A 54772-nucleotide genomic window follows, 5' to 3' on the forward strand; every position below is an offset into this window, starting at 1 on the left:
ACTTATCGCTGAAGGTCACACCGGCGAGCGGCCTGAAACGGCCCCGTCATTGTCGGAAAAACGTGTCGGCTTTTCTATTGCCGGAGAAACGCGCTTTTGGCACTGTCCCGACATGCTCGTCGGATATGCCCGCGTCTCCACCCAGGATCAGAACCTCGACCTCCAGCGCGACGCGCTGTCGAAGGCCGGTTGCGAGCGCCTGTTCGAGGAGAAGAAATCCGGCAAGGCCGGCACCAAGCGCCCTGCCTTCGAGGCGGCGCTGGCCTTCCTGCGGCCCGAGGACGTACTCGTGGTCTGGAAGCTCGATCGCCTCGGCCGCTCTCTCGTCGAGATGATGCGCACCATCGACGGCCTGCGGGTGAAGGAGGTCCACTTCCGCTCGCTCACCGAGCAGTTCGACTCCGCCACCGCCCACGGCCGCTTCGCCCTGCAGATGCACGGTGCCATGGCCGAGTACTTCCTCGACCTCAACCGCGAACGCACCATGGAAGGCCTGAAGGCAGCGCTCGCTCGCGGTCGAAAGGGCGGTCGGCCGAAGAAACTCAGCGAGGCCGACCTAGAGGCGGCGCGCGCCATGCTCGCGGCCGGCACGATCAGCGTGGCCGAGATCGCCAAGCGTATGGGCGTCAACCGCGACACCTTCTACAGCTACTTCCCCCGCGCCCGCGCCAATGCGCGCTCGGACGAGGCGTGAGCCGATGCCGATCCGGCGCGAGCACCGCTTCTTCTACCCGATCGACTGGCCCCAGCTCTCGGCGCTGATCCGGTTCGGCCGGGCGAAAGGCTGCTGCGAGGGCTGCGGACGGCCGCACGGACGAATAGTCTTTCATCTTGGCGATGGCCGGTGGTGGGATGCTGACGCCGGTCGGTGGCGCGACGGTCGGGGGCGCCGGATCCTGCTCGCGTCAGGAGCCGACATCCTCGGGCACGTCCGCCGCACCCGTATTGTCCTCGCCGCGGCCCACCGGGATCATGACACGGCGAACAACACCAGTACCAACCTCGCCGCCTTCTGCCAGCGCTGCCATATGATCCATGATCGGCCCGAGCATCGCAGGCGGCGCTGGCGGACATTGTTCCGACGGAAGGCACTCGGAGACCTGTTCGGTGGCCCCTATGCCTGAGGGCGTCAGCTACGCTCGCACTGACCCTGCCTTCCGAGTACCGGGACGGTAGCCGTTGCGGAGCTGCAGACTCACGGCGATCGCCGAACGCCTCTCGGAGTATCCAGGGGCGACCATCGGCTAGTTGCTCGGAATCCGAGCATCTTGGTTCCGAGGTCGACGCTTCCTCGCCACCGTGCGCGCGGCCTGAAGCCAGTCGAATGGCGTGCCGTAACGCCCGACGTGCCATCCAACTGACGATTTAGCCTCGTCGGGCGAGCGCTCTATCGCGTTACCGGCCTGCCCGACCGGCCGCGTGGACCGCCGAGCACGAGGGCGCCGCTGGCGATCAGGGTGGCGGTGAGCACGGCGAACAGAGCGTGGATCCCGTAGCCGTCGAGCACCGGCAGCAGGACAATCGGCGTCAGAGCTGCAGAGACCCGCCCACCGGCCCAGGCGCAGGTGAGGGCCGAGGCTCGCGACGCGGTCGACAGGAGCTCCGTCGCGTAGACTGCGAGGAGGCCGCCGTAGATCGCCGCTGCGGTGTTGAACGCCAAGCCGAACAGAACGAGGGTCGCGAAGGTCTCGCCGACGGCGAAGGCCGTGCCGAGAACCACCATCGCGGCCGCCATGGCGACCAGGCAGGCGCGCCGCTCCAGATGGTCGATCACCGTAGCGGTGAGCAGGGTCCCGAGCGGCGGTCCCAGCATCGACAGGCCGGCGAAGACCAGGGACTGATCGACCCGGAAGCCTTTCCCGAGCATCACGACCGCGCTGAGCAGGGGAAAGCCTACTGTCGCCCACGGACTGAGCGCATAGAGAGTGACGAACAAGGCGGCCCGGCGCCGCTGCTGGGACTCAGCGAGCAGCCCTCGGAAACCCGCATGCATCGGAGGCTGGGGATGCCTGGTCGCCTCAGCGGGCGTTTCAAGTGGGACGATGCCGCCCGCCGCCTCGAAGCGCCTGCAAGCGCGTTCGGCCTCAACAGCGCGCCCGACTGCAGCGAGCCAGCGCGGCGAGTCCGGCAGAACGCCGAACAGGGCCGCCCCCAGAACCGCCAAGACCGCACCGAGCACCAGTGCCCAGCGCCAGGCCGCGATCCCGAGCGGCGGCGCCGGCGCCAGGGCCTGGACCAAGAGGATCACCCCGGTCCCGCCCAGAAAGCCGATCCCGGTGCAGACCATCAGCATCGCGCCGCGCCGCCGGGGCGGCATCACGTCGGCGAGGTAGGTCGCCGTCAGAGGCGGGAAGCCGCCGATCGCGAAGCCCGACACCGCCCGGGCGACGGTGAGCTCGGTGAGGCCCGAACTCATGGCGGCGGCCGCCGATCCAACTGCCATCAGCACCAGGGTGGCTTGGAGCGCCGGCCGCCTTCCGAAGCGGTCGCCGATCAAGCCGAAGACCGGCGCACCCACCGCGCCCCCGGCGAAGACAGAGGCCAGCAGTAGAGACAAGCTACCCCGCGGCATGCTGTGGGGCGGCGCCAGGAAGATCGCCGCTAGGGCATTGCTCAGGGCGACCTCGGCCACGTCGGTGAACAAGCCGAGGGTGCAGACCGCTAGGATCGTCAGGTGCAGCGGTGTGATCGGCAGACGGTCGAGCCGCGAGGCGATCGTATGCGGCGCTCCCCCCGGTCCTCCTGCGCGAGAGCACCGGGGGCGACAGGTCGTCGGGACGTCTCGATCACGCAAGCGGTTCCGTTCCGGACCGGCGGTCGATCACGGCCGGTGATAGGGCCTGATAGCCGCGAGTTGCGCGCTCCGGGAACAAAATCCACCTCCTCCACCCAAAGCAGCCGCTCCAGGTAGTTCGTTTCAGGTATGTGATCGAGAACCGGCGCCGTCAGTTCGCTATGGGTGCGCCTTTCTCAGACTGGCACTCGCGGCTGCTTGCGACCGAGGCTGTGTCAAAACTCAAACGTCATCGGCAACTGTAGAATGATTTTCTCTTGAAGGCGCGCGACATTGTCCTGAGAAGCCTCGTGTCGCCCCAGACAGCCGTTCTGGACAGCTTTAACGGATAAGGCGGAGACGTTTGTTCTACGACTTGGCAACGCGTCCGCGTTTTGACACAGCCTCGACCCCTACCCGTCATCCAGATCGTCGTCGACGCTTCTCCAAAGCGGCCGTCCGTTGGCCGCCCAGCAACTTCGGTTCGGGGTGGTTTGCAGACGTTCAGCACGCTGCCACAACCGGCCTTCGCGCACATAGCGGCGTAGCACGGCGAGCGAGGCGTGGCGGGTCTGTGCGACGATCCTGATCTCCCCGATCCCGGCTTGAGCGGCGGAGGTGGCGAAGCCCGCGCGCAGGGAGTGGCGTGCGTAGGCTGCCCCATCGAGCCCGGCGACCTCGGCCCGGCGCTGGACGATCCCGGCGACGGCGTTGCCGGAGAGGGCTGTCACGATCGGCTCGCGAGTGGCTGGGCTTCGATGGCAAAGGGCTCATCGCCGCATCGCTTCCAGGGTCCGAAAACTCATCCACATCAAGAGGGCGACGAGGCCGCTTCGGATGATCAAGCCCGGAACGTAGCTCGTCTCGGAAATCAGGCCGAACCGATCGACGGCGAAATTGACAATTAGGGTGCTGACGGCTGCGATGATCGCCGCTGTTACCGGGCTTCGGCGGCGCCTCTTAGGGTCTGGCCCTTCGCGCATCTACAACCTCCTGGCCTCCGATAGGCGTCATTATCACAGCCCAGAAGACGCCACCCCGCGGCTGCCCACACCCTAGGCACCCCTCTCACGAAACTGTGAATTGCCGCCAATTCGGGCTTTGGCGAGACGCCAAATTCCATTAGGCTACTTTTAAGAATGTATTCACATGTGGCCAGTGAAGTCCATCGACTTCACTGGGGTGGCGAATGCCCCTCCACATGTGACGGGTCTCTCCCGTCTTTATGATGTTGTTCTTGATCCTTGTAGCAGTATTTCTCATCTTTTTCAAGATACTGTCTGCCAGTCCGGCCCACTTATCCAATGGTCTCCGCTCTGTACTTTCGGCAAAGAGCGATATTCATAGACGTCCTCGCAACTGGAAATGCCGAGGCCTCACATGTCCAACTCCAATCAGAACGAAGACCGCGATGATCAGAACCCCCTGATCGGGGCAGACGCTGAGAAGCTCTTGAGCCCTCAAGGCCGCGAATATCTCCAAAAGGACCGGAGAGATCGGGCCAACGCGCCTTGTCCAAGAAAGGTCTTGAAGGAAAACGCGCTTCTACGATGTGCGGCAGCCTACAGGGCTGGAGTTTCTATCCCGCAATCCGTACGGATCGAATTGTGGGAATGCAGCCTCGATGACCAGGATATCGACAACTGGGACCGCTTGCGTTTGCTCAAGCGCAGGGGGGTGGCATTCACGCCCGAGCAAAAGCAGGATTACGAACGGATCCTCCGTCTCGTCGAGCGATGCTTAAGCGGTGGCTGCGATGGTGGGGAACCACCGGGCAACGAGGATGGTCCCGACGACAGCGGCCCCAGCATCACCGACGCGCTCGGCGTGCAGCCCGTCGAGGACGACGCCGACGAAGCCAGACCCACCCCCTCCCTTTCCGTGCAGAAGCCTGTTCCGGTGCAGGCCCTCCCGGCACTGAAGCCCGAGGATAAGAAGAAGACCAAGCCTCGCACCCGGGTCCCCGGGAAGAGAAGTGGTGTCGATTTCCCCTGAGACCTGCTCGGAAGGGATCGGCCGCCGGGCACCTGCTCAGCGGCCGATCGCCTGCCCAATATCCCGCCGCATTATGATCCAGCTACAGAAGGATTCTTCTCTCCAATCCTTCTGTAAATGTCGAGGGAGCGGTCGATCTATCGCCCGCGAGATCCACGTTCGAATGAACGCGCCGGAGAGATCTGTCTCTCGACCTTATGATCGAACTCCAGATGCTCTTCACGTCGCCTCTTACGACCGGCCTGATCCAGGAATGGTTCGTCCGATGCGGCAGGGCGTCCGCTCGATGATGGCTCTAGGGGCACGGAACGGCGCAGCGTCACGCGAGCCTCAGGCGCCCGCATGTCGCTCAAGGCAGCAAGGATACGCGCCTCGAAAGCCTGGGCTGCTCTTTCGTCCTGCCGTTCATCGATCGCGAGATGCACCGCTGCAGTCGGATGGCGGGCGACGATACGGGTGAGGGCGATATTGCTCTTCGGGCCATCGTCTCCCAGGATACAGAGCAAGGTACGGTCTGGCAGCTCGTCCTGCTGGTAGAGGCCGAGAGCTTCTCTTTCCGTTCGTCCGACGTAGATCCGCTCCGGTGTATGGCGGTCTCCCAGCTGGATCAGACTTGTCGGGGCTGATGGCGCGGAAACTGCCATTCCGGCTCGATCCTCACTCCCGCGCTCGATCCCGACGATGCGGCCGAGCGGATCCCGACGCGCCAACACCAGCCGACCGTCCGGGTCGAGCAGAATGTCGGTGGAGAGCCGCTCCATCAACCTCGGGAATGCGCCATGTACGGCGCCTACAGTGATCCGGGCGTGGCGCTTCAGTCCCTGCCACAGGATCGCGGCGAACCGAGCGATCCGGTCCCGCTGCCTTCGGTCGTCGGGCGCGAGCGGAATCAACCGGTCCGTATGTCCAGTGCCTGGCACCGGGACCGGGTAGGCCGCAGGTGCGTGCAGGCGCTCGTCCATACGCTGCCTCAGCGTCTGAGCAGCCGGCGATGGCTCGCGTTCGGGGACCCGAGCGATCCCGGCGAGGGCCTCCCTCCAAGGTCCCTCGCGTTCCAGCCCCATCCTGCCGCCGGGCAGCACGAGGACGTCGCGCGACCGGACCGGTGCCGCACACCAGCCGTGAAGATCGGCTCCGGCATAGTCGGCGATGTTGGTCTTGCCGCCGCCGGTCGCACAATCCGCTAGAAAAGCCTGTCGGATCTCGGCGTGCTCGACCAGGGCGAGCTCCGGATGCGCAGCACCTCGGGCGGCCACCAGGCCACGCTCCTCCGGGCGGATGCCGGAACGCTTGGCCTCCAGTCGCTCCCGGATCCGGTCCGTGTCGACGTAGAGCCGCGCCGTGTGCCGATGCCGGGTCATCGCCACGTACGTCGCCTCCGCCCCCGTGCCGCGCAGGTCGGCGACATACGCCTCGTCCACCGTCACACCCTGCGCCGCGTGCACGGTCATGGCGTAGCTGTGCTGCAGGCGTGGCACCCGCGCCTCGCCCCGCTCCCGGAACCCGACCAGCGCGCCGACCTTCGCGCTCAGCCGCGTCCCGTCCTTGGCCAGGCGCAACGTCAGCACCGGATCGCCCGGGTCGCCCGCGAGCGCCTCGACCCGGGCGAGGTCGGCGTTGCGGATCACGCGGCCACCGACCTCGACGCTCTCGCCGAAGATGACGTCGTCGCCCGCCACCAGCGCCAGCGGCTCGGCCCGGCTGCCGCCGCGCGGGATCGCGGCGATCTCGACGTCGTCCCCGTCCGGCAGCAGCCCATCCCGCTTGAGCCGGTCGCGGATGCGCCCGTTGAGTTCGCGCACGTCCCGGTTCCACCCGGTGAGCACAGCCCGCGTCCGCGCCGCCCCCTCCGGATCGAGCCGGCTCGCGGCGTAGGCGTCGACCAGCGCCGCAACCGTGGCCTCGCGGTCCGCCCCCCAGGTGATCGCCCCGCCGCGGTCGTACGCCTCCAGCGCGCGCGCGGTCCGGCCGGCGGCGAAGTCGACGCTCGCCGCGCGCATCCACGCCCCCTCCGCCTCGGTGCGCCCGCGCTGGCGCTGGATCTGGTCCATCCGGGCGGCCCCCAGCGCCCGGACCAGCAGCCGCATCGGCGCGCCCGCCGCCACCGGCGCCAGCTGGCGCGTGTCCCCGCTCAACACCAGCTTGGCCCCGGCCGCCGCCGTCACCTCGACCAGCCCGGCGAGGTCGCGCGTGCCGATCATCCCGGCCTCGTCGGCGATCAGCGTCGCCGTCGGGCCCAGGACGATCTCGCCGTCGCGGACCCGATTGAGGAACCCGGTCACCGCCCGCGCCATCGCCTCGGCGGTAGCCGTGTCGGTCCGGATCACGTCGACCGCCTTCCAGCTCGGCGCGATTACCCAGACCTCGCCGCCACCAGCGCGCACCGCCTCGGCGACGCTGGCCATCGCGTACGACTTGCCCGAGCCGGCGCTGCCCTCGACCACGCTGACCCCGTCGCGATTGAGCGCGTGCCGCACCGCCGCCGCCTGCTCCGGGCGCAGGCTCGGCCGCTCCGCCAACACCCGCGCCAGCACCGCCTCCGGGACGAACGCGCGCTCGTCCCGCCGGGCATAGGCCCAGCGCAGCATGCCGCGCTCGGCCTCGATCATCTCCGGCGTCGCGTACACCGGCTCGCCCGCGGCCGAGCGCCCGACCTCGACCACCGCGCCGTCCCGGCGCAGCCGCTCGACCTGCTCCAGGACCGCGTCGGCGTCGGCCTCGCACTGGGCGGCCTCGGCGATGCGCCGGACGAGCTCACGGTGCTCGACCACCGCCTGCATCGCCAGCGCCTCGGTCAGGCCGGCCTCGGCCAAGCGCTCGACCCGCTCGGCCGCCGAGCCCGTCCGCGCCGCCCGGATCCCGTCCGCGGCGACCCGCACGCCCTCGAACACCGCCTCTCGCCCCCAGCCGGCCTGGTCGAGCTGGCGCTGCCAATCCGCCTCCAGGGCGGCGAGCGGCGTCTCCCGATCCTTGCGCGCCCGGGTGCCGTGGGCGGCGGCCTGGGCCGCGATCCGGTCGTCGGCGGTGTCGAACCCGCGCTCCCGCGCCGCCCGCTCGATCGCCGCGCGTCGCTTCGAGAACAGCGCCAGCACCGGCTCGGCCACCCCGGCAATCTCGAAGTTGCGCCCGCTCCGGACCGCCTCGTAGCCGAGCTCCGCGCGCAGGCCGCTGGCGAGCTCGCTCCGGTACAGCGCCGCGATCCCGCCGGCGTTGCGCAGGATCGCGCGGTTGTCGAGGCCCCCGGTGGAGCCGTCGGCGCGGACGCACAGGTTCAGAAGCACCGCGTGAGAGTGCAACTGCGGATCCTGCGCCCGCGAGGTGAAGTGCCGGTACACCGCCGCGCTCACCCCCGCGGCCGGCGCCCGCCCCCGGCCCTGCGCCCCGGTCCGGGTCACGATCAACCCGGCCACGTGCGCGTAGTCCAGCGCCCGGCGCACCGCCCGGTCGTGCGCCGCCAGGATCCGCGCGCGCTGCTCCGGCCCGGCGAAGGCGGCGAGCACGCTCACGCTCTTCGGCGCGGCGAACTGCAGGTCGTAGCCGACGCTGCGCCGGCCGTTGCCTGAGGCCCGCACCAGCGGCTCCAGGCTCCCGGGATCGCGCCCGGCCGCGAGGTCGCGCAGCACCCGCCCGTCGACCTCGGCCCCGTCCGGGCACGCCCGGAACGGGTCGATGCGCCCGTCCGGACCCGAATCGGCTCCGGCTCCGGCGCCGCGCGTCCACCACACCCCGGCGGCCTCGCCCGCGCCGTTGTCGGTGTAGTACGCGACCTCGTCCCGGCCCTCGGTGTGCCCCCGGCGCAGGGTCGCCAGCGCCCGGTCGAACGCTTCCGCGTACGCCGCCTCGAACGCGGCGCTGCCCTCCGCGGCGACCCCGGCCGCGACCTTGCGCGCGTACGCCGCCGCCGTGTCGTCGAGCGGGGTGTCGGGCGTGCTCAGCCCGGCCTCGCGCCGGATCTGGCGCGCCATCGACTCGTAGTACTCGACGCTGGTGATCCGCGTGCAGGTCATCATCGCTCAGCCCTCGCCGTAGACTAGCCCGGACCTGCGGCATCGCTCGCCCGGGCCTCCGCCCGGTACAGGTCGACGATGAAGTCCGAGATCACTCGGATCTGGTCTTCCATCGCCGCCGCGCTCGCCCTCGCCTCGCGGGCGCTGGCGGTAGCCGCCTCGGCGAGCTCGGCCAGGCGCGCCACGGTCTCGGATGGCCCGAGCGCGGCGGTGAGCGCCTCCTCGACGAACGCGTGCGGCGCGATCCTGCGCGCCCGGGCCGCCGCCTCCACCGCCGCCCACACGGCCTCGTCCAGGGCGATGCGGACGGGACGGCGGGTCATGCGCGAGCTCCGAACAGCAGTGATATGAAGATAAACAGTAGCTTAGCTGGAAGCTTGTCCACCCGTCAGCACCATCGGTGCGTGATGTGTCATGGTTTTCGCCCGGAAGGGTAGGGTTATCCACAGGCGGGCCCGAGTCCATAGGTGACGTAAGCTCGGCCGTGGTATCATGCCAGGGCTGTGGGATGACGGATGGGAGCGGTTCGCACGGCCGCTCGGATGACGCCGTGATCCCAGGGCGGGCGGGGCTGCGAGGCCCGGTGACAGGCGCGAGGCGTGATGGCGATGGCCGAGGTTGGCGAACCCGATCCCCACGATGAACTGCGCAGCTTCCTGCGCGAGCAGGTCGCGCTCACCCCGAAGCGCACGCCGTCCGGGTACGACGCGATCAAGGCCGTGCTCCCGGAGATCCGGGCGCTCAAGGCCAAGCGCCGGACCGACGCCGAGATCCGCGAGCTGCTCGCCCGCATGGGGGTCAAGCTCAGCCTCGCGACCCTGCGCCAGTACACCCAGAAGGCCACGCGCGAGGCCGCCGGGCATACGCCGGTGCGACGGCGCGGCAAGGCCGCGACCAGGTCCCCCGCCGGGACCGCGCCACTCGCCGCCGAGCGCCGGCCCGAGCTGGAGCGACCGGTGAGCGCCGGGCACGACCCCCGGCCGGCGCAGGCACACACGCCCGCCTCGGCCACGGTCGGGCACCGGCTGAGCACCAAGGACCTGTAGGCCCCCGCGAGCGGGCCGGAAGCGACGGATCGGACACCACACCATGGCACGGGCACAGCAGGCGCGCACGCCGACTCCGACGCGGCAGAAGCGCGTCGTCCTGGTCACCTCGGAGAAGGGCGGGGTCGGCAAGAGCGTCACCGCCCGCACTCTGGTCGAGCACCTGCGCGCCGGCGGCACCCGCGTCGCCGCCTACGACGCCGACGGCGGCGTCGGCTCGCTGCTGCGGGTCCTGGGCACCCGTGATGCCGCCGGCGAGCTCATGGACGCGCAGGATCCCACCGTCGGCGTCGGGTACTACAACATCCGCGCCGACGACCAGCGCGCCACCCTGCTCGACTGCGTCGCCTCGGGCGAGCCGCTGATCGTCCACGACCTCGCCGGCGGCAGCCTCGCCGACCTCGCCCGGATCTCCGACATGGGCGAGGGCCTCGACGACCTCCTCGCCGCGTTCGCGGGCGAGGGCTACCGCCCGGTGGTGCTGCACCTGATCTCCTCCGAGGTCGCCGCGACCCAGTCGGTCGCCCGCTGGCTCGAGCTCGCCGGGACCCGGGTCGATCACGTCGCGATCCGCAACACCCGCTGGGGCAAGGCCGAGGCCGACTTCCCGTTCTGGCACGGCTACGTCGACGGCAACGGCGAGGCCCGGGGCGGCAAGGTCCGCCGCCGCCTGCTCGAGGAGTTCGGCGGCCTGGAGATCAGCCTGCCGCCGCTGCCCAGTGGCACCTTCGCCAAGATCGACGCCGACGCCCTGCCGTTCGCGGTCGCCGCATCCGCGCCGCGCCTGACCATCGCCGAGCGCTCGCACGTGGCGCGCTACCTGCGCGAGTCCGCGGTGGCGTTCGAGCACCTGCGCCCGCTCCTCGGCCTCTGAAGGCCGAAGGCCGCGCCGCGATGCATCCCGACGCCAAGCTCAACTTCGACCGGGCAGCCCTGGCGCTCGGGCTCGATCCGGCGACCCGGGACCTGGCGTGGAGGCGGATGATGGATATCGGCCTGACCCCGGACGACCCCACCGTGGTCTACCTCGCGGTCGGCGGTCTGCTCGAACACGCCGCCCGGACCATCCCGGCGGCGCTCGACGCCGCCCCCGCGCGGATCGAGCGGGCGGCGGAGCGGGCGGTCGGCCCGGTGGCCAAGGCCGCCAGCGCCCGGGTCGAGGCGGCACACGCCGCGCTGGCCGAGCGCACCGGCGAGGCCGTGGCCGCGGCCGCGGCCCGGCACTTCATCAGCCTGGAACGCGCCTGGGCGCGTCAGATGGGGCTGTGGGCGGCGGCGATCGTCCTGTTCAGCGGCGTCCTGTGCGGCGGCGCGGGTTACTGGCTCGGACGCCGGGACACCCTCGGCCTCGATGCCCGCTGGGCCGGCCTGTCCCAGCGCGCCGACGCCCCGGCGTGGCTCGCCCTGGTCGCGGCCAACCCCGACCTCAGGGCTCAGATGAGCCAGTCCTGCACCGCGTCGCAGCTCAAGATCGATGCCGCATCGAGGCGGCGCTATTGCGAGCTGCCACTGTGGACCGAAGGGACGATCGCCCCGGTCGGCGGCCTGCCGGAGACGATCGCCCTGACCCTGCGCGACTGGCTGATCGCCTGGGGCCCGGCTTGGCTGATGCTCGCGGCCGGGCTGGCGGCGCTGGTCGGCCGCCGCCTGCTGCGCCGGGTGTTCGCGTGGCCGCCCGTGGCCTGGCTGCTGCGATGAGCATCGGCACGGTGGATCGATCGTACGAAACAATCTTAGCACCGCTACCGCCTCACTGTGGCTGCACCTCCATCGGCAGGTTGCAGGCGCCACAGGCGAGCCAGGTCCCGGGTTTGGCCCAGGCGTTGGCCGCGCAGCCCGGGCAGGTGTACCGGGTCTTGCTCGCCGCCTTGCGCTCCCGCGCCGCGCGCTCGGCCGCGTCCGACAGCTCGACGTAGGGCACGCTGAAGCCACGTTCGTCGACCAGTTCGGCGCAGGCGCGCGCGAACCGCCCGCCCGGCTCGACGCATTGGTCCATCCGCTGCCCGGTCGGCTTGCCCCCGGGCTCGCCGGTGGCGCTGGGGATCAGCCCGACCGCGCGCATCATCCCGGCCCATTCCCGGTTGTGGTACCCCGGCCGGGACGGGGTGCCGAAGTGCTGCTGCTGCAGGTGGACCATCTCGTGCACCAGGGTGGCGAGCGTCGCCTCGGTGGAGCGCCCGGCGAAGTGGCGCGGGTTGAGCGCGATCTCGTCGGTGACCTCGGCGCGGTCGGGCGTGGTGAAGCGCCGGCCGGCGAAGTACCCGTAGGCCTTGGACTTGCGCTGCATGGTGATCAGGCAGGTCGGCAGCCGCCCGGCGAACAACCGGTGGTTGAACAACCCGTAGGCTTCGGTCAGCCCGGAATAAGTCCGGGTGGTCGGATCGCTCGCTGGCTCGGACATGTCGTACGAAACACTAGGCCTCTACGAACTCATGCCTAGCGGCAAATAGATCGTACGAAACAAACTTTTCCTCCGACATACCCCTCCCAGAATCGCCTCAGGGTTCGACAGCAGTCGGCGATCCCACCGATTGGGCCGGTTCAGGCGGACCGGATACGCCGGCCGGCCAGCCGTTCGGCTTCGGCCCGCCAGGCATCGCGCTCGGTCCGAAGCGCTTCGAGCCGCGCGTGCAGCTGCCCGGCCTTAATCGCGGTCTCCAGCAGCAGAGTCTGGGCGGCGCCGAGCTGCTCGCGCAACTCGTCATTCTGGACCGCGACCGCCAGCAGCAGCGGCGCTTGATCGTGGTTCATCGGCCCATTCCAGAATCGCAAACGGCGCGCCTAGCCGTCCCGCGAAGCGGTGTCGATGCGGTGCGGTGTGGTGTCGGCCTGCGTTCGTCAAACCGTCCGGCGACAGACCCTCAACGCATGGCTCGGACCCGGCCACCACCCGCGCGGATTCGCAAAGGATCGGCTCGCTTGAGGTCGACCGCTGTCCCCCGGCAGCTCTGCGACGGTGCGGTTTTCCCCGAATCCAGCAGGATTGAAACCTGAGTAGGCGTGCGCTTCACGGAATTGCACCCACCCCCCTGAGGCACGCTGCCCTTCCGGGCCAGGCGCAGCCACGCGGTCCACTCGGCCGAGACGATCCGGACGATGTTGGTGTCGTTGCGGAAGCCGGTCAGGCGGCGTTCCTCGACCGTGACCATGCCGAGCGTCCGGGCCTCGCGGATGGCGTTGCGCACGGTGGTCTCGGCGACGCCTGCGACCGCCGCGATGTGCCCGACCGCCATCCGGCAATCGCCCCGACGCGCGGTCTCGGCCGCTACTATGGCGAGCACCGCCTGCTCGGCCTGGGTGAACCGCGCCGCGATCGCCAGTGGCATCCGTCCGGAGGCGGCCCAGCGGCGGCGGCGCTCCATCGAGCCTGCCGTGCGCGGGCGCGAGCCGACCGACCTCCTAGATCTGCCGACAAGCGTTTTGGACGGGTCGCCAACTTCAGCGGCGCTGGTTCCGGTTGGGTTCTGGGTCTGTCCGGCCCGCGATCCGCTGGCGGCCAGGGTGCGCGCCTCGATCAACCCGGACAGGCCCTCGGCCTCGACCTCGGTGATCCTCCCGTCCCCGTAGGCCCGCCACAGCAGCGCCGTCACCTGCGGCAGGGTGATTCGGCTGGCGGCCTCGATCGCGCGCCTCAACTCGTCGGCAAACATGGTCTTCGGCCCTCATCGGGCCGCGACAGGTCGTTCCGGGCCGCCATGAGAGGCGTCCGGTCCACAGGCATAGACCTCCCGTCGCGAAAGTTGGCGCTTTCGCTTGACGCCCGGGGGCGTCTCATGGCTTGTGAGGGGCAGCAACTCCGGCCTCACAGGCCTTTATCGGTTTAAACGGCCCTCCAGTTTGGCGACTGGGGGGCCGTTGGCCTTTCTAGGGGTCGACTTGCGGCGGCGGTGTCTCCTGATGCTTCCGGCGACTCGCGCGAGGCGATGCGTAGCCGGACACGGCATGTCGGCCGGAGCGCACGGCTAAGTCAACGTTGAGGTTTGGTCTGTCGCGCTGAGCACACCGCCGTGAAGGCCGATCTGGCCGATCGATAGGGTCACGGGTTCCTGGGGGCGCGTTCAGTCCCACCGGCCAAATTCGACCCTGCTTGGCCCTTCGGCGAAGACGGGCGACCTCGCCGGTTCTCGGTGATGTTGGATGCCCGGATTGGGACATCCGAGCCTCGGTCACCGAAGGCAGCCCGAATGATACGGGCAACCCGCACTTCGCTGTTGTGTTTTATACGGACAACCCGCACATCATCCGTCTGCAGACCGTCGTCCAGACGCCGACCTTCCTCGCCGATGCGAAGGCCGCCGGCGTCACGGAGGACGAGCTGTCCACCATCGTGGCGACGGTCGCGGCAGACCCGGAGGCGGGTGACCTGATCGTCGGTACGGGCGGTGCGCGAAAGCTGCGGATCGGCGGGAAGGGTAGGGGCAAGTCCGGCGGCTACAGGGTCATCACCTACTTTGCCGTCGTGGACGTGCAGGTGTTTCTGCTGGCGCTGGTCTCGAAGGGGCAGCGGGCGGACATCAGCTAGGCCGACCGCAACACTCTGCGCGTGATCCTCGGCACCCTGGCCGACGGCTACCGCGAGGGTGTGACCGCGAAGGTTCGGGCGATGAGTCCGGGAAAGGAGTGAGCATGACCACTTTCGGCAGCCGTCTGATCCAGTCCGCCCGTGAGGCCGTGGCCATCGCCAAGGGCGAGGCCGATCCCGCGACCTACCGGGTGCACGTCCCGGCGGAGCTGGACGTCGCGGGCATCCGCAAGGGGCTTGGCCTGACCCAGGCGGCGTTTGCGGCGCGCTACAGGTTTCCGATCGGCACCTTGCGCGATCTGGAACAGGGCCGGGCTCGGCCGGATGCCTCGACGCGCGCCTACCTCACAGTCATCAGCCGTGAGCCCGAGGCAGTGCAGCGCGCGCTCGCACCCGCGGCCTAAGACGACGGGTTTCCCGGCAGGATTGCCGCGGTACGCTGGAGATCACACCGCGATCTCACGGAGCCCATCATAGCCAGGCACCGCACCCACAGCACCGGGCGGTGCGCGAGTGGATCGTCACCCGGAGGGCCGAAACCACGTCAGTGGGTTCGGGGAGCTGCGGAAGGCAGCGAGTAGAGCCCGGTCCCGCAGGGACGCGCCAGCATGTGGATCGGCACCGCTGCCGTCCTCGGGCCTCCTACCGCGCCCGATGGGGCCGTTCTGGTGCGTAGCAGGACGTCGAGCTGTTCGGCTTCCTGATCGCCGATCTCGCCTGCCGCCACGGCCGCCCATAGCCGCTGTCCCACTACTGGAAGGGAGTCCCTCCGGGCCGTCTCGATCTCAAGGCGTAGTTCATCATCGCGTACACCCACATTTCCACGTGGGCACGCTCGCACGTGTCCCATTGCCCTCTCACAGGTCTAGCGCGACCCGCAGGGAGAGACAGTCCAAAGGCCAGCCGCCATCGTTCGCGGAAACGCTGTTCCACGTTGACGGGGGGCCTACGCTGTGGGAGGATCAGATCGCCAAATGTGATCTTCCTAAGCTTCGGCTCTGGACCTTGGACCCGCCCTCACCCGGCGGGTTCTTGCGTTCTAGGGGTTGCTCGTCTCAGTCATCTTCGACTCGTGCCCAGGTGTAACCCTGGTCGATTGCCCATCTCGCCGGATCACTATGGCGAAGTCAAACCTGATGGGGCAGGACACCGCCGAGGTGTGTCTCGATGCCCGTCCACGATCCGAACGAACGACGCTACGAACGCTTGCGTGAGGCGGCGCGGGCTCTGACCACCGACATGGAGAACATCCGTGCTGGGAACGGTGAACTGACGCCGAACGTCCTTCTCGGCTTGCGGCTGACCTCGATATCAGATGCCGCAATCGATGCTGCCTATGCGCAGTGGGGCGCTGCCATCTTCCCGTGGACCAGCATATGCGGGCAGGCCCGGCCCTACGTTCGGCGCTTCGAGGTGGCAATATGGATCAATGGCTCGCTTGAGGGCTTGTGTACGGGTCGGGCATCGAACGGTCCCGATAACGTGACGCTGCACTACATCGAGAGTCGTCCGAGCGGATTGCTTCAGGGTTATGTCGCCGAAATCGCCACAGACGCGGCCGAAGAATACGCCGCTCTCATCCATCGCCGCCGGGTGAAGCTCAAAGATCCTGTGGCTGAGAAAATCGCGCTCTATGAAGCGTTGGGCTTCCGAAAGGCTGAAACCTATTCTGGCAGTCGCTACTATGATAGGATCGTGCCATGACTAGCGGCCCCATGTTCCTCAGGATCTCGACGCCCCAAGATGATGCCGTGTCGGAGTCCGTCGAGACGGAAATCTTCGTCATTGAGCAGCGCATCCTCCGAGCGGTGCGGCCCAGGCGAACCAGCGCATCTGTGCAGACGCCCGAGCAGCGGGAGACGATTGCCCGGCTCGCCATAGAGGGCGGTTCCACGTTTGTAGGACGGCTAGAGAACGCCCCACGCGGTAGACGGTCACAGCGCTAATCATCGCTTTGACGAGCACCAGCGATTTGACATTCTCACGTGAGCACGTGCGCTCGCTTCCACGCGATGCGAATTTATGTCCGCCGATTGCTGAGTTTATGTCCACGGGGCAGATAGAATATAGACCTGGACGCCCTAGGTTCGCTTTGGCAACCTCTCCGTATTGGAACGGAGTTACACCATGTCAAAGCAAAACAAGATCGGTCGCCCGCCCGGTTCGTCTCGGCTGAACCCTGAAGATGATCTCCACCTTCATCGCGTCGCGGACCGGATGATCCTGGACTCGAGCTTGAAGCTGACCCCGGCCATGGTCGCCGTGGGGATCGACAGCGAGACCACCCGCCGCCGTCTGCGCCGGAAGTGGAAGCCGGTTTCGGAGCGCTACCTGCGGGAAGCCCGCCAGCGCCGGGAAGCCGCCGCCGCCGAGCAGATGCGCCAGACCTTGCAGCAGATCGGCGAGATGGCCGGGCGGTTCATGATCGGGGCCGGCATCATCAGCGAGCAGATCCGCGCCGGGCTGGCCCGATGGGCTGACGAGAACCGCGATACCGTCGCCGGGGTGCGTGCCGCCGCCGAGCAGATCCGCACCCTTCAGCTCCGGGTGGCGAGCGCCAAGGCGTTGGGCGTGATCGACCAGAACCCGAACCGCTAGACCGGACCGGATCGGGGCGACGTATCTATGCGCCCTGGTCCAGCCTATCATTCCCACGTGGGCCGTGGCCGCATGTCCATGCGTTTCTACTGGGCGGGCGGACTATCCTGACAAGGCCATGCATCGACCAGGGTACCGAAGACCAGGATCGCCGCTTCACGATGCCGATCCTGCGAGTTCTTCGCGACGTAGGCGCAGGCCACGTCCACGACCTGACCCATAGTCACACCACTTGGGACGCAGATGAACGCGATGAGTTTGCTGCTTGCTGTCGGCGAGTCCAAAACGCCGACGGCATAACCCGTAGCTACCCCCCTCGAAGTAGCCTTCTGCAACGTACAGGCTTCGTGCAGCAGGTTGCCGGTCATGAAAGAGGGTTTCGTCTGTGACTGGGCCTGCGCCGGCATCGCCAACGCTAAGACCAGGGCAGCGAGGATTGCACGTCGCATCGCCTACCCCTCTCCGCTGTCCAGCTTGTCGAAGTCATAGCCACGACGCTTCAGCATGAGGCGCAGGGCTTCGCGGTAGAGATCCTGCGGCTTCACGTCCTCCGTCGCAGCGATCTGCCGGATGACGCGGAACACCGCCGGATCCGCGTAGATGCTCTGGTGCGGCTTCTCGATCCGGGGCGGGCGAACATTGTAACCCTTGGGCACCTTCGCCGGCCGCGTCTCCTTCGCCATACGCTCCTTTTCCACGTGAGAACGTGCGCGCGTGCTCACTGTCTCACGTTTGTACGCGGTGGGCGTCCCATCCTTCAACGCGGGCCGCGTCGTCTCCTCCACTGGCGCCGAGACGATCGCCACCGTGGGCGGCTTCGGCTCCGGGGCGGTCTCGGGCTCGATCGCTTGGACGGGTTCGGCGACGGTCTCCGGCTCCGGCCGCGTCGCGTTCATCTGGCCGATCCGGGCGTACACATCATCCATCGACTTGCGCTTGGCCGCCATGGTTACTCTCCCGCCTCCAGCTCATCCTTGGCCCAGGTCCAGAGCGCCCGGATCTCCTCCGCGGCGCGGCCCGTGGGCGCGTATTCCGTGACGCCCTGGCCCATCATCATCGCGTCCAGGTAGTCAGCCCTGGTGCTGATGATCGCCTGCGCGAGCGGTGCCGTGCGCACGAGGATCCGCGCGGCTTCCTCGACGCGAGCCGGAGCCGTCGGCATGGCCTGCGAGACCACGAAGGCGTGCTTCCGCTTCAGGGTGCGCAGGCCCTCCACGGTGCGCTGAACGGCGGTGATATCCACGAGCGACGGTTTCACCGGCACGATGGTAAGGTCCGACGCGCTCAACGCCGCCGTGACCGCGGGCGAGAAGTCGCCAGCCGTGTCGATCACCACCAGCGTCGTCGCGGCATGCGCGTGGATCCGGGCGAGGCGATCGGCCAGGGTGTCGGCATCGTCCTCCCGGTAGTGAATGCCGGGCAGCTCGCGCCTGTCGTGCCAGTCCTTCAGGGAGCGTTGCGGATCCAAGTCGAGGATCACCACGCCCTCGCCGGCCTGATGCGCGGCCACGGCCAAGGACGCGGCGATCGTGCTCTTGCCGCTCCCGCCCTTCCGAGCCGCCAGAGTTATCACCTTCGCCATCGTCCGCCGTCTCCGTCCGCCCTTCAGGATGCCTGCCAGCTCATTCTCTGACAAGTGGACACGTTTTCCCATGTTCATGTGGTCCAGTGCTCACGTTCTCACGTGGGAATTGCATGATGTAGGTAGCTATGGGATGCTCTGTAGCGGGATCTGCGACCCGAGATCGCCGCGCACGGCACGCCGCCGAGCCGGTGATTTGGCACGGATCTGCCCGTATCCTGACGTCGCCGCCGCGGGCCTGGAGAAGGTGAAGACCGCGCTCAAGGCGCAGGCGGCGTCGACCTCTCCGGCTTAGCGCTGCATTCGCATAAGGGCACGCTACGGAACCAGGCGCACCGTGATCGTCCGCAGCCGCGTGCGTTCCATTGTGAGCCATGGAAAGGCCCGCCTCTAGGCTGACGAGAGGCACCGGCCTACGGCTGGACTGGGTGGTTTCCTGCCCGTCCGCATTCGGACGACGGATGCAGCGAAGCGGAAATAGTCGCGGCGACCGCTCACGACCCTTTGCGGAAGTTCGGAAGGTCCGCTTCGAGGTGCTTGACGAGGGTTAGCCCCTCCTACCCGGTTGATCGGTATTCTGCTTGCAAGCGGTGGATTGAAGACGGGAATGTCCGACACCTCACGATAGCTCGCACCGCCGGGGGCAATGGCCTAAGTCCCGACGATCTGGCGCATCGCGATGATCGTGCGGAAGCCACGCACGTTCGGCTCGTCGTGGAAGACTTCGCGGGTGAACGCCTCGTATGCCTCCATGCCAGAGATGCGGAGTTGAAGGACGAAATCGGAATCTCCGGTGACGTACCAAGCCGCCCTTACCTCGGGTCGGGCGCGCAGACGGCGAACGAAGGCATCGAGCAGGTCGGATGTCTCCCGTTCAAGCGAGACGAGCACGTGAACTGTCAGGGGCGTTCCCAGCACGGTGGGATGTACGATCGCAACATCCGCGACGATGACCCCGTTTCGCCGCAGGCGACGTAGGCGCCTTAGAACGGCACTCTCGGACAAGCCGACGCGCTCGGCGAGCGCTCGCGCCGAGGTCTGGTTGTCTACCTGTACCGCGGCAAGAAGGGCGTGGTCGAAGGCGTCCAAGGTGACGTTTTCCAGCGTGATCTCCCGCAACAGAGCCTGAAACAGGCGTGATACTGCCGGAGTTCGACGCCATCCGCCATCCATCTCGGTGCATCATCGTGGACATGACGACGACCAGTTCCGCCGAGATTGCAGCCGTACTGCGGCCCCTCGATCCCGCTTATGCACCGACGCCGCTCCTTGATCTGCCCAAGCTCGCCGCACACCTCGGCGTGGCGCAGGTCCTCGCGAAGGACGAAGGTCCGCGGTCGCTCGGAAGCTTCAAGTCACTTGGCGGCACCTACGCCGGTCTGAGAGCCTTGGCTCGTGCGGCAGGGATCGACCTGCCGGACCTTCTCGCCCGTCAGCCCGCAGGGCAGCCGACACTCGTTTGCGCGAGCGATGGCAACCACGGCCTTGCGGTCGCCGCCGCGGCGCGTTTTGCCGGAGCGACGGCCCGCGTGTTCCTGCACGAGGGTGTGCCGCAGGCGCGCGCTCGTCGGATTGAGGCCGAGGGCGCGGAGATCGTCTGGGTGGCGGGCACCTACGACGACGCAGTTGATGCTGCCGCAGCCAAGGCTCACCAAGGTACTGGCATCCTCGTCGCGGATACGACCGATGACCCGAACGACCTCGTCGTCCATGACGTGATGGCAGGGTACGGCGTCATGGCGACAGAGATCCGCGAACAAGCAGAAGCCGCCGGGCATCCACGACCGACGCATGTCTTCGTCCCGGCGGGTGTCGGTGGTCTCGCCGCCGCGATGGCGGCCGGGCTCGCGGGTTGGATGGCGGCCCCAGGGTGTGTCGTGGCCGTCGAGCCCGAGCGCGCCGCTTGCCTCGCCGCAGCGCTCGCCGCTGACCGACCCGTGCGCGTGTCTGGTGACCTGAACACGTCAGCCGAGATGTTGTCTTGTGGCGAGGCCAGCGCGCCAGCGATTACCCTGCTGCGGCGGCACAACGCGCAGGTGATGACCGTGAGCGAGCGCAAGTTGGTCACGGCTCCCGACATCCTCGCGGCGCATGGTGGACCGCTCACCACGCCGTCAGGGGCGGCAAGCCTAGCCGGTGCCCTCACCGCACGGCGTGATGCGTCAGAGGCTCAAGACCTCGGCCTCGGCGCCGACAGTCGCCTTCTCATCCTCATCACCGAGGGCGCCTTGGCGCTCTGAGGCCGATCGCATCTGCTGTCGCAAAAGGTCGAACCATGGCCCATCCGATTGCCACTCCGCAGACCCCATCTGCCCGAACCAATCTGCCGGTCGATGGTGATGGCTTGCGACGCCTGCGGATCGATCTGGCCGCCTGCCTACGCTGGGCTGCCCGCAACGGCCTGGAGGAGGGCATCTGCAACCATTTCTCGGCGGTGCTGCCGGAGCGGCCGGATCTGTTCCTAGTGAACCCCTACGGCCTCGCCTTCGCGGAGGTGACAGCGTCGAGCCTGCTGCTGTGCGACTTCCACGGCAACGTCGTCGAGGGCGATGGCCTGCCCGAGGCCACAGCCTTCCACATCCATGCCGAGTTGCACCGGCTGAAGCCGAACGCCCGAGCCGCCTTCCACACCCACATGCCCTACGCCACGGCGCTGGCCATGCTGGAGGGGCAGCCGCTGCTCTGGGCCGGGCAGACCGCCCTACGCTTCTACGGCCGGATCGCGGTAGATGAGGATTACAACGGGCTGGCGCTCGACGCGTACGAAGGTCAGCGCATCGCCGAGAGCGCCAGAGACGCCGACGTGGTGTTCCTGAAGAACCACGGCGTGATGGTGCTGGGCGAGACCATCGCGGAAGCCTGGGACGACCTCTACTACCTGGAGCGCGCCGCACAGGCGCAGGTGCTCGCCATGAGCACGGGCCGCACCCTCAAGATCGTTCCTGAGGAGATCGTGCAGCACGTGGCGGCCCAGGAGGCTGCTGGACGCGCCGAGAGCGCGCGGCTGCATCTGGAGAGCGTCAAGCGGGTGCTCGCCCGTGATGAGCCCGCCTTCCTGGCGTGAATGCCGTCTCCAGCACGTGCTGGGCTCGTTGATCTCGGAACCCCAATCATGGACGCTGAACTGACCGCCGCGATGATCGATTGGCGGCGCGATCTGCACGCCCATCCTGAGTTCGGCTTCGAGGAAAGGGGGCGTGTCGCAAACGTTCGACGGGCGAAATAATATTCTCCGAACAGGGCGTTACGGTGCCTGTTCACCGTCTGATGACCTGCCTCGTCGAGGTCGGTGAAGCCGTTTGATGGGGTCGGAACCGCCTCAGCGGATAGAGGTACCCCCCCGCTGAAAGCAGAATTTTCTGCGGCAAAAATCTTTGCGACAGCCCCCACCAAAATGTGCGGCGATCGCCTCGTACTTCACCTCAACGTCCAGGCGCTGCTGGTCCCAGTCGATCAGTCCCTTCAGGGGAGGAGGCAAATCGCGGTAAGCTGCCAAAACCGCGACCAGCTGGCCGATGCTGAGCTCGCCCTTAAGGGCGAGCAGGCCGCCGACGGCATAGAACAGGAACGGTGTCACCTGTGCGAGCAGGTTGTTGAGGTACTTGATCGCAAACTTGCGCCGATAGATCTGCAGGCGCAGGTCATAGAGCCCATGGAGCCGGCCGCTGATCTCGGCTCTCTCCCAGCGGACGCTGTCATTGACCGTCACGGCATCGAGCCCGTCCAGCACCTCCGCGACACGGCCGGCGAGGTTGCGAGACTCGATCTGACGCTGACGACTGAGGCGTAGGATCGCGTGCCTGAGCCGAGGAATGACGGCTATCTGCACGCCGGCTATCGCGCCGGCGGCCAGTCCGAGCCACACGTTCTGCATCAGAATGAAGGCCAGCGCAGTCGCGGCGTGCGTGCCGAGTTGGGCGGGCACCACGATCGCGTCGCCGATGAAGGAGCCGATCGGCTCGACCTCGTCGCGGATGATGGTCGCGGTCTCAGAGGATTTCACCTCGCGCTGGGTTTCAGGGGTAAAGCGCAACATCAGCGAGAACAGCTGGAAGCGTAGGCGGCGCAGCATCCGCTCACCCAAAACCCCCTTCTGCAGGTTGATCCGGAACTTGAAGGCACCGTTGATCAGGACGAGGATGAGGAACAGCCCGGACAACCAGAGCAACAGTCCCTGGCGGTCGGCGTGGAAGCCATTGAAAATCTCGGTCCAACCGCCACCGAGGAAGGCAGGCCACGCGATCTCGAAATTCAGGAACGGCGCGGTCGCCTCGCCGTGGGCGAACGCCTTGCCGATGATCGCGTCGTTGACGATGCGCTTGGGCAGGTCGAGGGAGGCGAAGTAGAACGGCACCGAGGCCAGGACGACCATGCAGATGGCAAGTTGGTCGCGCTTCGAGTGGCGCCAGATGTACGGGAACAGCCGCGGCTCCAGGCCTGGTGTCGGGGCGTCCCTGTCTCGGTCGGGGGACCACTCACCACCCGGCGGACGAGCATTCGTCTTCTCCTGTGCCACCGTAGCACCGCCGCGGCAATGCGGACGATCCTGTTCGGTGACCGGGGGCAAAAACGCGTCTTGGATCAAGGGGGGCTCCACTCTGGCGTTCTCCACCATCGTCGAGCTTGAAAGTTCGATCCAACGGAACCTCTCGATGTTTCCGTTCTGTAAAAACGATCGGTCTTCTGGGAGGCGCTTCCTCGTCGATGTCGCCCGTGAAAGTCGCCGTGCGGGGCGCTCTGAAGCATGGCACGATTACTGAACTGTCAAGTCTTAGCTGTAAGAACCGCCGTGGCCTTGCTGTCGAGCATAAGGAGGCTTCGCCGGGATGCACTCTGTATAAGACCCTGCGGCTAATGTCTCGCTGTGCTCGGCGGATCGACGAAGAACATTGTATTGACCGCGCGCACGGCGACAGCGGCACGGTTCAACTCGGGTTCCACGGCAGTGCAGAAGCCATCGGCCTTGGCGATCCTGCGTTGGTTCGACGAACGGAGCGCAGCTTCGCGAAGCCGCATCCCCTTGGCTTGGAGGCGTTCAATTTCGGCCGATACCGCGGTACTCCATGCCGCGACCTCCGCAGGCGTGCTGAGTGTCGCGGCAGCATCCGTAAGGCGCGCGAGGTGATGGGCGGGATTGGTGGAGGGCATCGTTAATCGGCCTGAGATCTACAAGTGCGTGCTCCCGGAAATCAAGACGCCAGCCTTTACGCTCCGGGGACACCGCACGCCAGCCAATGCCGGGCAAAGCACGAACAAATTCCACTCGCGAGAGATCCTTGCCGAGCGTACGACAGGGCCGCATCCCGGAATATATGCTCGAGCCAAACCGTGTGCCGGAACCATGTCCGCATCTCGACAAACAAGGAGCGGGTCGGGCGGAATTTGAAACAATGTCATTTCTTTCAGGAAAACTCGTAAGCGTTTCTATTCTTGAACAAACATCATCCTCGCACGGGTCTGACCGACTCACCGATGACATTCGGGGGCCCATATTCGTTTTGTCGATTTAAAAAGGCTCTCAGCGGATCATCTCGACGACAACATCGGCGGCCTCGGCGATCGTCGTCCAACGCCGTTCGGCGGTAAGGGCAGGCCGATCTTCCTGCTTGGCAAGGGCCAGACAATATCGGTCCCCGAGTGACAGACCACCCTCGACAGTGAGAGGGCGCAGCATGCCGGCCTCGTACGACAGCGCGGCATCGACGGTGACCCACCGGATCGGCAAGGGGCGTAACAACGCGTCGATCTCCGCGCGCGCCGCGCCGAGCTTGGCGTAGTGGCTGACGACTTCGGCCAGATTGACGGTCGTCATGACCGAGCCGTCGAGCGCGGCTTTCACCCGATCCGCTCCCGGCTCCCCTAGCAAGAGCGCGAGTAGTGCGGACGCGTCGAGGACGACGCCCGTCATTCGGCTTCAGCCTCACGAGCGCGATCCGCGAGGAAATCCGCCACGGTCGCGCCTGCCGTGTCACCGACCAGTCTACGGCTCAAGGCCTGCGCCCGGGCGACGACCTGATCGAGGGTCCGGAGCACGATGGCGTCGCCCATATCCTCGACGATGACCTCACCGCCACGAGCAAGACCATGCCGCTTGCGTAAATCGGCCGGCAAGCTCACGCGCCCGTCAGGCATCACCCTCGCTTTCATGGGACGTCTCCATCGTGTGCCATGGGCATAAGCATACGCCATAAGCCTCGATCCATGCCAGGACGAACTTTGAATGTCAGTTACGCAAGAAGCTGGCTCCCCTGAGCTGCATCGTGGTTCCCCCTTTGTGTCCGCAAGGGGATCGGTCAGCGGACGCTCGGGTGATCCACGCACAAAGGCTCGATATGCCTGCGCGGGCCGCGTCTCAATCGATTGGTACGATAAAAATTGCGGTGAGGGGACCTTATACGTTACAGCCCCACGCATGACGCACGTGCTGATCGGCTACGCTCGCTGCTCGACCGACAAGCAGGACCTCGCCGCCCAGCGCCACGCGCTGGTCCAGCTCGGGGTGGCGGCCGATCGCATCTACACCGACAAGGGCTTCACCGGGACGAACCGGGCCCGCCCGGGTCTCGACCAGGCGCTGGCTGCGGTCCGGAGTGGCGACACCCTGGTAGTGCCCAAGCTCGACCGGCTCGCCCGTTCCGTGCCAGACGCGCGCGCGATCGGCGACGCGCTCGCGGCACGGGGCGTGAAGCTGCAGCTCGGCGCCAGCGTGCACGATCCGCTCGATCCGATGGGCAAGCTGTTCTTCAACATCCTGGCCACCTTCGCCGAGTTCGAGGCCGACCTGATCCGGCTGCGCACGCGCGAGGGCATGGCGATGGCCCGCGCCAAGGGGAAGCTGCGGGGCAAGAAGCCCAAGCTCTCAGATCGCCAGCAGAAGGAGCTGCGCCGGATGTACGACACAGGCGACTACGCGATCAGCGACTTGGCCGAGCTGTTTTCGATCTCACGGCCAACCGTTTACCGTACCCTGGAGCGCCAATCTACCATGCCTGCTGTCGTGGCGACCTAAGTAGACGCGGCACGGCGCCCGGGACTAGGTTCACGTATCACCGGTTTCTCTCAATCCAGACCGATAGAGATCGCCAAGGATTAATGCAAAATAACAATCAAGATAACACCAGATGACTTCCCGATGGGTCCCGATTACATTTATGCGCTCGCAAATATCTTAACCATTGCAGGCATAGAGCTCTCTAAATATTGAATAATATGCAAGGCGAGAGGCGACGCGCATCTAAAGATTATATATTGATTAATATTTGGATCTCTTCAAAGATTATGTGAACTGAGTAAATCATATCAATTTTACCGATTTGCCCGCCGTTTCAGAAACACGATCCTTTTATTGCGACTGTCATCGTTCATGCAGATAGGGTGCAAGGATCGTTATGCCTCCCATGGACAAAGGCGCACTGCTGAGAGCGCTGTTCAAGGACTTACTTATCGTCAACACGGAGATCCACCCCGACGTGCGGCAGGCCGAGGTCCGCTGGGCGTCAGAACTTGGTCTCGTGCGCCAGAACTATAACGTGGTGTCGGCACGTCCCGGCCAGGATCTGAGCGGCTTTGGGGCCATCTGGACAGAGGCCGACGAAATGCTCTTTCGGACGCGGGGCGTGGTTGTGCTCAAGCCGCAGGTGCAGGGTCATGCCTGAACAGACAATGCCAGCAAAGACCGGGCGCGACATCATCCTCATCGACGACGCACGCCATCCTCAGTGGGTCGCTGCGGCGAACGCTTTCGCCCGGCGGATGGGCTCGACGACCTATATCATACTCCAGGTCCACCAGCCCGACACGCGCTGGTTCGAGAGCAACCGGCTCGCGATGCCGCAACCTGAGCAACTGGAGTCTTTCGCAAGAGACGGGATAGTGCTGCTGCCCACATGGCATCAGGTTCAGATGTTGGCCTACAATCCGAATTCTTTCGCCAGCATCGCAGTCACGACATGTATCAACGAGGCGGTGTCACGCTACGCGGGTCGTCAGGTCCGCCTCGCGAAGTTGGGAGGATCCGAGACGGATCTCATCGAGCAGCGCCTGTTGGCCACACGCGTGCTCCACGCATTCGACGCCCTTGATGCTGATGGTCTTGCTGCACTGTGCGAAGCGGCCTTTCTGAACGATCCGGAGGTCGCATCGATGCACCTAAGATTTGATGATCTCAGGACTCATCATCGTCCCTTGTGGCTAGAAAAACTCAATGCTGCTTGGCTGAAAGAAAAAATAAATCTCGAAAAATTAGCATCTCTAAATTATAGATAATCTATTCTAAGCGTTTTGCTTTGCAATGATATGCCGTTATCGATCCCAAAGGGCAAGATGTGCTTGTAACGATGCTGTCTACTTTTCTCGTGACTGACCCGCAATGCGCATAATCTTCTCAGCCTTTCTCGCGACCGTGCTCCTGGCCTACCCAGTCGCGGGTTTGATCCAGAACGGGCTCGACCCAGCGTATTGGCCCGCAGAGGTGACGCGCCCCGGGGCCTGGTTCGAGGCCCTATTCTCCGTGCGTGCCGGTGACGCGCTCGCGATGCCGTACCTCATGCTGATCGGTCGTGCGCCCGAATTCGCCAACAACGGCTGGTCGCTAGCCCCACTCCTCGCCTTCTTCCCCCTCTTGATCCTGTTCGGAGCCGAGCTGCTGCGGCGCGCCAAACCCAAACAGAAGCGGGACACCTCCGACTTGTTCGGCTCGGCCCGCTTCGCCACTGCAACCGAGCGCGGTCGGCTCCGCAACGGGCTCGAACTCGGCCGTGATCCGGAGACCGGCCGTGCCGTCCGCATCGCCGTGCAAGGCACGCTTGTCACCATCGCGCCGCCGCGCAAGGGCAAGACGTCGGGCTTGCTCATCCCCAATCTCGCTTTTCCCGAGCCGCAGGGTTGGGGTGGCCCCGCTGTCGTGTTCGATCCGAAGGGCGAGGTCTACCGCTCCGTGGCCGCACGACGCCGCTCGCTCGGGCGCCGCGTCGTCTGCCTCGATCCCATGGGCTTGGCCGGCGGCACCGACCACTGGAACCCGCTCCAGGGCCGCGACCCGGACGACGTCCTCTACCTCCAGAGTACCGCGCTGGCGCTCCTGCCCGAGGCCTCCGGTGACGGCGAGGCCTCCGCCTACTTCCGCAACCGGGCCGTCGATCTGATCACCGGTGCGCTGTTGGTCGCCCTGCGTCAGCCGCAGGCGTGCACGGTCGTGGAGGTTCAGGACTTGCTAACCGACGAGGCCCGCTTCCGCGGCCTCCTGCAGCAGTACGTCACGCACTGGCCCGAGCCCGCGGCCTACGCGGCGATCGAGATCCTAGAGGCCGATCCCAAGACCAAGGACCCGATCAAATCCACCGCCCTGCAGGCCTTCCAGTGGCTCGCCGACCGGCGCCTGCGCGACCTCGTCGGCGACTCGACCTTCCAGCTGTCCGAGCTGTCCACCGGCGCCGTCGACTTGTTCGTGGCGGTGCCGACCGAGTACAAGACTGTGCTCGCCCCGTTGCTGCGCTGGCTGTTGTCCGACCTGTTCGCCTCGGTGCGTCGCCACCGTCCGGCTGAGCGGTTGATGATCTTCGTCGACGAGGCCGCGGTACTCGGCCGGTTCGATGCGCTTCTCACCGCGGCGGGCGAGCTGCCGGGCTACGGCGCCAGCCTTTGGACGATGTGGCAGGACCGCGCCCAACTCGTCGGGCTCTACGGCGAGGCCGGAGCGGACGTGCTGCTTAACACCGCGGAGGTTGTCACCGTCTTCGACGTCCCGGCCGTCGATCCGGATGAGGCCGAGCGCTGGTCGCGGTCGATCGGCGACTACACCGCCTTCGTCGAGACCCGGACGGCCCCGACCGGCGATGCCAAGGGCACGCCGTCCACGGCCCGTGCGTCGCAGGGCGCGCGCCTGATGACCAAGGAGGCGCTGATCGCGATGCCGGGCGACGAACTCCTGGTGTTTCCCAACAGCGGCGGCCACGCGCGCCATCCGTTGCGCCTGAAGAAGACGGTCGCGCACACCGATCCGCGCTTCCGCAAGCTGATCACCTCCGTACCGCCGGTCGGCCGGACGCGGTGAACCGCATCGGATCGAGAGATCCGGACCTCAGCGTGATGGTCCGGAGCGGGTCCGCAGCCAATCCGAAGGCACGCGGGTCGTGGCATAGCCGTCGCTCGGGTGCCAGTCGCGCAGCTCAACCACGCCGTCGGCGTCCCGCATCAACGCATAGGCGCGCCCCGCCACGAGGCGGTCCCCGCCGGATCGCCCGTCCGGCATGACCCAGGCGGCGGTCACATCCCGGTCGCCCCGCACCTCGACCCAGGAGATCGGCGTGCGGCGGTAGGCCAGGACCAGCCCGAGCAAGAGGCAGAGCGCGAGCAAGGCGTCACGGGTGAGCCGGTGCATGTGGAACGGCAGGCGCCCGCGCCAGACCGCGATGCGGCTCGCGTGGCGCGGCGCGGACCGGACGCTAGGCTCCGCCTCGTCGGAGCGGTCGCGGATCGAGAGCAGGAGCTCGCGCCGATGTTCGGGCAGGAGCTGTGCTGCGCCCTCCTCCAAGGCCGCGAACCGCTCGTGGATCGGGCGCGTCTTCAGCCGGGTGAGCGCGGCGCGGCTGTCCCGCTCGAACCCGGCCGCGGCCTCACGCGCGGCGCGGTCGGCCCGCGCGAGGCGGGCTTTCACGTCCTCAGGCGTTGCGGGCACGCTTGGCTCCCCCTGCCGGCGTCCCGGCCCGACCTGCGACCGGCGCCTCCTCGACCAGCCACAGGGCCGCCGGCTTGACCGCCTCCATCACGGCGAGGCGGAACGCGGTGAGATCGCGCAGGATCCGCCCGGCCTTGGCCTGCGAGGTCTGCTTGACCAGGCCCGCCCGGTCGAGCCGTCCGACGCCGCGCAGCTGACCGGCCGCCAACACCCCGCGCGTCTCATCCTCCAGCTCGAAGGCGCGCAGGTGCGTGACCCCCGCGTCGCCGACCACGCGCTCCAGGATCGTCGGGTCGATCGCGCCGCGCACGCCGTTGGCCACGACGAACCGGGCACCGGTCCAGTCCCGCGCGGCCTGCAGCAGCTTGCCCGCATCCGCGAGCGAGCCGGCCTCGGCGGCCACCACCACCACGAGCCCGAGTTCGATCCCGGCCTTGCCCAGCTCCGGCGCCTCGTCCCTCAGCACCCCGAGCAGGCTCGCCGAGGTGTTGGCGCCGATGTCGACGAGGGTGGGGGCCGCGACCGCGTAGAGCGCGTTGATCACCTCGTCGAGCTCGGACCGCGCGGCCTTGCCGCCGCTGGCCTCGATCGCCTCGCGCGTGGCGCGCATCTCGAAGTAGCGCACGCCGCCGGGTTCGTTGGCGGCCGTCGCGGTCTTGAACTCGGTCAGGCGATGCACCGACTCGATCTCCAGGATCGGCGCGTCCGGCACGGCCTCCGCCAGGCCGCGGGTCACGGTCGACTTGCCGACGCCGCCGGTTTCCTGGGCGACGAGGAGGACGCGAGGCATGGGTGTCAGTCCTTCTTGAACAGGTGGCTGTGCTTCTCGGCCTGCAGGTGCTGGATCTCCGCCTCGGTGAGCGGCGCATCCGCGGCCGATGGGGTTGGCCTCTCGCGATCCGGACGGAGCTCCGGTGCGAGCCGTGACGCCCGGGGGGTCGAGCCGGTCGGGGGCGGTACGGGATGCGATGAGGTCGGCCGATCTGGCCGGGCCGCCCGCGCCTCCGCCCTGGCTGCGCGGGCGGCGGCCTGCCGCCGAACGCTGGAGATGATGCCGGTGAGATTGCGCCCGGTGATCGGCTGGCCGTCGGCGGTGGTGAACCCCTGCGCCGTGAGGCCGGCCGCGACCGCATCCCAGGTCAATCCGCCGGCCTGGAGGGCGACCAGGGCGTCGAGGTGGCCGCGCACGATGTCCATCAAGCCCGTGGCGGCCCGACCGCCCGGAGCACCGGCGGTGCGGCGGCTGCCGGGGGTCGCGGCGGCGTCCCGGGCGAGGCGGCGTAGGTCGAGGCGGGGGCGCTGGGCCATGGCAATGCCCTAGCAGAGCGGGGATTGCCAGGGCGTGCAGCCGATCGCTCGAATGCCGAGGGCGACGGCAAGCTCACGTTAGGATCCGGCCGAGGACGGCAGACTACGGCTGCAAACGGCAACCATACGGTAACGGTACGGTAACGTGTACGGCAAGGAGAAGGCTATCACACCACACGCACTGAAGTGACCCGGCGTTAACCGAGCGGGTTCACAAGCCTCGCCGATCGAGCCCGAGGGTGTCAGGCTGCCCAGCCCGAACCACCCCTATCAGGTGCGCCAATGGCCGACGAGGTCTCCTTCACCATTATCCTGGCGGCCCCCCTCGCCTCCCGCCTGACTGCCGCCGCGGCCGAGCATGGCTGGTCCAGCGAAAGCCTCGCGGCCGAGTGCGTGGCCCAACGCCTGGAGGTGGCGATCCGCCACCGCGTTCTGATCGAGCGCGCCGAACGGATCGACGCCGCCCTGCTCGATATGGCCCAGGCCGTGGGCGAACTCGGTGCGCCCTCCGGCGCCATCGACCTCACCAAGGTCTGTCGTTTTCGAGCCAAAGACGGTACCGGGGCCCCGGCGGCGTGACCGCCTCGCTGCACCGGCTCGGGGCCGGCTCGGCGGCCGGGCTGTATTACACCAACGACGGCCAGCGTGAGGCGCGCCCGGACCGACGCGACGACTATTATGCCAAGGATGGCGATGGCATGTGGTGGAGTTCTGGTGGGACGGTCGTGCGCCACGGCGCGCCGATCGCCGCCAGCTCGTTCCGCGACCTGTGTGCCGGATATCATCCCGGCACCGGCAAGCCGCTAGTGCGTGGCGCTGGCCCGGGCCACTGGGCCGGTCAGGACCTCACCCTAACCCCCGGGAAATCCGTTTCCGTGCTGTGGATGGCGGGCACGCCCGAGCAGCGCGCCGCGATCGAGGCGGCGCACCGCGCCGCGGTCGAGCGGGCGCTCACCTTTGTCGCGGCGGAGGTATTGGTCACCGTCCGGACCGGTGCGGGGGGCGTCGAACGACACCGGCCGAGCGATCTGATCGTCGGCCGCTTCGATCATTACACGACGCGTGAAGGTGATCCAAACATTCATACGCATTGTGTATTTATCAATGTTGCCGGTGCGCCGAAACATTCCGGATCCGGTCGATACAAATCTCAGACGCACCTGACCATCGAGGTCGAGCAACTCTACGCCTACCAGATCGCCGTCGGTGCCGCCTATCGTGCCGCCCTGGCGGAGAACCTGCGGGAGCGGTTCGGCCTGCGCTACCGCGAGGCCGGGCGCGGGCAATGGGAGGTCGCCGGGCCGCCTGAGGCGCTGCTGGCGGCCTTCTCCAAGCGCTCGGAGCAGATCCTCGACTATGCCGGCGCCGGGGCCACATCCGCCCAGCGCGAGGTCGCCGCGCTCGCCACCCGCCGGGGCAAGCACGAGCTGCCGACCGGTGCGGAGCTGGAGGCGCGCTGGCGCGAAGAACTCGCCGCCTGCGCGCTCGATCCGTGGGACGCCGCGCGCCATCCCGAGGACACGCGCGCGGCCGCGCGCGATGCGGAACGCGAACCCCCGTTCGACCCGCCCGAGATCCCCGGCGACGGCCCGGTCGCGCGCGCCGCCTCGGCCCTGTTCCGGCACGAGAGCGTCGTGACGCGCAAGGATCTGCTCCAGCGCGCCCTGGAACTCGCGGGGGTGCAGGGGCTCGGGGTCGAGGTGGTGGAGGCGGAACTCGCCGACTTGGAGCGGGACGGCACGCTGCTGCCGCTGGCGGCCGCCGAGATGGTGCCGGGGGCGAGCGCGTGCTGGACCAGCCCGGGCATCGCAACCTGCGAGGCAGCGATGCTGCGCGCCGCCGATCGCCCGTTGGACCGGCGCTGGATCGCCCCCGAGGCGGTGACGACGGCTCTGGCCCGGGACGGCCGCCTCAGCGCGGAACAGGCCGAAGCCGTGCGCCATGCCGCCGGCCCGGATGGGGTATCGCTGCTCCAGGCCGGTGCGGGCACCGGGAAAACGACGACGGCCGCGGTCCTGGTCGCGGCCGCGCACGACTCCGGGATGCGCGTGATTGGCCTGGCGCCCTCCTGGGTCGCGGCCGACGAACTCGGACGCTCGACCGGGATCCCCACACAGGCGATCGCCCGCTGGCGCCACGACCGCGCCCGGGCGACCCGCTCGGATGCCGAGTCCCAAACCAACCCCGCGGCGCTCGACCGCGACACCCTGGTCCTGGTCGACGAGGCCGGCATGGTGTCGAGCCGCGACCTGGAGGCGGTGCTGAGCGCGGCGCAGGCGGCCGGTGCGAAGGTCGTGCTGATCGGCGATCGACGGCAACTCGCCTCGGTCGGGGGCGCGAGTGCGCTGCGGGCGGTGGCCGAGGTGGTTGGGCGCTCCGCGGTGCTCGGCGAGGTCCGCCGTCAGACGGTGGCGTGGCAGCGCGCCGCCTCGGTGGTGATGGCGCGCGGCGATGCCGAGGCAGGTCTGCGCGCCTACGCGGCGGAGGGACAGGTCGAGCTGGTCGCGGGGGCCGAGGCGGCGCAGGCGCGCGTGATCGCGACTTGGACCGAGCAGCGCGTGAGCTACGGCGACGACGTGCTGATCGTCACCCGGCGCAACGCCGACGCGGCGACGCTGAACGCCCGGGCGCGGGCTGCGCTGCGGGCCGAGGGCCGGCTCGGGCCGGACCTGATCGCTCCGCCGGCGCGCGACCGCGAGGATCGGCTAGTGCCACTCGCGCTCGCGCTCGGCGATACTCTCCGGTTCGGCGAGAGCCTGCCGCACCTCGGCCTGCGCAACGGTACCCGCGCCCGGATCGAGGCGCTGGTCACGGACTCGGATGGCGGTGCGCGCCTGCATCTGGCGCTGGAGGACGGGCGGGTGATCGAGGCGGCGTGGGACGAGCTCCGGCGCGTCCCCCGGTTCGGCCGTCGGCCGGCCCATCCCAAGGTCGTCCACGCCTACGCCGGCACATCTTACGCGGCGCAGGGCCGGACCTGTTCCGCGGCGGTGGTGTACCTCGGGGCCGGCACCGACGCGCGCGAGGTCTATGTCGGCCTGACCCGGCACCGGCACGCGGCGCGGGTGGTGGTCGAGCGTGACCGGCTCGACGCCCTGTGTCGGCAACGCCAAGCGGATCCACGCATGCCGGCCAACGACACGATGGTCCTGGAGCGACTGTTCCGGGAAGCGCGTGGCTACCGCGAGAAGGCCAACGTGGTCGACTACGCCGCCGACCGGGTGGCGTTCGTGCGCGACGGGGTGCTCGGGCTGCCCGAGCGTGTCGCCCCGGTGATCGACGTCGGCCGGGCGGTACGCGCGGCCCGGGCGCTGCGCGAGGCGGCAGCGTGGCTCGGGGTCGGCCATATGATCGTGCCGGCCTTTCGCCTGATCGACGCCTTTGGGCGCCGGCTCGGCCGCGCGCCGGCCCCGGCGGTTCGACGCCTAGTGGCGCAGCTCGCGCGCCATCTCGGTCGCCCCGATCCGGAACGCGGTCGCGAGCCCGGGATCGAGCGGTGATCGTCAGCCCGCGGGCATGACCGATCGCCTCACGGGCGTGCTGATCTCAGCCGCCTGGGATCACCCGTAGGGCCCGCGGAACAGGTCACCCAGCGCTTTGCGTCGGAACAGAGTGGTCCAGCGGCGGCGACGGTGCTCGGGCCGATCGTGGATCATGTGGCAGCGCTGACAGAACGCGGCGAGATTGGCGTTCGCGTTGTTGGCGGTGTCGTGGTCGCGGTGGGCCGCGGCCAGCACCACCCGGGTCCGACGCACGCTCCCGAGGATGTCGACCGCCCCGGGCGCGACGCGCACCCGCCGCCCTCGCCCGTCACGCCAGGCGGCGACCGCCTCGTCCCACCAGCGGCCATCGCCGAGGTGGACCACGGTTCGCCCGTGCGGTCGCCTACAACCCTCGCAAGCGCCCCGGGCACGCCCGAACCGGATCGCGGCCGAGAGCTGCGGCCAGTCGATCGGGTAGAAGAAGCGGTGCTCGCGCCGGATCGGCATGGTGCGGTTCGACGCTCGGATCGGATGCGTGAGCGTAGAGCGAAATGGATCGTCCTCCCAGGGCCTGCGCGGGGATGGCGTTCGGTCAGTAGAAAGCTGATGGGCTTCTGGTCGAAGAAGCCCAAGCCTCCTCCCGAGGAGAGAGGGGCGTTCGTCAGACCGTACGAGCTCAGACCCTCAGCGCATGGCTCGGCCCGTGCCACGACCCACGCGGATTCGCGTTCGGTCTGATCGGTCGAGGTCACTCGCTGCCCGTCGGCAGCATTTTGACGGGTCCGTTTCCCCCGATTCTGACAGGATTAGAACTTCAGTACTCGTGCGCTTCGCGGATTTGCACCCTCCCCCACTGCTCAGCGTGGCCCGGTGAACCTCAGCACCCGAGAGTTCTCTGCCCGGCTTACGCGCCAGCCGCATCCAGGCCTGCCACTCGGGTGAGACGATGCGCACGACGTTGGTGTCGTTCCTGAAGCCCGTCACCCGCCGCTCCTCGACGGTGACTAGCCCGAGCTTCTTAGCCTCGCGCAGGGCGTTGCGGACGGTGGTCTCGGCCACGCCCGCGATCGCCGCGAGCTGCCCCACGGCCAGTCGGCAATCGCCTCGTTTTGAGGTTTCCGTGGCGACCAGGGCCAGCACCGCCTGCTCGGCCACGGTGAACTGCGCCGCGAGCCCCGGCGGAAGCCGCCCCGAGGCGGCCCAGCGGCGGCGGCGCTTCAGAGAGGAGTCCGTGCGAGGGCGCGAGCCGATATCTCTCTTGGGAGGTTTTGCTCTGTCCTGGGTCGGGGATGAGATTGCAGCGTCGGTGCTGGGTCGCGAGCTCGCCGGTAGCCTGCGAGCCGCAGGCGCGTCCGTGCGCGCCTCGATCAGCCCAGACAGCGCTTCGGCCTCAGCTTCCGTGACCTTCCCCTCCCCGAAGGCGCGCCACAGCAGCGCCGTCACTTGCGGCAGGGTGATTCGGCTCGACGCCTCAATGGCGCGGCGGATCTCGTCTACAAACACGTCTCTCGGCCCTCATCGGGCCGCAACAGGTCGTTCCGGGCCACCGCAGGGGCGTCCGGTCCACAGGGCAAAGCCTCATCGTCGCGAGAATTGGCGTTCCCGCTTGACGCCCGGGGGCGTCTCATGGCTTGTGGGGAGTGCGTTGTGGCCCCACAGGCCCTTTTCGATTTCGACGGCCCTCCAGTTTGGCGACTGGGGGGCCGTTGGCTTTTCAGAGGTCGACTTGCGGCGGCGTGGTCTCCTGATGCTCCCGACGACTCGCACAGAGAGCGCGTCAGCCGGACATGGCATGTCGGCTGGGTCGCACGGCTAAGTCAATGTTGCCGGTTCACTCACTGCGCTTGATACGCATTCCATGCAACCACATTTCCACACAAGCTAGCTTGTGTTTTTTCATTCATGTTGACGTTCCGGCAGTTTGGATGGTGTAGATGTAGGATTGTCGGTAGCTGTGCCGGACAACCTGTGTGGGGTCACACTGATGAAGGTGGTTGCGTTGCTAGCCTGGAAGGGTGGGGTCGGCAAAAGCACCCTAACGATCAACCTTGCCGCCGCAGCGATTGAGGACGGTCATAAGGTCGGCATTATCGATCTCGACCCGCAGTCGTCGTTGTCTGAGTGGTCAGACCGGCGGGAAGCCGAGCAGCCGTTCGTATCTGACGCCAAGCCCCGCGCGGTGGCGCAGATTGTTGAGGCCGGGCGCGGGCTCGGCCTAGATCTAATGTTGATCGACACCCCGCCCAACGCGACAGATGAGGTGGAAGCCGCCCTGGCGGTAGCAGATGCTGTCGTGATACCGACCGGCGTCGCCCTGTTCGATCTGAAGGCCGTCACCCGCACGGTGCGTGCTGCCACACAGGCCAACAAGCCAACTTGCGTGGTGCTCAACAGGGTCGGAAATCGCAGTGACCGCGAGGCGGCCCGGATCCGCCGCGAGCTGAATCACATCGGTATGCCGATTTTGCGATCTGTAATCCACGATCTGAAGGTGTTCCCGCGGTCAGCCGACGCCGGCCAGACCGCGATTGAGGTCGAGCCGGAAGGGAAGGGGGCCCTCGACGTACGAGCTGTGTGGAAGCATGTTTCAAAACAAGCTAGCCTGCGTGCTAAGACACGGACACGCAAGAATGCGAGTGAGATTGTGTGATGGCTAAGCCGAACCCCCTGTCGATGGCTGCGCAGGTGGCCGAGTCGTTGAAAGCCCCAGAAAAGGCAAAGGCTGTACCGCCGGTCGTACCGGCAGTAGCGGAGCCGGTTCCGGCCAAGACTACGCGCGAGGGAAAGCGGTTCCTCGGCTACTATGTTGAGCCGCAGCGACACGATGAAATCAAGCAGGCTGCGTTAGATGAAGGCATTCAAATCCAGGAGCTTCTCCGCCAAGCTGTAGATGCCTGGATGGAGGCAAATGGCACTGAAGCCGTAGCGACTGTAGAACGGCGACGCGCACGGCGGGCCGGGAAGCAGTAAGGGAAAAGAATAGTCGACCTTTCTCCCACCCGTCACGATAACCCGACCGCTTGAATAGAACCGTTTTTGAGCGGCTTTTCGGCGACCCGCTAAGCCATTGCGAAATTTAAGGCTGGATCGCGCGAAAACGTGCGCTTATAATTTGAGCATGAAAATCGGCTATGCCCGTGTCTCCACCGACGAGCAGACCCTCGCCTTGCAGCATGACGCGTTGCAGGTGGACGGGTGCGATGTCGTCTATGACGACAAGGGCGTTTCCGGCACCGCCATGAAGCGGCCCGGCCTCGCTGCCGCCCTGGCAGCGGCCAAGGCCGGTGACACGCTGACCGTCTGGCGGATCGACCGCCTCGGCCGCACTACTGCCGGGCTTGCCCTGCTTCTGGACGAGCTGCATGGGCGCGGCGTCGAGTTTCACTCGATCATGGACGGGATGGATACCCGCACGGCCGCAGGCAAGGCGCTGTATGGCATCATGAGCGTCCTGGCCCAGCTAGAGCGCGACCTGATTTCCGAACGTACCAAGGCCGGGCTGAAAGCCGCCAAGCGGCGCGGCAAGCGGGCAGGGCGTCCCCCTTCCTTCACACCGGAGAAGCGAGAGCTGGCCGTTCGCCTGATCGAGGACGGCAAAGGTAGGGCGGAGATTGCCCGCATGGTTGGCGTCGCGCCTGCGACGCTGCGCCGGCACATCAACGCCACTGGCGCGAGGCTATAGCCAGCCATGGAGAAAGCCGAGAACATCAACCCGAGTATCCTGGCATGGGCGCGGCAGTCGGCTGGCCTGTCCCTTGAGGACGCGGCCAGCAAGATCGGCATCCAGCCGAGCGCGGCCAGCTCCGCCGCCGAGAAGCTGGAAGCCCTAGAGAGCGGTCAGCGGTTTCCGACCCGGACCCAGCTCGCCAAAATCGCGAGCGTCTACCGCCGCCCTGTTGTGACCTTCTACCTCAAACAGCCCCCGGCCCAGGCTTCGCGGGGCGAGGACTTCCGCACTCTGCCTTTCGACGTGCCGCCGCGCGAGAGCGCCAAGCTGGACGCCTTGCTCCGGGACATCCGGGCGCGGCAGGAGATGGTCAAAAGCATCCTCGAAGACGAGGACGAGGCCGCCCCGCTCGACTTCGTTGGCTCCGCCACCGTCCAGCAGGGTGTCCAGACCGTCATCGACAGCATCGCCGCAAAGCTGGAAATCCGGCTCGACACGCTCAGCCGCCGCAACGGCACCGCCGACGACCTGTTCAAGGATCTTCGCAGCCGGTCCGAACGCATCGGCGTGTTTGTCCTCCTAGTCGGGGATCTTGGATCGCATCACCACACGATCAGCGAGCGCGTGTTCCGAGGCTTCGCCATTGCCGATCGCGTTGCGCCATTCGTCGTCATCAACGACCAGGACGCCAAGGCCGCCCGCGCCTTCACGCTCCTCCACGAGCTGGCGCATATCTGGTTAGGTCAGACCGGCGTGAGCGGCATGGTCGGAGAAGGCCAGGCCAAGACCCCACAGGGTGCCATCGAGCAGTTCTGCAACGATGTCGCCGGACGGTTCCTCTTGCCCGATCAGGCTTTCGCCACCGGACCGGATTTCACCCCTGCCGATCTGCCGCGCGCCATGGCCGCCATCGCCAGAATGGCCGAAGCTTGGCGCGTCAGTGAGCCTATGGTCGCCTATCGCATGCACCGCATGAAATGGATCAGCGGCTCGACCTACAGCGACCTTGCCAGCCAGTACGCCGCCCGCTGGCAGGGCCAGAAAGCGCGCGCAAAGGACGACGCCAAGGAGTCCGAGGGCGGCCCCAGCTACTACACCGTCAAGCAGTTCAAGCTGGGTGCCGCACTGGTCGGCCTGGTGCAGCGGTCCGTCCGCGATAACATCCTGTCGCATACCAAGGCCGCGAAGGTCTTGGGCGTCAGTCCGGGCGTCGTCGAGCCGCTTATCAAACGATACGAATATGCCAGGGGTGCCATGGTGCCCGGCATCGGGAGGGACTGATTGCTCTACCTCCTTGATGCGAACGTGTTGATCCGAGCGGATGAAGAATATTACGGCTTCGACCTCGTACCGCAGTTCTGGGATTGGCTGCTTAGCCAATGCCAGGCGGGGCATATCAAAATGCCGCTCGAAATCTGGCAGGAAGTCTGCGGCTCGCGGACCCAGCTCGGCCAGTGGATCAACGACAAGGACGTAAAGGCCGCGCTGATCCTGACCGAGGAGGCCGACCCCGCGATCCTGAATGACGTACTGGATAGCGGCTACGGCGCGAACCTCACAGACACCGAGATTGAGAAGATCGGTCAGGATATGTTTTTGGTCGCCTACGGCCTTGCCGCGCCCAATCGGACGATTGTGACAAAGGAAGTCTCTGCCCCATCGAAGCAGCGCGCCAACCGCAAGGTGCCGGATGTCTGCAACACGTTCGGCCAGGTTTGGATCAAAGACTTCGACCTCTATCGCACCCTCGGCTTCAAGGCGTAATTCGCACCGGCAATCTGCACCGAAAAGGCCCAACGATTGCAACGTGTGCGGCGTGGTGCGGAAGTCTTGAGTTTCGCACCGCGAGTCCGCTTCCGACCGAGGCTGTGTCAAAAGTCCGTTCTGAGATAGACTTGCGGCCTCATCTGCGGAGGCCAGCATGGGTCGGTTCGTCGAAGGGCAGGACCGTCGGCAGTCCTGGTTGCTACCCAGTTCGCTGGATGACTATGTCACCGCCGACAATCCGGTTCGGGTGATCGAGGTCTTCATCGACGAACTCGATCTGGGTGCGCTTGGCTTCACCCGCTCCGAGCCTGCGGCGACCGGGCGGCCTGCCTATGACCCGGCCACGCTTCTGAAACTCTACCTCTACGGCTATCTCAACCGCGTGCCGTCGAGCCGGCGGCTCGAGCGTGAGGCACAGCGCAACATCGAGGTGATGTGGCTGACCGGTCGCTTGGCTCCCGATCACAAGACGATCGCCAACTTCAGGCGCGACAACGGAACTGCGATCCAAGCGGCCTGTCGGCAGTTTGTGGTGCTGTGCCGGGATCTGCAGCTCTTCGCCGGGGCGACTGTCGCCTTAGACGGGTCGAAGTTCAAGGCGGTCAACAACCGGGACCGCAACTACACCGTGGCCAAGGTCGCCAAGCGCCTGGAACAGGTGGAGGCCAGCATCGCCCGCTACCTCGCGGCGCTCGACAGGGCGGACAGGGAGGGCAACGACGTCCCCGAGGCACGCACGCAGCGCATCGGCGAGAAGATCGCCGCCTTGCGCCGCCAGATGGCCTTCCTGCGCGAGATGGAGGCGCAGGTGGAGACCGCAGACGACGGACAGGTCTCGCTGACCGACCCGGACGCGCGCTCGATGGCGACGAGCGGGCGCGGCACCGGCATCGTCGGCTACAACGTCCAGATTGCGGTCGACCCCGAGCATCATCTCGTCGTGGCCCATGAGGTCATCAACGAGGGTCACGACCGCACCCAGCTCGTGCCGATGGGCGATCGGGCCAAGCAGGCTACCGACGCGGAGGCGATCGTGGGTAATTACCCACCCCCTTGCGCGGGTTGGGTTTCGCTGATTCCCTGCCGGGATGGGTCGCATCGATCTTGAGCGGTTGAGCCGCGAGGAGCTGATCGAGCTGGTGCTGCGATTGCAGCGTCCGGAAAAGACTTCGCTCACCTCGTCGAAGCCACCCGCGACGGACCGCAAGGAGCGGCGGGAGCAATCCAAGCCTGGCGGTGCCAAGCCTGGTCACGAAGGCCATAGCCGGGTGATGAGCGACGATCCCGATACGGTGGTCGATCATCGTCCCGACCGATGCTCATGCTGCGGCGGCGACCTGCACACCGCTCTTCCGACGGAGGTCGTCGGCGTTTCCGAGGGGATCGAACTTCCGGAGGTCGCGCCGGTGGTGACGCAGCATCGGCGACTGGCCGTGCGTTGCCCGACCTGCGGGACGCGGGTGGTCGCAGCCGTGCCGGAGGCGGCGCAGGGAACACCCTTCGGCCCGCGGCTGCATGCTGTGGCGACGTATCTCAAAACCTTCCAGGCGCTGTCCTACGCGCGGTTACAGGCGGCGCTCTCCGACCTGTTCGGGCTCACGCTCAGCCAGGGTGGGCTGATGAACCTGCTCCAGCGCGCGCAGAGGCGCTTCCGCTCCGGTCGCGACGAGGCCGTCTCGACCCTGCGCCGGGCCACGGTGGTCGCCTCGGACGAGACCGGCGTGCGCATCGAGGGCAGCAACGCCTACCATTGGGTCTTCCATTCGGCCCAAGCCGTGGTGCACACGGCCTCCCCGACGCGGGGCGCCATCGTGGTGCGGGAGATGATGGACGGCCACCGGCCCGCGGTGTGGATCTCTGACCGCTACACCGCCCAGCAGGGACACGCGGCCGCGCACCAGACCTGCCTCGCCCATCTCGCCCGCGATGTCGCCTACGCCGTCGACACCAGCGACGATCCGGTCCCCTGGCGACTGCAGCTTTGGCTGGCCTCCGTGTTCGCTCTGGCCGAGCGTGTCACTGATCTGGCCACCGCGACGCTTGCCGCCAAGCGCCGGAGCCTGGATCGGCAACTGGGCGCCATCCTCGCCACGCCGAGCCGCTGCGACCTAACCCGCGACCTGCAGGCCAAGATCGGCCGGGCGCGCCGTCAGCTTCTGGTGTTTCTCGACCATCCCGGTGCCGTCGAACCGACCAACAACGGCTCGGAACGGCTGCTGCGTCCGGCCGTGATCCAGCGGAAGGTCACCAACGGCTACCGCGCAATGTGGGCCGCCGAGGGCGAGGCCGATATCCGCACTGTGGTCGATACCGCGCGCCTAACCGGAAGCAGCCCCTTCGGCACCATCCTCAAGACCATCAGCGCCTGAACCCCGCCGTCACAGGGGTGGGTAATTACGATCGTGGTCCTGGCCGATCGCGGCTACTACAGTGGCGACGAGGTTCTGGCCTGCGAAGGCACGGGCATCCTGCCGGCCATGCCGCGGGCCGACACGTCGGGTCGAGCCAAGAAGGGGCTCTTCGTGCGCGCCGACTTCGTCTACGCCGCCGCGGCCGATCACTACGTCTGTCCCGCCGGCGCTGTGCTGACGAAGTCTAACGCGCGCTCCGATCGACACGGCGACATCGACCACTACCGCAACCTGGACGCCTGTCATGCCTGCGCGATGCGGGTGCGCTGTACGACCGAGAAGTTCAAACGCTTCAAGCGCTGGAAGCACGAGGCGGTTCTGGAGGCCATGCAGAGACGGCTCGACGCCATGCCTGACGCCATGGCGATCCGGCGTGCCACAGTCGAGCATGTCTTCGGAACGCTGAAAGCCTGGATGGGCAGTACGCCGTTCCTGACGAAGGGCCTGAAAGGCGTGCGAACCGAGATGAGCCTCGCGATCCTCGCCTACAACATGAAGCGGATGATCCGACTGTTCGGCGCAACCTGGCTCATACAGGCCATTCGAGCCTGAAGCGGCCCACCGCGCCGCCGTCATCATCCTGCCAACCGGCGCTGACGATCACGATCAATGCGTTTTGACACGGCCTCGACCCAAGTCAGCCGTAAGAGCAACGCCCGATGTTGCCCGAAAGCTGCCATTCGCACCCGTCCTCGTATGCGGCTGATCGCCGAGCCCGCGTAGGGCCTCGGCCGCTGCGTCAGACACCGTCCGGCCGATCATCAGGACGCTCGGCGCACATTCCAGAAGACAGACAAGTTCTTGACCACGTCCTGGAGATCGTCACGATAGGCAGTTCGACTGAGATACTGCCCAAGGGGCAGGTAGGGGACCTCCTGCATCGCAAGCGTCTGGAGATCGCGGGCGATTGCCTTTCGGCCGTCTTCATCCGGCGCTTCCAGCCACGCCCCGCGCAGCGCCTCGATCCGCGGTAGGTCGGGCCAGCCGAAAAAGCCCGTCTGGACACCACCGCAGCGCAGGACCTGCTCCACCACCGGGTTCATCATGTCGAAGTCGGACCAGTCGGTGCAGAAGATGTTCCAGCCGCCCTGATCCGGCGCAGCCTTGTTGGCCCGGCGGGTCACCATGGTCCCCCAGTCCGAGACGGCATGTTGCACATCCATGCCAAGACGCTTGAGCAGGTCGTTCATCACATCGCCCATCGCGGCGAGCCGCGGACTGTCGCCCGCTGCCAACAGAACAACGCGCTCGCCTTTGTAGCCAGCTGCGATCAGATCCTGCCTGGACCGCTCAATGTCGCGAGGACGGGTTAGCGCATCGAGTCCGACTTCGGAGGCCATCGCCGTGCCAGGGGCGAACAGGCCAACGCCGGTGCGGATCAGGTCCGGATCCGTGCCGTTGATCGCCGTCATGAAGTCTTCCTGCGACAGCGCTTCCAGCAGCACACGGCGCACCGCCGGCTTGTCGAAGGGCGGGTGGAGGTGGTTCATCACCCCGGTGCCCATCGTGCCCAGCCGGCCCGAGAGGGGCGTGAGGATCCTCCGGTCGGATTGCAGCGTCGGCAGCAGATCGTTGATCGGGTTTTCCCACCAATCGACCTCGTTGTTCTTGAGTGCGGCCGCTGCCGTGCTGGGATCGGGCATGGTCGTCCAAACGACCCGGTCGAAGTGCACCCGCTTCGGCCCGGCTACGCCGGATACCTCCCCACTCTCCCGCGGCCGGTAATCCGGGTTGCGGTCGTAGACGACGCGGGCGCCGACAATGCGCTCACGTGCGTTGAACCGGAATGGGCCAGAGCCGACAACCTCCGGCAGTTGCTGCTTGGGATCGAGGACCGCGAGCCGCTCGGGCAGGATCAGCAGCGCAGGGGGACCGAGCTTCGACAACGTCTCCAGCATCAGACGGTAAGGCCGGTTGAGGCGGATAGTGAAGCTGCGGTCGTCGGTAGCCTCAATTGCGTCGGTACGGGCCATCAGCAGCTGGCCGAGGTTGTCGCGTGGAGCCCAGCGTCGGATCGAAGCGACACAGTCGCGTCCGCGCACGGGCTCGCCGTCGTGGAACTTGAGGCCGTCGCGCAGGCGGAAAGTCCAGCGTCTGCCGTCGTCCTCGACCGTGTGCCCCTCGACCATCTGCGGCTGGGGCTTGAGGTCGCCATCGATGCCATAGAGCTGGTCAAACACCAGCAGCGCGTGGTTGCGCGTGACATAAGCGCTTGTTGTGAGGGGATCGAGGACCGTGACGTCGGCCTGTGGCACGAAGCGCAGGGTCCGTTGATGCTCAGCCTGCGCAAGCGCGGGTCGGGCAGGCAGAAATGGGCTGGCACTCGCGGCGGAGATACCGCCCAGAAAGCTTCGGCGCAGCATGGGGCAGGTCCTCAGCCGTTGCGTTGAAGCTCCTCGCCCTCTCGCCAGATTGGGCAGCGCAGCCCACACCGCGTTCTACCACTCTGGACCCGATTTGAACTCCGCTTCAAGGACTGTTTACGGCAGGCGTGTGCTGCCAGTTACATCGCCAGTCGCAAGTATTGCCTCATCGAGCAGCCTTCGCCTGACGTTTCAGGGGCCCACGAAGGGTTGTGAGATAGCTCGCGGCGATGCCCGCTTCGTTGCATCCGCCATCCGAAAGCCGACAGGCAGAAAACCACCGAGGCTGTGTGGAAACGCCCTGCTGTGCTACCTTTTCGGGAGCGTTGGAGGGGTCGAATGGGCCGTTTCATCGAAGGTTGCGAGCGGCGCCAAGCGCTTCTTCTGGCCGACTGCGTCGACGACTATGTCGGCGAAGAGAACCCAGTCCGGGTGATCGACGTCTTCGTCGATGAATTGGACCTTGCCACACTCGGCTTTGAAGGCGCGGCTGCGACAGGGCGGCCCGGCTACCACCCGGCGACGATCCTGAAGCTCTATCTCTACGGTTACATGAACCAGGTGCAGTCGAGCCGACGCCTTGAGCGCGAGGCAGGCCGCAATGTCGAGGTCATGTGGCTGACCGGTAAGCTTGCCCCCGACTTCAAGACGATCGCGGACTTTCGACGCGACAACGGCGAAGCAGTTCGGGCGGCGTGCAAGCAGTTCGTCATCCTGTGTCGGGAGATCGGCCTCATCGCCGGCGGCACGGTGGCGGCGGACGGCAGCCGGTTCAAGGCCGTGAATACGCGCGACAAGAACTACACGCCCGGCGCGATCCGCCTTCGCTTGGCGCAGGTGGAGGCAAGCATCGAGCGCTATCTCGATAAGCTCGACACGGCCGACCGGCAGGAGGCGGACGTCGCCGAGATGCGCACGACGCGCTTGAACGAGAGGATCGCGGCGCTTCGCCAGCAGATGCGCACGCTGCAAGCCATCGCGCACGAAGTCGAGACAGCGCCCGACCGTCAGATCTCGCTGACCGACCCGGACGCCCGTGCGATGGCCACGAACGGCAAGGGCACGGGCCTCGTCGGCTACAACGTCCAAGCGGCGGTCGATACGGACAGTCATATCGTCGTGGCGCACGAGGTCACGAACCTCGGCCATGATCGCACCCAACTCGCCAACATGGGCCGGCAGGCGAAGGACGCGACCGGGGTCGAGCACCTGACGATCCTCGCCGATCGCGGCTACTTCTCAGGAGCGGAGGTTCTGGCCTGCGAAGAGGCGGGCGTCACACCGATCTGCCCGAAGCCTCTGACCTCCGGGGCCAAGGCGGAGGGGCGCTTCGGCAAGCCGGACTTCCTCTACGATGCGCCGAGCGACACCTATCGGTGCCCTGCCGGCGAGACCCTCATCAAGCGCACGATCACCGTCGAGAACGGTCTTGTTCTGAACCGCTACTGGTCGAGCCACTGCCGATCATGCGTGTTGAAGCCGGGCTGCACGACCGGAAACGAGCGACGGGTGACGCGCTGGGAGCACGAGCATGTCGTGGAAGCCATGCAGGATCGGCTCGACCGCAGGCCGGACGCCATGCGCATCCGGCGACGGACCGTCGAGCATGTGTTCGGCACGATCAAGGACTGGATGGGACGCAGCCACTTCAAGATGCGAAGGCTTCCGAACGTCGGGACGGAGATGAGCCTCCACGTCCTCGCCTACAACCTGAAGCGGGCCATCGCCCTGCTCGGAGCGCCGGGGCTCATCGCCGCGATGCGGGGATGAGCCGAGAACGGCTCGCACCGCCAGTCACCGCTTCCGCCCCAACCCGTTTCCACACAGCCTCCACCCTACCCGGTCATGAGGGTTCAGTTTTGGCCGCAGTTCCGAAGGCCGACCGCTACATCGAACCGAAGTTGCCCGATGGCTACTTTCGAGACATGCTGATGACAGCTGGGGCGGCTGGGTTGGGTTGAAAGCAGCTACGGCTGATATTGCGGACAGGGGATCAGCGGTACAGTCCCTCCCCCTGGAGGCGCCGTAGCAGTGCGCACGCCTGCTCCTGGGCTGCAACGCTGTCCTCTTGCTTATCGAAGCCGTGCTCACACATCGGCATCAGCTTCCGCGTCGCCCGATCCATCGCCGAGTCCTCCCACAGGATCAGAACCCCCCGATCGATGAGATCCTCCAGGAAGCACCAGAGCATCAGCATGAGGCTCAGTGCCGGGCGTTCGTGCCAGTCTACGATCACAAGCCGCTTGAGGCGCTCGAGCCGGCGTAGGAGCGCCTGCCTCTTGGAGGGCGGCAGGTCCGTAAACGGTTCCAGGCAGGCAGATCGCAGGTGATGGCGCAGTTCAGCGACATCGGTCTCCGCTTTCGTGGCGAGGTCTGGATCAGCGGGAACGAACACGTTCGGCGCCCCCGTGAGCGCGTAGAGGAGGTAGGCGGGGACTGCGAGTTCAATCCTCTGGCGGTCAGTTAGGACAGGCATCGGGGTATCTACCGAACCTGCCAACACCGGAAAAGGCCCAGTCGGTTCTGAGACGAACCGCGTCCCTCCGGGTCATGCCGGGAAAACGTCCCTTACGAGCGGTGAGAAGCCGCGTTCTCAGCTCCCCATGCCATTCGCATAAGGGCAGCTTACGGAGCGTTGAGCTCTCAAGCGTGAGATCGTGGTGATGGCCAAACGAGCATGGCCAATTTCGCCACCTGCTGGAGCTTCGCGCGGCTCCCGCCGTCGCGCGCCAGGGTGGACAGTCCCTGGATCGCCGTTATGACGAAAGCTGCCAGCGCCGTCGGATCCGCCGTGCCCGGGACGTCTCCCGCGTCGATGCCGGCGGCGATCTTGTCGCGCAACGCGGCTTCGATCTCCCGACGGATCGCGGCCAATTCCTCTTTGACATCCTCAGCCTCGGCCGAGACCGCGATCGCCGAGCTGGCCAGCAGGCACCCCGCCGGCGTGTCCGTGCGGGTGAACGCCATCGCTGCGCCGTTAATCAGCGTGCGCGCGGCTGCCTCGGCGGTGGGTGCCTCCGCGATCACGTCAATGGGCGACTGCGGCTGCGCCAATTAGCGCCGGACCGCAGATCGGAACAGCCCCTTCTTGTCGCCGTAGGCGACGTAGATGCTCGGCGGTGTAACCCCCATCGCCCGCGTAAGCTCGGCAAGGGAGGTGGCCTCATAGCCGTAGCGCCAGAACAGCAGCATGGCCGGGAGCAGGGCAGCATCTGGGTCGAATGAAAGCGGGCGGCCGGTCTTGCGCCTGGATGTTGGGTCGATTGGTTTCATATCAAACAATACGAAAATTTAAGCAATGTAGCTGACCGACAACCGCACCTTGGGCCGCTCTGACCTCGCCGTGAGCCCCCTCGCGCTGAGCACGATGACCTTCGGCACTGCGCCTTGGGGCTCGAACGAGGCAGACAGCCGGGCGGTGTTCGACGCCTACGTGGACGCGGGTGGCAACTTCGTCGACACTGCCGATGTCTATGTGTGAAAGAGCCTCAAAGGCTGACCGCTCTCTCAGGTCACTTTAAGTCATTGCTCTTAAATTAAAATTTGTACCGAAGGTGGGGCACGATCGTGCCCCACCTTCGGTACAAATTTCTTAGCTTCCATAATGGATTACATCTGCTTTGCGCGGCTTCATCCTTCGACGCCTATCTACACCACAGTCAACTTCAGTTAGATGTCGACTTCCAAAACTCTTGGCGGGGAGCATCTGAACAGTGACGCCAACCTCGTAAGGAAGACCCCGGAGGAGCGCAACCGCGTCCTGACAACTCTCTTAATACATCTCGCTGAGGCAATGATACATGAAATTATTTAATTGATATTGAGTGTTTTTTGAACAACGATGCCTCTTGGAGTTATTATTCAAATTACAAAATACTTACGTCATTTAAGTCAAGTACGAATGAATGATCTCGATCAATTCCTCGCCGGCGTCCTCGCGCGTCTCCTCGGGCAAGTTGGCCTGCGGGATCAGATACTCACGGACATGTTCCTCCAGAACCTCGGCCATCAGACCATTGATCGCACCCCGTGCGGCGGTGATGCGCTGCAGAAGATCGGAGCAGCTCGACTCGCCCTGCAAGGCGCGCTCGATGGCGTCGACCTGACCGCGCAGGCGCCGCACCCGGTTCACCAACCCGCGCTTGTCCCGCAGTACGTGCGTGTCACTCCGAGCCTGTGATCCCGCGTCGACACTGTCATCCCGTCTCGCCATCGAATTCGTCCGACCTGCCAGTTTTAGAACTTTTCCAAAGAACCCGGCTTGACAGCCGTCAGCCTCGTCACCATACCCGGTCAGGTATCCGGCCGTGCGCCGGGTCCGATGTCAACGCCTCGGGACCGATGAACCCTCGATCTAGACCCTCATCCTCCATCGGTGAAGGCCGCGCACCGTCCGGTGCGGGCTCGCGCCGGCGGGGGATGGTCGACCCGCGCGGAGCGGAGCGCCATCATCTGACGGTCTGAGCCGGCAAGACCTCGTCTCGCCAGCTTCGTCAGCTGGCGCTCAAACCTCCTCTCGGGTCGCATCCGCAACCACCCGACGAACAGGAGGTGACCATGGCTTTCGTCCACGCCCTCGCGCCCGCGCTGCCCTACGCGCTGCGGTCCGGGCTCTTCCCTCAGCGGCGCAGCGGCGCCAGCCCGGCCGCTCCCACATCGACGCGTCCCGTCACCGGTGACACGTTGGCACCGGCCAAGTGGGCGGGCGATCACGTCGTCGCCGTCTGGCGACGCGACGAAGCGGATCGTCTCGTCTGCGCCTGGCAACTCGCACCCCGCTGATCCGACAAGCCGCCGATACCCGCTGAGGTATCGGCGGCTCCGCGCTGTGAAAGCACCATGACAGGCCGATCTTCATCCACTGTGGAGCCTCCCAGTCGCGCGCGCGACCGACGGATCTCCCACACCCGCCCCGGCTCGGATCGCGAGCACGGCGTCATCTGGCGCGACAACCTCTCCTCGCGAGCGGCCTGAACCGCACCGGAATGCCTTGCCCGAGCCCAGCCGGTCGCACGCGACCCAAGCTCGGAGTCATCATGCATGGTTTCTCTCGTCCGCGATCCCCTGCCGCCGCGTCGCGGCGTGCCGTCCTTTGCGGCGGCGGATGACGATGCCGACCCGGGAGGCCGGCTTGCTCCGTCCTGTCCCGGCGCGCCCGAGGGTGTCCGCGCGACAGGGCCCGATGAGATCGCCAGGCTCTACGCCGCGCTCGATCTGGTCTCCCCGCAGACCAATCCGCGCACGGCGCGACTGCTCGCGGCCGGCGCCAAGCGCATGGCGCAGAAGCTGATCGAGGAGGCGGGCGAGGTCGCACTCGAGGCGTCGCGCCAGCACGCTCGCGCCACCGTGCGCGAGAGCGCCGATCTGCTCTACCACCTCGTCGTGCTCTGGCGCGAGTGCGGCATCGCCCCGGACGAGATCTGGGCCGAGATGTACCGGCGTGCCGAGCGCTTCGGCATCGCCGAGAAGCTGCCCAAGGGCAGCTCTGAAGCGGGCGGCGTTCGCGCCGCCGACGATTTCACCTGATCCTCGGCGTCGGACGACACCTATGACCGCTCACACCTCGGCGCTCGACGCGTCCAGCCTTCCCGCCACGGCCGTCTTGGACGAGGCCCATCGCGGCGACATTCGCGGCGCGCTCGGCACCATCGCCGAGGGCGATCACGCACCCCGGATCGGCTGGGGGGCGCGCCTCAAGACGCTCCTGGCGATCCTCGGTCCCGGGCTCATCGTCATGGTCGGCGACAACGATGCCGGCGCCTTCGGCACCTACACCCAGGCCGGCCAGAACTACGGCACGGCGCTGCTGTGGACGCTGGCGCTGCTGATCCCGGTCCTGTTCGTAAACCAGGAGATGGTGCTGCGCCTCGGCGCGGTCACGGGCGTCGGGCACGCCCGCCTCATCCTAGAGCGGTTCGGCGGGTTCTGGGGCGCGTTCAGCGTCATCGACCTGTTCCTCCTCAACGCCCTGACGCTCGTCACCGAGTTCATCGGCATCAGCCTCGGCCTCGATTATCTCGGTGTGCCAAAGCTCTGGGGCGTGCTCGCAGCTGCAATCCTCGTGATCGCGGCCGCGAGCACCGGCGACTTCCGCCGCTTCGAACGCTTCGCGCTGGCGCTCGTCGCCGGCAGCCTCCTGCTCGTGCCCGTGGTGCTGATCGTGCACCCGCCGGTAGGCCAGATCGCCCGGGACTTCCTCGTGCCGCGGCTCCCCGCGGGCGCCAAGCTCTCGGAGGTGATGCTGCTGATCATCGCCATCGTCGGCACCACGGTGGCGCCCTGGCAGCTGTTCTTCCAGCAGAGCTACGTCATCGACAAGCGGATCACGCCGCGCTTCATGCGCTACGAGAAGGTCGATCTCTGCCTCGGCATCGTGCTCGTCATCGTCGGCGCGGTAGCGATGATGGCCTTCTGCGCCGCGACCTTCGCCGGAAGGCCCGAGTTCGGCAATTTCGGTGACGCGGGCGGGGTCGCAGCCGGGCTGGAGCGGTATGTCGGCCCGGTGCCGGCGGTGCTGTTCGCGCTCGCGCTCATCGACGCCAGCATCATCGGTGCGGCCGCCGTGTCGCTGGCTACCGCCTACGCCATCGGCGACGTCCTCGCCCTGCGGCACTCGCTGCATCGCAAACCCGGCGAGGCCAAGGGCTTCTTCCTGGTCTACTCCGGACTGATTGCACTGGCCGCAGGGTTGGTGCTGACGCCCGGCACGCCGCTCGGCCTGCTCACCAACGCCGTGCAGACGCTGGCCGGCGTGCTCCTGCCCAGCGCCAGCGTGTTCCTGCTCCTGCTGTGCAACGACAGGGCCGTGCTCGGGCCGTGGGTGAACGGGCGCGCGATGAACCTGTTCACCGGCGCGGTGATCTCCGTGCTTGTGATGCTCTCGCTGATCCTGACCGCGTCCGTCCTGTTCCCGGACGCCACGAACGAGACCGTCATCGTCGGCGTGCTCGTCGGCGGCAGCCTCGTCGCGCTGGTCACCGCGGGCGCGCTCGCGCTCCTGCGTCGGCGCACGTGCGCCGACGGGTTGGCCGTCGATCCCGCGGCCGGCGACCGGGCAACCTTGCCGCGCGAGCGCTGGCGGATGCCGCCGCTGGATCAGCTCCCGCTCGCCAAGCTGTCGCTGCCGGCGCGCGTGTGGATGGTGGTGCTGCGCGCCTACCTCGTCGTCGCTGGCGGCCTCGTCCTGATGCGCATCGTCGGCCTCGCCCTCGGCGGCGAGGGCTAGACCGGTGCGGCGGCGCTTCATCCCGGCCGCCGTCCGAGCCGGCCTGCTCCGGTGGCTCAGGTCGGACCTGGCCGCGCTCCACCTCGGCCTGCACGACCCGGCTGTGTGGCGGCGCGCGGCGATCCTCGCGTGCCTGCGCGATCGCCGGCCGGATCTGCTGACGGCCGACTCGCAGGGTTCGGCTGCCCTCGCGGACCGGATCCTGAGTGACGCCCTGGGCGACTTCACTGCGGCCTCGAGCCGATGCGGACGGGCGCCATGACCGGCACGCTCACCCTCTTGCACATTGCGGGCGCCGTCGCGCTGCTCCTGTGGGGCACGCACATGGTCACGACCGGCCTCGCCCGCGGCTTCGGGCCGGAGCTGCGCGACCTGATCGGGCGCGGGCTCAAGGGCCGAGCACGCGCCTGTTTCGCGGGTCTGCTCGTCACGGCGGTGCTCCAGAGCAGCACCGCCACCGCGCTCATGGCGACCGCCTTCGCCGCGAGCGGCACCCTCGACCTCTCGGCCGGCCTCGCCCTCATGCTCGGCGCCAACGTCGGTACGGCGTTGATCGTGCAGGTGCTGTCCTTCGACGTGGCCGCGGCCGCCCCCATCCTGATCCTGTTCGGGTTCCTGTTGTTCCGCGCGCGCGCGGATCGGTCCAAACCGCGCAATCTCGGCCGGGCACTGATCGGCCTCGGCTTGATGCTGACGGCGCTCGCGTTGCTCGGACAGTGCCTCACCGCCGTCGAGGCCACGCCGATCCTACGCAGCCTCGTGGGGGCGCTTGCGGCCGAGCCGGTCCTGGCCGTCCTGGCGGCGGCGATGCTCGCCTGGGCGGCTCATTCCAGCGTGGCGGCGATCCTGTTCATCGTCTCGCTCGGGGGTGCAGGCGTGATCACCCTTGAGGGTGCCCTCGCCCTCGTGCTCGGCGCCAACCTCGGCGCGGCACTGCCGCCCTATCTTGAAGCAGCCGGTGCGCCGGCAGCGCGCCGGCTTCCCCTGGGCAACCTGCTCGTGCGAGCGGCCGGCTGCGCCGCCGCGCTGCCGCTCCTCGACCCGATCACCGCAGGTCTCGCCGAGTTCGGCGTCGCTGACCCCGCGCGCGGAGCCATGGCGTTCCACCTCGCGCTCAACCTCGCGCTCGCCATCCTCGTCCTACCCTGGACGGCCGCGCTTGGCCGCCTCACCACGCGTCTCTTGCCCGCGCCGATCATGCCTGAGAGCGCACGGCAAGACGCGCCGATCGCGGAACTCCCGCACCACCTCGACCTCACCGCCCTGGCGACCCCGAGCCTGGCCCTCGCCAACGCCGCCCTTGAAGCCCTGCACATGGCGGATCTGGCCGGCGCAGCCCTGCGCGATGCCCTTCAGGCGTTCCGCACCGGAGATCGGACCTTGGCCGGTGCAGCCGGGCGGCGGGACGCGGCCATCGACCGGATCGGGCTCGCGATCCGGCGTTACCTGGCCGACCTCGGCGGCGAGGAGGTCGGCACCGTCTCGGCGGATGCGCAGGCGCGAGCCCAGGAGATCCTGACCTTCGTGCTCAACCTCGAGCACGTCGGTGACATCATAGCCCATAACCTGGTCGCGTTCGCCAGCCGGCGGCTGAAACGGACCGGCGAGCCGTTCTCCGTCGAGGAACTCGCCGACATCGAACGGCTCCACGCCGAGGCGCTCACCAGCCTGCAGCTCGCGCTCGCTGCGTTCCTACGCGACGACCTCGACGCCGCGCGGTCGGTGGCCCGGCGCAAGGGTCTCCTGCGCGCGCTGGAGCGCGCGGCCATCGACCGGCACGTCGCGCGCCTGCGCGATGCGCCGCACGACGCCGATCCGGCCGCGATGGCGGAGGCGAATGCGCTGTTCCTGCGGACGCTGCGCGATCTGCGCCGGGTGCACTCGCACGTCGCCGCGCTGTGCGCGCCCCTGCTCGAACGGCGGCACGAGGCGGTGCTCGGCGGCGAGGACGAGACCATCTCGGCCGGCGGTCCGGGCGGCGACGGCGAGGATCCGGTTCAGGAGGCGTCGAGCCTCCGGCCGGCAGCTTGAGCGGGAGACGACCATGCGGCTTGTCATTGGGGGCAGCGGTCATCTGGAATACCGGGATCTCGTGAGCTTCGAGTTGGCGAAGCTGCACCGCCGCTGCCGAGTCATGGTCCTGATCCACGGCGGTCTGGGCGGCGTCTGCGCGGCGGCCGAGGACTGGGCGCGGCGGGCCGGTGTGCACGTGGTGCGCTACCCGCCGAACTGGGTTCGCTACGGTAAGACGGCGGAGGCGGTGCGCAACCGATTCATGCTGAAGGACGCCCGACCCGATCTAGTGGCGGCCTTCCCCGGCGGCCCGCACACGCTGGATCTCGTGCGATGCGCCCTTCGGGCACGGCTCGCCGTCTACGAGGTGCCCGAGCGCGACGTGCCGGCCCAGACGATCCTCGACCGTGCGGACGGGCCGCCGGGTCGAGATCGCTCGAACGGGCTTCGAAGCCAGCGCGCTATCGTGCTGCACATCTGAACATCGACCGACACAGGGAGATCATCGTGGTTCGGCATCCCAACCTCGCGAGGCTGCTCTCAGGCCTCGGTCGATCGGCGTTCGGGCTGACGATGCGGGCCTACCGCGCCGGCCTGATCGGGCGGCGCGGCGCCCTGATCGGGACGCAGGTCGCGCATCAGCTGAGCCGAATGGGCTTGCAGGTCGCGCTCGACCACCGGCCGCTCGCGCGGCCACCCCGCGCAGGGCCGGGGACGGAGCGAGGCTCGACCGCGGGGCCAGCCGAGCTTCCGGTGCTGGTGCATATCCTCGAACACGCACTGCACGTCCTCTCGATCCTGCCGCGGATCATGCGCTCACGCCGTTTCGGGACGGCTCTGCTGATCCGCCTCGCCGTTGCCGGTCTGGGCGACGTGGGTTTTGCCATGCTCCGTCATGAACATATCGCGTGATCCAAGCTCCCGAATGGATCCGAGATCTCATCAAACATTCGTTTTATCGTAGATGCACAAAAAGATGAAATTCATACAGTAAAAATTGAGGCTATGCCATGAGATATCTGCAAATTCAGATCTTATCGCCGATCGAGAAGCTTTTATCGCTTCTGGGTGGCGCCGTCGCGATCCTATGCTTGGACCAAGCGCGGGCCGCCGAATGGAGAGGTTCATCGTCGGATCGCCCGACCGTCGCAGACTGGTCCGGCGGGTATCTGGGCGTCGAGGGCAGCGCCGGAGACGCCTACGGCAGCTTCAACTTCGACGCGGGCTCGGTCGAGCGTCGCTCCGTGCCGGCGTTTCGAAGCGGGGATAGCACTGGCCGCAGCGATCAGGGACGCAATGCCACGACGGTGCTGGGCGGTGTCGTCAGCGGCTACAACT

At 67.1% G+C, this 54772-nt stretch carries 57 protein-coding genes and 4 pseudogenes (1 of these 61 cut by a window edge); 36 read left to right on the forward strand and 25 right to left on the reverse strand.

The features are described from left to right. The first annotated feature begins 112 nt into the window (after positions 1 to 112). Both MFF22_RS00400 and MFF22_RS00405 read left to right on the forward strand, forming a co-directional pair. Positions 113 to 694: a recombinase family protein gene (locus tag MFF22_RS00400; RefSeq protein WP_238247078.1), complete on the forward strand. Its 582-nt coding sequence runs from the start codon at positions 113 to 115 to the stop codon at positions 692 to 694. A 4-nt stretch (positions 695 to 698) separates the two neighbouring features. Next, positions 699 to 1124: a hypothetical protein gene (locus MFF22_RS00405; RefSeq protein ID WP_238247080.1), complete on the forward strand. Its 426-nt coding sequence runs from the start codon at positions 699 to 701 to the stop codon at positions 1122 to 1124. A 263-nt stretch (positions 1125 to 1387) separates the two neighbouring features. Here the strand turns inward: MFF22_RS00405 and MFF22_RS00410 are convergent, their stop codons facing one another. Both MFF22_RS00410 and MFF22_RS00415 read right to left on the reverse strand, forming a co-directional pair. Beyond that, positions 1388 to 2794, reverse strand: coding sequence for an MFS transporter (locus tag MFF22_RS00410; RefSeq protein WP_238247081.1), 1407 nt, complete (start codon positions 2792 to 2794; stop codon positions 1388 to 1390). A 392-nt stretch (positions 2795 to 3186) separates the two neighbouring features. Further along, on the reverse strand, positions 3187 to 3504 hold the full coding sequence (locus MFF22_RS00415) for a site-specific integrase (RefSeq protein ID WP_238247083.1): 318 nt from the start codon (positions 3502 to 3504) through the stop codon (positions 3187 to 3189). A gap of 649 nt (positions 3505 to 4153) precedes the next feature. Here MFF22_RS00415 and MFF22_RS00420 point away from each other — a divergent pair. Then, the gene (locus tag MFF22_RS00420; protein WP_238247085.1) at positions 4154 to 4768 is read left to right on the forward strand and encodes a hypothetical protein; all 615 of its coding nucleotides are present in this window, start codon (positions 4154 to 4156) and stop codon (positions 4766 to 4768) included. A gap of 137 nt (positions 4769 to 4905) precedes the next feature. On the opposite strand, the gene mobF (MFF22_RS00425) is transcribed toward MFF22_RS00420, so the two are convergent. Together mobF (MFF22_RS00425) and MFF22_RS00430 are read right to left on the reverse strand one after the other, a co-directional pair. Continuing rightward, positions 4906 to 8778, reverse strand: a complete 3873-nt coding sequence (gene mobF, locus MFF22_RS00425) for a MobF family relaxase (RefSeq protein WP_238247087.1) — start codon at positions 8776 to 8778, stop codon at positions 4906 to 4908. A gap of 20 nt (positions 8779 to 8798) precedes the next feature. Next, positions 8799 to 9098 carry a hypothetical protein gene (locus MFF22_RS00430; protein ID WP_238247089.1) on the reverse strand — a complete coding sequence of 100 codons (300 nt, stop codon included), beginning with the start codon at positions 9096 to 9098 and terminating at the stop codon, positions 8799 to 8801. Positions 9099 to 9383: 285 nt separating this feature from the next. Here MFF22_RS00430 and MFF22_RS00435 point away from each other — a divergent pair, with 285 nt between their 5' ends. From MFF22_RS00435 to MFF22_RS00445, 3 genes are read left to right on the forward strand one after another with little or no spacing between them, the layout of a single operon-like run. Then, complete coding sequence (locus MFF22_RS00435) at positions 9384 to 9821, forward strand: hypothetical protein (RefSeq protein ID WP_238247091.1); 438 nt, start codon at positions 9384 to 9386, stop codon at positions 9819 to 9821. A gap of 43 nt (positions 9822 to 9864) precedes the next feature. Beyond that, positions 9865 to 10695, forward strand: coding sequence for a nucleotide-binding protein (locus MFF22_RS00440; RefSeq protein WP_238247093.1), 831 nt, complete (start codon positions 9865 to 9867; stop codon positions 10693 to 10695). A 20-nt stretch (positions 10696 to 10715) separates the two neighbouring features. After that, positions 10716 to 11519, forward strand: coding sequence for a hypothetical protein (locus tag MFF22_RS00445; RefSeq protein WP_238247095.1), 804 nt, complete (start codon positions 10716 to 10718; stop codon positions 11517 to 11519). 52 nt (positions 11520 to 11571) lie between these two features. On the opposite strand, the gene MFF22_RS00450 is transcribed toward MFF22_RS00445, so the two are convergent. The 3 genes from MFF22_RS00450 to MFF22_RS00460 all read right to left on the reverse strand — a co-directional run bounded on the left by MFF22_RS00450 (position 11572) and on the right by MFF22_RS00460 (position 13471). After that, a complete protein-coding gene (locus tag MFF22_RS00450; protein ID WP_238247097.1) occupies positions 11572 to 12222 on the reverse strand; it encodes a SprT-like domain-containing protein in 651 nt (216 codons plus the stop codon). A 140-nt stretch (positions 12223 to 12362) separates the two neighbouring features. Beyond that, positions 12363 to 12572 carry a hypothetical protein gene (locus MFF22_RS00455; protein WP_238247099.1) on the reverse strand — a complete coding sequence of 70 codons (210 nt, stop codon included), beginning with the start codon at positions 12570 to 12572 and terminating at the stop codon, positions 12363 to 12365. A 110-nt stretch (positions 12573 to 12682) separates the two neighbouring features. Beyond that, positions 12683 to 13471, reverse strand: a complete 789-nt coding sequence (locus MFF22_RS00460) for a helix-turn-helix domain-containing protein (RefSeq protein ID WP_238247101.1) — start codon at positions 13469 to 13471, stop codon at positions 12683 to 12685. A 563-nt stretch (positions 13472 to 14034) separates the two neighbouring features. On the opposite strand from MFF22_RS00460, the gene MFF22_RS00465 reads away from it, so the two are divergent. From MFF22_RS00465 to MFF22_RS00480, 4 genes are all read left to right on the forward strand, one after another. Further along, entirely contained in the window at positions 14035 to 14343 is a 309-nt protein-coding gene (locus MFF22_RS00465) for a type II toxin-antitoxin system RelE/ParE family toxin (protein ID WP_238247103.1), read from the forward strand. A 104-nt stretch (positions 14344 to 14447) separates the two neighbouring features. Further along, positions 14448 to 14747, forward strand: coding sequence for a helix-turn-helix domain-containing protein (locus tag MFF22_RS00470; protein ID WP_238247106.1), 300 nt, complete (start codon positions 14448 to 14450; stop codon positions 14745 to 14747). Positions 14748 to 15510: 763 nt separating this feature from the next. After that, entirely contained in the window at positions 15511 to 16047 is a 537-nt protein-coding gene (locus tag MFF22_RS00475) for a hypothetical protein (RefSeq protein WP_238247108.1), read from the forward strand. A 513-nt stretch (positions 16048 to 16560) separates the two neighbouring features. Then, a complete protein-coding gene (locus tag MFF22_RS00480; protein ID WP_238247110.1) occupies positions 16561 to 16941 on the forward strand; it encodes a hypothetical protein in 381 nt (126 codons plus the stop codon). 86 nt (positions 16942 to 17027) lie between these two features. Here MFF22_RS00480 and MFF22_RS00485 read toward each other — a convergent pair whose 3' ends face one another. From MFF22_RS00485 to MFF22_RS00500, 4 genes are all read right to left on the reverse strand, one after another. Further along, on the reverse strand, positions 17028 to 17309 hold the full coding sequence (locus tag MFF22_RS00485; RefSeq protein WP_238247112.1) for a Rap1a/Tai family immunity protein: 282 nt from the start codon (positions 17307 to 17309) through the stop codon (positions 17028 to 17030). 84 nt (positions 17310 to 17393) lie between these two features. After that, positions 17394 to 17888 carry a hypothetical protein gene (locus tag MFF22_RS00490; protein WP_238247114.1) on the reverse strand — a complete coding sequence of 165 codons (495 nt, stop codon included), beginning with the start codon at positions 17886 to 17888 and terminating at the stop codon, positions 17394 to 17396. Positions 17889 to 17890: 2 nt separating this feature from the next. Then, positions 17891 to 18523, reverse strand: a complete 633-nt coding sequence (locus MFF22_RS00495) for an AAA family ATPase (protein ID WP_238247116.1) — start codon at positions 18521 to 18523, stop codon at positions 17891 to 17893. A gap of 651 nt (positions 18524 to 19174) precedes the next feature. Beyond that, positions 19175 to 19642, reverse strand: coding sequence for an Lrp/AsnC family transcriptional regulator (locus MFF22_RS00500; RefSeq protein WP_238247118.1), 468 nt, complete (start codon positions 19640 to 19642; stop codon positions 19175 to 19177). 17 nt (positions 19643 to 19659) lie between these two features. Here MFF22_RS00500 and MFF22_RS00505 point away from each other — a divergent pair, with 17 nt between their 5' ends. Both MFF22_RS00505 and MFF22_RS00510 read left to right on the forward strand, forming a co-directional pair. After that, on the forward strand, positions 19660 to 20763 hold the full coding sequence (locus MFF22_RS00505) for a pyridoxal-phosphate dependent enzyme (protein ID WP_230368563.1): 1104 nt from the start codon (positions 19660 to 19662) through the stop codon (positions 20761 to 20763). Positions 20764 to 20798: 35 nt separating this feature from the next. Continuing rightward, positions 20799 to 21587: an aldolase gene (locus tag MFF22_RS00510; RefSeq protein WP_091995168.1), complete on the forward strand. Its 789-nt coding sequence runs from the start codon at positions 20799 to 20801 to the stop codon at positions 21585 to 21587. Positions 21588 to 21911: 324 nt separating this feature from the next. Here the strand turns inward: MFF22_RS00510 and MFF22_RS00515 are convergent. The 4 genes and pseudogenes from MFF22_RS00515 to MFF22_RS00530 form a co-directional block, all read right to left on the reverse strand. Beyond that, a pseudogene (locus MFF22_RS00515) lies at positions 21912 to 22958 on the reverse strand (ABC transporter transmembrane domain-containing protein); the annotation flags it as partial. 416 nt (positions 22959 to 23374) lie between these two features. Continuing rightward, positions 23375 to 23671: a hypothetical protein gene (locus MFF22_RS00520; protein ID WP_128755108.1), complete on the reverse strand. Its 297-nt coding sequence runs from the start codon at positions 23669 to 23671 to the stop codon at positions 23375 to 23377. A gap of 370 nt (positions 23672 to 24041) precedes the next feature. Next, entirely contained in the window at positions 24042 to 24431 is a 390-nt protein-coding gene (locus tag MFF22_RS00525; protein ID WP_007568961.1) for a type II toxin-antitoxin system VapC family toxin, read from the reverse strand. Then, positions 24428 to 24670: an AbrB/MazE/SpoVT family DNA-binding domain-containing protein gene (locus tag MFF22_RS00530; protein ID WP_043075148.1), complete on the reverse strand. Its 243-nt coding sequence runs from the start codon at positions 24668 to 24670 to the stop codon at positions 24428 to 24430. Before MFF22_RS00530 ends, MFF22_RS00525 begins: the two co-directional genes overlap by 4 nt. Positions 24671 to 24935: 265 nt before the next feature. Between MFF22_RS00530 and MFF22_RS00535 the strand changes: the two genes are divergently transcribed. From MFF22_RS00535 to MFF22_RS00550, 4 genes are all read left to right on the forward strand, one after another. Next, positions 24936 to 25532: a recombinase family protein gene (locus tag MFF22_RS00535; RefSeq protein WP_007568958.1), complete on the forward strand. Its 597-nt coding sequence runs from the start codon at positions 24936 to 24938 to the stop codon at positions 25530 to 25532. Positions 25533 to 25920: 388 nt separating this feature from the next. After that, positions 25921 to 26178: a hypothetical protein gene (locus tag MFF22_RS00540; protein WP_039904500.1), complete on the forward strand. Its 258-nt coding sequence runs from the start codon at positions 25921 to 25923 to the stop codon at positions 26176 to 26178. After that, on the forward strand, positions 26171 to 26788 hold the full coding sequence (locus MFF22_RS00545; protein WP_007568954.1) for a hypothetical protein: 618 nt from the start codon (positions 26171 to 26173) through the stop codon (positions 26786 to 26788). Before MFF22_RS00540 ends, MFF22_RS00545 begins: the two co-directional genes overlap by 8 nt. Positions 26789 to 26891: 103 nt before the next feature. After that, positions 26892 to 28574: a type IV secretory system conjugative DNA transfer family protein gene (locus tag MFF22_RS00550; protein WP_007568952.1), complete on the forward strand. Its 1683-nt coding sequence runs from the start codon at positions 26892 to 26894 to the stop codon at positions 28572 to 28574. 27 nt (positions 28575 to 28601) lie between these two features. Here the strand turns inward: MFF22_RS00550 and MFF22_RS00555 are convergent, their stop codons facing one another. Genes MFF22_RS00555 through MFF22_RS00565 form a run of 3 tightly spaced genes read right to left on the reverse strand, consistent with a single transcriptional unit; the run spans position 28602 to position 30506 of the window. Next, positions 28602 to 29198: a hypothetical protein gene (locus tag MFF22_RS00555; RefSeq protein WP_230368352.1), complete on the reverse strand. Its 597-nt coding sequence runs from the start codon at positions 29196 to 29198 to the stop codon at positions 28602 to 28604. Beyond that, a complete protein-coding gene (locus MFF22_RS00560) occupies positions 29182 to 29988 on the reverse strand; it encodes a chromosome partitioning protein (protein ID WP_230368351.1) in 807 nt (268 codons plus the stop codon). Before MFF22_RS00560 ends, MFF22_RS00555 begins: the two co-directional genes overlap by 17 nt. A gap of 5 nt (positions 29989 to 29993) precedes the next feature. Continuing rightward, a complete protein-coding gene (locus MFF22_RS00565) occupies positions 29994 to 30506 on the reverse strand; it encodes a hypothetical protein (RefSeq protein ID WP_007568946.1) in 513 nt (170 codons plus the stop codon). A 282-nt stretch (positions 30507 to 30788) separates the two neighbouring features. Between MFF22_RS00565 and MFF22_RS00570 the strand changes: the two genes are divergently transcribed. Further along, positions 30789 to 31085 carry a hypothetical protein gene (locus MFF22_RS00570; protein WP_053610978.1) on the forward strand — a complete coding sequence of 99 codons (297 nt, stop codon included), beginning with the start codon at positions 30789 to 30791 and terminating at the stop codon, positions 31083 to 31085. After that, positions 31082 to 34006, forward strand: a complete 2925-nt coding sequence (mobF, locus tag MFF22_RS00575) for a MobF family relaxase (protein ID WP_230368350.1) — start codon at positions 31082 to 31084, stop codon at positions 34004 to 34006. Before MFF22_RS00570 ends, mobF (MFF22_RS00575) begins: the two co-directional genes overlap by 4 nt. A 60-nt stretch (positions 34007 to 34066) precedes the next feature. On the opposite strand, the gene MFF22_RS00580 is transcribed toward mobF (MFF22_RS00575), so the two are convergent. Together MFF22_RS00580 and MFF22_RS24785 are read right to left on the reverse strand one after the other, a co-directional pair. After that, complete coding sequence (locus MFF22_RS00580; protein ID WP_007568940.1) at positions 34067 to 34495, reverse strand: hypothetical protein; 429 nt, start codon at positions 34493 to 34495, stop codon at positions 34067 to 34069. Between the two features lie 177 nt (positions 34496 to 34672). Then, entirely contained in the window at positions 34673 to 35491 is an 819-nt protein-coding gene (locus tag MFF22_RS24785) for a GntR family transcriptional regulator (RefSeq protein WP_007568938.1), read from the reverse strand. A gap of 481 nt (positions 35492 to 35972) precedes the next feature. On the opposite strand from MFF22_RS24785, the gene MFF22_RS00590 reads away from it, so the two are divergent. From MFF22_RS00590 to MFF22_RS00625, 8 genes and pseudogenes are all read left to right on the forward strand, one after another. Continuing rightward, the gene (locus MFF22_RS00590) at positions 35973 to 36638 is read left to right on the forward strand and encodes a nucleotide-binding protein (RefSeq protein WP_039904495.1); all 666 of its coding nucleotides are present in this window, start codon (positions 35973 to 35975) and stop codon (positions 36636 to 36638) included. Further along, on the forward strand, positions 36638 to 36958 hold the full coding sequence (locus tag MFF22_RS00595; RefSeq protein ID WP_078947311.1) for a ribbon-helix-helix domain-containing protein: 321 nt from the start codon (positions 36638 to 36640) through the stop codon (positions 36956 to 36958). Before MFF22_RS00590 ends, MFF22_RS00595 begins: the two co-directional genes overlap by 1 nt. A 148-nt stretch (positions 36959 to 37106) precedes the next feature. Beyond that, entirely contained in the window at positions 37107 to 37670 is a 564-nt protein-coding gene (locus MFF22_RS00600) for a recombinase family protein (protein WP_238247120.1), read from the forward strand. Between the two features lie 6 nt (positions 37671 to 37676). Further along, positions 37677 to 38936, forward strand: a complete 1260-nt coding sequence (locus tag MFF22_RS00605) for an ImmA/IrrE family metallo-endopeptidase (protein ID WP_238247122.1) — start codon at positions 37677 to 37679, stop codon at positions 38934 to 38936. After that, entirely contained in the window at positions 38937 to 39419 is a 483-nt protein-coding gene (locus tag MFF22_RS00610) for a DUF4411 family protein (RefSeq protein WP_238247124.1), read from the forward strand. A gap of 157 nt (positions 39420 to 39576) precedes the next feature. Beyond that, positions 39577 to 40455: pseudogene (locus MFF22_RS00615) on the forward strand (IS1182 family transposase); the annotation flags it as partial. A gap of 55 nt (positions 40456 to 40510) precedes the next feature. Next, the gene (gene tnpC, locus MFF22_RS00620; protein ID WP_238247126.1) at positions 40511 to 41791 is read left to right on the forward strand and encodes an IS66 family transposase; all 1281 of its coding nucleotides are present in this window, start codon (positions 40511 to 40513) and stop codon (positions 41789 to 41791) included. A 30-nt stretch (positions 41792 to 41821) separates the two neighbouring features. Further along, a pseudogene (locus MFF22_RS00625) lies at positions 41822 to 42385 on the forward strand (transposase); the annotation flags it as partial. Between the two features lie 209 nt (positions 42386 to 42594). Here MFF22_RS00625 and MFF22_RS00630 read toward each other — a convergent pair. Beyond that, on the reverse strand, positions 42595 to 44196 hold the full coding sequence (locus MFF22_RS00630) for an ABC transporter substrate-binding protein (RefSeq protein ID WP_238247129.1): 1602 nt from the start codon (positions 44194 to 44196) through the stop codon (positions 42595 to 42597). A gap of 339 nt (positions 44197 to 44535) precedes the next feature. Here MFF22_RS00630 and MFF22_RS00635 point away from each other — a divergent pair, with 339 nt between their 5' ends. After that, positions 44536 to 45966 carry an IS1182 family transposase gene (locus tag MFF22_RS00635; RefSeq protein ID WP_238247131.1) on the forward strand — a complete coding sequence of 477 codons (1431 nt, stop codon included), beginning with the start codon at positions 44536 to 44538 and terminating at the stop codon, positions 45964 to 45966. Positions 45967 to 46189: 223 nt separating this feature from the next. Here the strand turns inward: MFF22_RS00635 and MFF22_RS00640 are convergent, their stop codons facing one another. The 3 genes from MFF22_RS00640 to MFF22_RS00650 all read right to left on the reverse strand — a co-directional run bounded on the left by MFF22_RS00640 (position 46190) and on the right by MFF22_RS00650 (position 47388). Further along, positions 46190 to 46672, reverse strand: coding sequence for a hypothetical protein (locus tag MFF22_RS00640; protein ID WP_238247133.1), 483 nt, complete (start codon positions 46670 to 46672; stop codon positions 46190 to 46192). 167 nt (positions 46673 to 46839) lie between these two features. Continuing rightward, positions 46840 to 47250, reverse strand: coding sequence for a TetR family transcriptional regulator C-terminal domain-containing protein (locus tag MFF22_RS00645; protein ID WP_238247135.1), 411 nt, complete (start codon positions 47248 to 47250; stop codon positions 46840 to 46842). Further along, complete coding sequence (locus MFF22_RS00650) at positions 47251 to 47388, reverse strand: TetR/AcrR family transcriptional regulator (RefSeq protein ID WP_238247138.1); 138 nt, start codon at positions 47386 to 47388, stop codon at positions 47251 to 47253. 112 nt (positions 47389 to 47500) lie between these two features. On the opposite strand from MFF22_RS00650, the pseudogene MFF22_RS00655 reads away from it, so the two are divergent. Then, a pseudogene (locus MFF22_RS00655) lies at positions 47501 to 47671 on the forward strand (aldo/keto reductase); the annotation flags it as partial. A gap of 411 nt (positions 47672 to 48082) precedes the next feature. Here MFF22_RS00655 and MFF22_RS00660 read toward each other — a convergent pair. Next, the gene (locus MFF22_RS00660) at positions 48083 to 48409 is read right to left on the reverse strand and encodes a metal/formaldehyde-sensitive transcriptional repressor (protein WP_053622404.1); all 327 of its coding nucleotides are present in this window, start codon (positions 48407 to 48409) and stop codon (positions 48083 to 48085) included. Between the two features lie 344 nt (positions 48410 to 48753). On the opposite strand from MFF22_RS00660, the gene MFF22_RS00665 reads away from it, so the two are divergent. The 8 genes from MFF22_RS00665 to MFF22_RS00700 all read left to right on the forward strand — a co-directional run. After that, a complete protein-coding gene (locus tag MFF22_RS00665) occupies positions 48754 to 48978 on the forward strand; it encodes a hypothetical protein (RefSeq protein WP_043388285.1) in 225 nt (74 codons plus the stop codon). Between the two features lie 258 nt (positions 48979 to 49236). After that, positions 49237 to 49722, forward strand: a complete 486-nt coding sequence (gene hisE / locus MFF22_RS00670; protein ID WP_051976331.1) for a phosphoribosyl-ATP diphosphatase — start codon at positions 49237 to 49239, stop codon at positions 49720 to 49722. A gap of 22 nt (positions 49723 to 49744) precedes the next feature. Then, on the forward strand, positions 49745 to 51421 hold the full coding sequence (locus MFF22_RS00675; protein WP_043388287.1) for an NRAMP family divalent metal transporter: 1677 nt from the start codon (positions 49745 to 49747) through the stop codon (positions 51419 to 51421). Between the two features lie 4 nt (positions 51422 to 51425). Then, a complete protein-coding gene (locus MFF22_RS00680) occupies positions 51426 to 51683 on the forward strand; it encodes a hypothetical protein (protein ID WP_043388288.1) in 258 nt (85 codons plus the stop codon). Continuing rightward, complete coding sequence (locus MFF22_RS00685) at positions 51680 to 53452, forward strand: Na/Pi cotransporter family protein (RefSeq protein ID WP_043388296.1); 1773 nt, start codon at positions 51680 to 51682, stop codon at positions 53450 to 53452. Before MFF22_RS00680 ends, MFF22_RS00685 begins: the two co-directional genes overlap by 4 nt. Positions 53453 to 53465: 13 nt before the next feature. Next, positions 53466 to 53915 carry an SLOG family protein gene (locus MFF22_RS00690; protein WP_081948878.1) on the forward strand — a complete coding sequence of 150 codons (450 nt, stop codon included), beginning with the start codon at positions 53466 to 53468 and terminating at the stop codon, positions 53913 to 53915. 92 nt (positions 53916 to 54007) lie between these two features. Continuing rightward, positions 54008 to 54346 carry a hypothetical protein gene (locus tag MFF22_RS00695; protein WP_053622405.1) on the forward strand — a complete coding sequence of 113 codons (339 nt, stop codon included), beginning with the start codon at positions 54008 to 54010 and terminating at the stop codon, positions 54344 to 54346. A gap of 98 nt (positions 54347 to 54444) precedes the next feature. Further along, positions 54445 to 54772, forward strand: the beginning of a protein-coding gene (locus tag MFF22_RS00700; RefSeq protein WP_051976342.1) for a carbohydrate porin. The gene runs 1808 nt beyond the window's last position; the window shows 328 of its 2136 coding nt (coding positions 1-328); its start codon is at positions 54445 to 54447; its stop codon lies off the right edge, out of view.

The sequence above is a fragment of the Methylobacterium persicinum genome (assembly GCF_022179525.1).
GTDB classification, from domain to species: Bacteria; Pseudomonadota; Alphaproteobacteria; order Rhizobiales; family Beijerinckiaceae; genus Methylobacterium; species Methylobacterium persicinum.

Bases quoted from the DNA above. Each gene is read 5' to 3' on its own strand.
- MFF22_RS00400 (WP_238247078.1), top strand. From the start codon at position 113: ATGCTCGTCGGATATGCCCGCGTCTCCACCCAGGATCAGAACCTCGAC.
- MFF22_RS00405 (WP_238247080.1), top strand. From the start codon at position 699: ATGCCGATCCGGCGCGAGCACCGCTTCTTCTACCCGATCGACTGGCCC.
- MFF22_RS00420 (WP_238247085.1), top strand. From the start codon at position 4,154: ATGTCCAACTCCAATCAGAACGAAGACCGCGATGATCAGAACCCCCTG.
- mobF (WP_238247087.1), bottom strand. From the start codon at position 8,778: ATGATGACCTGCACGCGGATCACCAGCGTCGAGTACTACGAGTCGATG.
- MFF22_RS00430 (WP_238247089.1), bottom strand. From the start codon at position 9,098: ATGACCCGCCGTCCCGTCCGCATCGCCCTGGACGAGGCCGTGTGGGCG.
- MFF22_RS00435 (WP_238247091.1), top strand. From the start codon at position 9,384: ATGGCCGAGGTTGGCGAACCCGATCCCCACGATGAACTGCGCAGCTTC.
- MFF22_RS00440 (WP_238247093.1), top strand. From the start codon at position 9,865: ATGGCACGGGCACAGCAGGCGCGCACGCCGACTCCGACGCGGCAGAAG.
- MFF22_RS00445 (WP_238247095.1), top strand. From the start codon at position 10,716: ATGCATCCCGACGCCAAGCTCAACTTCGACCGGGCAGCCCTGGCGCTC.
- MFF22_RS00450 (WP_238247097.1), bottom strand. From the start codon at position 12,222: ATGTCCGAGCCAGCGAGCGATCCGACCACCCGGACTTATTCCGGGCTG.
- MFF22_RS00455 (WP_238247099.1), bottom strand. From the start codon at position 12,572: ATGAACCACGATCAAGCGCCGCTGCTGCTGGCGGTCGCGGTCCAGAAT.
- MFF22_RS00460 (WP_238247101.1), bottom strand. From the start codon at position 13,471: ATGTTTGCCGACGAGTTGAGGCGCGCGATCGAGGCCGCCAGCCGAATC.
- MFF22_RS00470 (WP_238247106.1), top strand. From the start codon at position 14,448: ATGACCACTTTCGGCAGCCGTCTGATCCAGTCCGCCCGTGAGGCCGTG.
- MFF22_RS00475 (WP_238247108.1), top strand. From the start codon at position 15,511: ATGCCCGTCCACGATCCGAACGAACGACGCTACGAACGCTTGCGTGAG.
- MFF22_RS00480 (WP_238247110.1), top strand. From the start codon at position 16,561: ATGATCCTGGACTCGAGCTTGAAGCTGACCCCGGCCATGGTCGCCGTG.
- MFF22_RS00485 (WP_238247112.1), bottom strand. From the start codon at position 17,309: ATGACCGGCAACCTGCTGCACGAAGCCTGTACGTTGCAGAAGGCTACT.
- MFF22_RS00490 (WP_238247114.1), bottom strand. From the start codon at position 17,888: ATGGCGGCCAAGCGCAAGTCGATGGATGATGTGTACGCCCGGATCGGC.
- MFF22_RS00495 (WP_238247116.1), bottom strand. From the start codon at position 18,523: ATGGCGAAGGTGATAACTCTGGCGGCTCGGAAGGGCGGGAGCGGCAAG.
- MFF22_RS00510 (WP_091995168.1), top strand. From the start codon at position 20,799: ATGGCCCATCCGATTGCCACTCCGCAGACCCCATCTGCCCGAACCAAT.
- MFF22_RS00520 (WP_128755108.1), bottom strand. From the start codon at position 23,671: ATGCCCTCCACCAATCCCGCCCATCACCTCGCGCGCCTTACGGATGCT.
- MFF22_RS00525 (WP_007568961.1), bottom strand. From the start codon at position 24,431: ATGACGGGCGTCGTCCTCGACGCGTCCGCACTACTCGCGCTCTTGCTA.
- MFF22_RS00530 (WP_043075148.1), bottom strand. From the start codon at position 24,670: ATGAAAGCGAGGGTGATGCCTGACGGGCGCGTGAGCTTGCCGGCCGAT.
- MFF22_RS00535 (WP_007568958.1), top strand. From the start codon at position 24,936: ATGACGCACGTGCTGATCGGCTACGCTCGCTGCTCGACCGACAAGCAG.
- MFF22_RS00540 (WP_039904500.1), top strand. From the start codon at position 25,921: ATGGACAAAGGCGCACTGCTGAGAGCGCTGTTCAAGGACTTACTTATC.
- MFF22_RS00545 (WP_007568954.1), top strand. From the start codon at position 26,171: ATGCCTGAACAGACAATGCCAGCAAAGACCGGGCGCGACATCATCCTC.
- MFF22_RS00550 (WP_007568952.1), top strand. From the start codon at position 26,892: ATGCGCATAATCTTCTCAGCCTTTCTCGCGACCGTGCTCCTGGCCTAC.
- MFF22_RS00560 (WP_230368351.1), bottom strand. From the start codon at position 29,988: ATGCCTCGCGTCCTCCTCGTCGCCCAGGAAACCGGCGGCGTCGGCAAG.
- MFF22_RS00565 (WP_007568946.1), bottom strand. From the start codon at position 30,506: ATGGCCCAGCGCCCCCGCCTCGACCTACGCCGCCTCGCCCGGGACGCC.
- MFF22_RS00570 (WP_053610978.1), top strand. From the start codon at position 30,789: ATGGCCGACGAGGTCTCCTTCACCATTATCCTGGCGGCCCCCCTCGCC.
- MFF22_RS00580 (WP_007568940.1), bottom strand. From the start codon at position 34,495: ATGCCGATCCGGCGCGAGCACCGCTTCTTCTACCCGATCGACTGGCCG.
- MFF22_RS00590 (WP_039904495.1), top strand. From the start codon at position 35,973: ATGAAGGTGGTTGCGTTGCTAGCCTGGAAGGGTGGGGTCGGCAAAAGC.
- MFF22_RS00595 (WP_078947311.1), top strand. From the start codon at position 36,638: ATGGCTAAGCCGAACCCCCTGTCGATGGCTGCGCAGGTGGCCGAGTCG.
- MFF22_RS00600 (WP_238247120.1), top strand. From the start codon at position 37,107: ATGAAAATCGGCTATGCCCGTGTCTCCACCGACGAGCAGACCCTCGCC.
- MFF22_RS00605 (WP_238247122.1), top strand. From the start codon at position 37,677: ATGGAGAAAGCCGAGAACATCAACCCGAGTATCCTGGCATGGGCGCGG.
- tnpC (WP_238247126.1), top strand. From the start codon at position 40,511: ATGGGTCGCATCGATCTTGAGCGGTTGAGCCGCGAGGAGCTGATCGAG.
- MFF22_RS00630 (WP_238247129.1), bottom strand. From the start codon at position 44,196: ATGCTGCGCCGAAGCTTTCTGGGCGGTATCTCCGCCGCGAGTGCCAGC.
- MFF22_RS00635 (WP_238247131.1), top strand. From the start codon at position 44,536: ATGGGCCGTTTCATCGAAGGTTGCGAGCGGCGCCAAGCGCTTCTTCTG.
- MFF22_RS00640 (WP_238247133.1), bottom strand. From the start codon at position 46,672: ATGCCTGTCCTAACTGACCGCCAGAGGATTGAACTCGCAGTCCCCGCC.
- MFF22_RS00650 (WP_238247138.1), bottom strand. From the start codon at position 47,388: ATGCTGCTGTTCTGGCGCTACGGCTATGAGGCCACCTCCCTTGCCGAG.
- MFF22_RS00660 (WP_053622404.1), bottom strand. From the start codon at position 48,409: ATGGCGAGACGGGATGACAGTGTCGACGCGGGATCACAGGCTCGGAGT.
- MFF22_RS00665 (WP_043388285.1), top strand. From the start codon at position 48,754: ATGGCTTTCGTCCACGCCCTCGCGCCCGCGCTGCCCTACGCGCTGCGG.
- hisE (WP_051976331.1), top strand. From the start codon at position 49,237: ATGGTTTCTCTCGTCCGCGATCCCCTGCCGCCGCGTCGCGGCGTGCCG.
- MFF22_RS00675 (WP_043388287.1), top strand. From the start codon at position 49,745: ATGACCGCTCACACCTCGGCGCTCGACGCGTCCAGCCTTCCCGCCACG.
- MFF22_RS00685 (WP_043388296.1), top strand. From the start codon at position 51,680: ATGACCGGCACGCTCACCCTCTTGCACATTGCGGGCGCCGTCGCGCTG.
- MFF22_RS00690 (WP_081948878.1), top strand. From the start codon at position 53,466: ATGCGGCTTGTCATTGGGGGCAGCGGTCATCTGGAATACCGGGATCTC.
- MFF22_RS00695 (WP_053622405.1), top strand. From the start codon at position 54,008: ATGCGGGCCTACCGCGCCGGCCTGATCGGGCGGCGCGGCGCCCTGATC.